This window comes from Enterobacter cloacae complex sp. P6RS (assembly GCF_014982245.1).
In the GTDB taxonomy this organism is placed as follows: Bacteria; Pseudomonadota; Gammaproteobacteria; order Enterobacterales; family Enterobacteriaceae; genus Enterobacter; species Enterobacter bugandensis.
The window spans coordinates 1-55,939 of the sequence record NZ_JADCLB010000001.1; the positions used below are offsets into that span (position 1 = coordinate 1).

Genomic DNA, 55,939 nt, shown 5'->3' on the forward strand with positions numbered 1-55,939 from the left:
ATCCTGCACGACCCACCAATGTAAAAAAGCGCCCTAAAGGCGCTTTTTTGCTATCTGCGATCTGGATGATTCGAACCTGCAGCAGGTTCGAGCCGAACGCAGTGAGGCACCGGAGCCGTTTACGGCGACGGCCCGAAGGGCGAGCGAAGCGAGTCATCCTGCACGACCCACCAGTGTAGAAAGGCGCCCTAAAGGCGCCTTTTTGCTATCTGCCGTACAACAAATGCTCCGCCCATCTATTCCCGGTGACTTTTCACTCCAGATTCGCTATCTTGTTTAGTATATAAAACACAATTGCCCTGCGTTTTGCTTTGTCAGGCAAAAGAAAGGCAATATTGTTAAGCCAGTAAAACGAGAAGCCATAATGAGTGTGATGTTCGATCCTGAAGCCGCAATCTATCCGTTTCCGCCAAAGCCTGTGCCATTAAGCCAGGATGAAAAACAATTCTACCGCGAGAAGATCAAACGGCTTCTCAAAGAGCGCGATGCGGTGATGGTGGCCCATTACTACACCGATCCGGAAATCCAGCAGCTGGCGGAAGAGACCGGGGGCTGTATTTCTGATTCACTGGAGATGGCCCGCTTCGGTGCAAAACATCCCGCTTCCACGCTGCTGGTTGCAGGCGTGCGCTTTATGGGCGAAACGGCAAAGATCCTCAGCCCGGAAAAAACCATTCTGATGCCGACGCTCAATGCGGAGTGTTCGCTCGATCTCGGCTGCCCGATTGACGAATTCAACGCCTTCTGCGACGCCCATCCTGACCGGACCGTGGTTGTTTACGCCAACACCTCTGCGGCGGTAAAAGCGCGCGCAGACTGGGTGGTTACGTCGAGCATCGCCGTTGAGCTGATTGAGCATCTGGACAGCCTGGGTGAGAAAATTATCTGGGCCCCTGACCGCCATCTTGGAAATTACGTTCAGAAGCAGACCGGCGCTGACGTTCTCTGCTGGCAGGGCGCCTGCATTGTGCACGACGAATTCAAGACCCAGGCGCTGTCCCGTATGAAGGCGCTTTATCCTGACGCGGCCATTCTTGTTCATCCTGAATCACCGCAGTCGATTGTTGATATGGCCGATGCGGTTGGCTCAACCAGCCAGCTTATCAACGCGGCCAGGACGCTGCCGCACAAGCAGCTCATCGTCGCGACCGATCGCGGTATCTTCTATAAGATGCAGCAGGCCGTACCGGAGAAAGAGCTGCTGGAAGCACCAACGGCAGGTGAGGGTGCGACGTGCCGCAGCTGCGCGCATTGCCCGTGGATGGCGATGAACGGCCTTAAGGCCATTGCCGAAGGGCTCGAGACAGGCGGTGCAGCGCATGAAATTCATGTGGACGCCGCTCTGCGTGAAGGTGCGTTAATTCCGCTTAACCGCATGCTGGATTTTGCGGCTACACTACGTACTTAATTCAAAAACGCCCTGGGGAAAAGATGGATTTTTTTAGCACGCAAAACATTCTGGTTCATATACCGATTGGTGCAGGTGGCTATGACCTGTCATGGATTGAAGCCGTAGGCACGCTGGCGGGGTTGCTGTGTATCTGGCTGGCAAGCCTGGAGAAGATCAGCAACTACGCGTTCGGGCTGATTAACGTCACGCTGTTTGCGATTATCTTCTTCCAGATCCAGCTGTACGCCAGCCTGCTTTTACAGCTGTTTTTCTTCGCCGCCAATATTTACGGCTGGTACGCCTGGTCCCGGCAGAACAGCCAGCAGGAGGCTGAGCTGCAGATCCGCTGGCTGCCCTTACCGAAAGCCATCGCCTGGTTTGTCGCCTGCGTCGTCGCCATTGGTTTGATGACCGTCTACATCAACCCGGTGTTTGCGTTCCTGACCCGCGTTGCCGTTTCGGTCATGTCCGCGATTGGCCTCAACGTGACGATGCCGGAGCTTCAGCCGGATGCCTTCCCGTTCTGGGATTCCTGCATGATGGTGCTGTCGATCGCGGCGATGGTGCTGATGACCCGTAAATACGTTGAGAACTGGCTACTGTGGGTCATCATCAACGTCATCAGCGTGGTGATTTTTGCCCTTCAGGGCGTCTATGCCATGTCGCTGGAGTATCTGCTGCTGACCTTCATTGCCCTGAACGGCAGCCGGATGTGGATCAAGAGCGCGCGTGAGCGTGGCTCACACGCGCTTTCAAGCTAGTGGTGATGATGTGAATGGTCGGGCTGCGCCTCGTTAAGGTGGCAGTCCGGCCCGCTACAGGGCTGATACTCCATCTGGATGGTGGCGTGACCTATCTCATAGTGATGTTCGAGAAAGTGCTGGATGCGTTCAAGCAGCGCGTCGTGGTCGTGGGGCGGGATGACCTGGACGTGCAGCGTCATGACCGGCTTCTCGCCTACCAGCCAGACGTGCACGTGATGAACGTTACGCACTTCCGGGACAGTACGGCGCAGGTTTCGTTTCAGCTCGTCAATGTCCATTGATGCCGGCGCTCCTTCCAGCAGTTCATTGACGCTCTCCTTCAGTAGCCGCCAGGCGCTGCGCAAGACCAGACACGATACCAGCACGGAGAGAATGGGGTCGACAGGCGTCCAGCCGGTATAGAGGATCACCAGCGCGGCGACAATCGCCCCGACTGAGCCGAGCAAATCCCCCAGCACATGCAGAGCCGCAGCGCGAACGTTGAGGTTCTTTTCCCCGCTGCCGCGATGCAAAATCCAGAACGCCAGAATATTTGCCAGCAACCCCGCCACGGCAATCACCATCATTGTCGTCCCGGCGATGGGCTGCGGGTGCCTGAAACGCTGTACGGCCTCCCAGACGATAAGAACAGTAATTACCACCAGCGCGATGGCGTTAACAAACGCGGCAAGGGTGGTCAGCCTCAGCCAGCCGAAGGTATGACGCGCGTTGGGTGGGCGGCGAGCAAACTGCACCGCCAGCAGGGCGAAAAGCAGCGCTGCGGCATCGGTCAGCATATGTCCGGCATCAGCCAGCAGCGCCAGCGAGCCGGAAACCAGGCCGCCAATAACTTCGATAACCATAAACGTGGCCGTAACGCCAAAGGCCAGCATAAGTCGTTTTGCGTTGTCGTTGCCGGGAGAAGATGGGTGTGAGTGGGTGTGCGCCATGTCTGCTTTCCTGATTCGTTATTATTTTAGTGTAGCGTTTTTAACAGGTTACTCCAAAAAGAAAGGAGAGCCTAGGCTCTCCTTTCACATTTGAAGCATCAAGAATTACTGGGTTGTGCCATCAGTTTTGGTATTGGCGTCGTTACCCACTTTGTCGTTCGGATCGGGACATTTGCCGTCCTTGCACATCGAGTTCTTATGAACCTCATCCGAGCTCATGTTGTCATGATTCATGGTGTCGGAAGCACTACCGTTCGGATGCAGCATAGTGCCGCCGGTGTTGGTATTGCCGGTATTGATCTGGCTGTTATCGACATTATTCGGGGCGATATTCTGTTTCGCATCAGGCGCAACCTGGCCTGCCGCAGCCGCCGCATTGGCATCACCGTTGCTGTCTGAAGCACCCGTTTCTGCGGCCAGGACGCTGCCGCTGGCGAGGGTGAGTGTGGCAGTCAGGAAGAGGGTAGTCAGTTTTGTCATTTTCATGATGGTGCTCCTGTTCTTGTCGTTACGCTGGACAACATTCTCCAACAGTGCATCTTTTTAGAGGCGAAAGATTCCGCCTTACGGACTTACGTCAGTAGGGAATCGCGTTTAAGCGTTTAAAAATGGTTGTTACAGTTAAAAAGCTTAGGTTAGATCTCATTTTTCGCTATTTTGTGGCGATTTTTAGGCGAATTCCAGGAATTATCTGCGTGAAGTGTAAAACCGTGTTTACACTTCCTGATCGACAAGATAGATTGAAAGGATTGCTTTCATTACTAAAGATATGGCAGAGCTGGAAAGAAGATGAATTATCAGAACGACGATTTACGCATCAAAGAGATCAATGAGTTATTACCTCCTGTAGCACTCCTTGAGAAATTCCCCGCCACTGAAAATGCCGCAAATACGGTTTCTCATGCTCGTAAAGCGATCCACAAGATCCTTAAAGGTAATGACGATCGTCTTCTGGTGGTGATTGGCCCGTGCTCTATTCACGATCCTGCCGCAGCGAAAGAGTATGCGGCTCGTCTGCTCACCCTACGTGAAGAGTTAAAGGATGAGCTGGAAATCGTCATGCGCGTCTATTTTGAAAAACCGCGCACGACCGTGGGCTGGAAAGGGCTGATTAACGATCCGCACATGGATAATAGCTTCCAGATCAACGACGGCCTGCGCATTGCGCGCAAGCTGCTGCTGGAGATCAACGACAGCGGCCTGCCTGCTGCCGGCGAGTTCCTGGATATGATTACGCCACAATACCTGGCAGACCTGATGAGCTGGGGCGCCATTGGTGCCCGTACCACTGAATCTCAGGTTCACCGCGAGCTGGCTTCCGGTCTCTCATGTCCGGTGGGCTTCAAAAACGGTACTGATGGCACCATCAAAGTGGCTATCGATGCCATCAACGCCGCGGGTGCGCCGCACTGCTTCCTGTCCGTGACCAAATGGGGTCACTCCGCCATCGTCAACACCAGCGGTAACGGTGATTGCCACATTATTCTGCGCGGCGGTAAAGAGCCAAACTACAGTGCAAAACACGTGGCAGAGGTGAAGGCCGGGCTGGAAAAAGCCGGGCTGCCACCGCAGGTGATGATCGACTTCAGCCACGCCAACTCCAGCAAGCAGTTCAAAAAGCAGATGGAAGTGGGGGCAGACGTCTGTCAGCAGATCGCTAACGGTGAGAAGGCGGTAATTGGGGTGATGATCGAAAGCCATCTGGTTGAAGGTAACCAGAACCTGGAAGGCAGCGAGCCGCTGGTGTATGGCAAAAGCGTCACCGATGCCTGCATTGGCTGGGACGATACCGATGCCATCCTGCGTCAGCTGGCGAATGCGGTAAAAGCGCGCCGCGGCTGAGTCCTCACGCACAAATAAAAAAGCGCGGAAGGCTCCGCGCTTTTTTTATGTCCGGCGAAAATTACTTCGCTTTACCCTGGTTCGCGACAGCCGCTGCTTTCGCTGCGATCTCGTCCGCGTTACCCAGGTAGTAATGTTTGATTGGCTTAAAGTTTTCGTCGAACTCATATACCAGCGGTACGCCAGTTGGGATGTTCAGTTCGAGGATCTCGTCTTCGCCCATGTTGTCCAGGTATTTCACCAGCGCGCGCAGAGAGTTACCGTGAGCAGCGATGATCACGCGCTCACCGCTTTTCAGGCGTGGCAGAATGGTTTCGTTCCAGTAAGGCACAACGCGGTCGATGGTCAGCGCCAGGCTCTCGGTAGTTGGCAGCTCAGCATCGGTCAGTTTCGCGTAGCGCGGGTCGTGGCCCGGATAGCGCTCGTCATCTTTGGTCAGCTCTGGTGGGGTGACCGCGAAGCCGCGACGCCACTGTTTAACCTGCTCGTCGCCGTATTTCTCAGCGGTTTCCGCTTTGTTCAGACCCTGCAGCGCACCGTAGTGACGCTCGTTCAGTTTCCAGGATTTCTCAACCGGCAGCCAGGCCTGATCCAGTTCGTCCAGCACGTTCCACAGGGTGTGGATGGCACGTTTCAGCACAGAGGTGTAAGCAAAATCAAAGCTGAAGCCTTCTTCCTTCAGCAGTTTACCTGCTGCTTTTGCTTCGCTTACGCCTTTCTCGGACAGATCAACGTCGTACCAACCGGTAAAGCGGTTTTCGTTGTTCCACTGGCTTTCGCCGTGACGCACCAGGACCAGCTTAGTAATAGCCATCTCTTACTCCTCAAGCATTTTTAGAATGATAACAATTCTCATTATATTGCTGTGGCCGTGCCAGCAGCAACGCTTAACCCTAACCATAGCGAAAATAGTCTCTGAGTGTAAGATGCTTGTGAATCCAGGGTTAGGATTTTGTCAGCGATCGGCGCTATTTTCAGCAAGACGCGCAGAAAAAAGCCCTCCGATGGGAGGGCTGGAAATCATTTCGGAATAAAATGGTATTCCGTCACGCTAATGTACTCTTCACCGGGGCGCAGCACGCAGTCCGGCTGCGGCCATTCAGGATGATTGGGGCTGTCCGGCAGGAACTCGCTCTCAAGCGCAAGTCCTTGCCAGTCGCTGTACTCATTGTGTTCGCGCGCCGTCGTGCCGCCGAGGTAGTTGCCCGAGTAGAATTGCAGGGCTGGGGCGGTGGTATACACCGTCATCTGCAGTTTCTCATCGCTGGACCAGACCTGTGCGGCAGGCTGCTTCACATCACCTTTGGCGTGCAGCAGGAACGCGTGATCGTAGCCTTTCACCTTGCGCTGATCGTCATCGCTCAGGAAATCCTGGGCGATAACTTTCGCGCTGCGGAAGTCAAAGCTGGTCCCGCTCACGTCTTTCAGGCCCTGATACGGAATGCCCATCTCGTCAACCGGCAGATACGCGTCCGCCAGGATCTGCAGCTTGTGGTTACGCACGTCGCACTGGTTGCCGTCGAGATTGAAGTAGGCATGGTTAGTCAGGTTAACCGGACACGGCTTGTCGACCGTCGCACGGTATTCAATAGCGATACGGTTGTCGTCCGTCAGCGTAAAGCGCGCGGACGCGGTAAGGTTCCCCGGGAAGCCCTGATCGCCATCAAGCGAATCCAGCGAGAACAGCACTTCGCCGTCGTTTTGACGAACAATTTTCCAGCGGCGTTTATCAAACCCGTCCGGACCGCCGTGAAGCTGGTTCTCGCCCTGGCTTGGCAGCAGCGGGTACTGCACGCCGTCGAGCTCAAAACGGCTTTTCGCGATGCGGTTGGCATAGCGCCCGACGGACGCGCCCAGATAGGCAGACTGATTAACGTACTGCTCGGGTGAGGCGCAGCCCAGCAGGGTTTCGCGCACGCTGCCGTCCGGCATCGGTACGCGGGCAGAAAGCAGGGTCGCACCCCAGTCCATCAGCGTAACCACCATCCCCGCGCTGTTGCGCAGGGTTAACAGGCGATACGGCAGACCATCCGGTGCGAGGGTAGGTGTTTCGTTTAGCACTGTCCGGCTCCTTGTGATGCTTTACATACATAGAACGTTTCTTTGATGCCCGTTTGCGCTTCGTACTGCTTCGCCACGGCGTCCTGGACGGCAGGGACCAGCTCTTCCGGCACCAGCGCGACGATGCAGCCGCCAAAGCCGCCGCCCGTCATGCGCACGCCGCCTTTATCGCCAATAACCGCTTTGACGATGTCCACCAGGGTGTCGATCTGCGGCACGGTGATTTCAAAATCATCGCGCATGGAGGCGTGAGATTCCGCCATCAGCTCACCCATGCGCTTCAGGTCACCTTTCGCCAGCGCGGAGGCGGCTTCAACGGTACGGGCATTTTCGGTCAGCACGTGACGAACGCGTCTGGCGACGACAGGATCCAGCTCGTGCGCCACTTTGCTAAATTCATCGAGCGTCACGTCGCGCAGGGCAGGCTGCTGGAAGAAGCGCGCGCCGGTTTCGCACTGTTCGCGGCGGGTGTTGTACTCGCTGCCCACCAGCGTGCGTTTAAAGTTACTGTTGATAATCACGACGGCCGCGCCTTTTGGCAGGGGAACGGCTTTGGTACCAAGCGAGCGGCAGTCGATCAGCAGCGCATGCTCTTTTTTGCCCAGCGCGGAGATCAGCTGGTCCATGATGCCGCAGTTGCAGCCCACGAACTGGTTTTCCGCTTCCTGACCGTTCAGGGCAATTTGCGCCCCGTCCAGCGGCAGATGATACAGCTGCTGGAAGACGGTTCCCACGGCCACTTCGAGCGAGGCCGACGAGCTTAAGCCCGCACCCTGCGGCACGTTGCCGCTGATGACTAAATCGGCACCGCCAAAGTTCTTGTTGCGCTTCTGCAGATGCTTCACTACGCCGCGCACGTAGTTAGACCACTGCTGGCTGTCGTGCGTCACAATCGGGGCATCAAGGGAAAACTCGTCCGTCTCATTACCGTAATCCGCCGCAATGACGCGGACTTTACTGTCGTCGCGCTTCGCACAGCTGATAACCGTCTGGTAATCGATGGCGCACGGCAGCACGAAGCCGTCGTTGTAGTCGGTGTGCTCGCCGATCAGGTTGACGCGACCAGGCGCCTGAATTACGTGGGTGGCAGGGTAGCCAAATTTCTCAGCAAACAGGGATTGTGTTTTATCTTTCAGACTCATTTTTAGACTCCTGATTCGCGATAGTGGACGTCGCTGACGGCACGCAGACGCTCTGCCGCCTGTTCCGCCGTCAGGTCACGCTGGGTTTCCGCCAGCATTTCATAGCCCACCATAAATTTACGCACCGTTGCAGAGCGCAGCAGCGGCGGATAGAAATGGGCGTGCAGCTGCCAGTGCTGATTCTCTTCGCCGTTAAACGGCGCGCCGTGCCAGCCCATGGAGTACGGGAAGGAGCACTGGAACAGGTTGTCGTAACGGCTGGTCAGCTTTTTCAGCGCCAGCGCCAGGTCGTCGCGCTGCGCGTCGCTGAGATCGGTAATGCGCTGAACGTGCGCTTTCGGCAGCAGCAGCGTCTCAAACGGCCAGGCGGCCCAGTAAGGCACGACCGCCAGCCAGTGTTCGGTTTCCACTACGGTACGGCTGCCGTCGGCCAGCTCGCGCTGGGTGTAGTCCACCAGCATGGGGGAGCCGTTTTCTGCGAAATAGTCCTTCTGCAGACGGTCTTCACGCTCGGCTTCGTTGGGCAGGAAGCTGTTCGCCCAGACCTGGCCGTGCGGATGCGGGTTGGAGCAGCCCATTGCCGCACCTTTGTTTTCAAACACCTGCACCCACGGGTAAGTTTGACCCAGCTCGGCGGTTTGCGCCTGCCAGGTGCTGACCACCTCTTTCAGTGCCTCAACGCTCAGCTCCGGCAGCGTTTTGCTGTGATCGGGCGAGAAGCAGATCACGCGGCTGGTACCGCGCGCGCTTTCGCAGCGCATCAGCGGGTCGTGGCTCGCGGGGGCATCCGGGGTGTCGGTCATCAGGGCGGCAAAATCGTTGGTAAACACGAAGGTGCCTTTGTAGTCCGGGTTTTTATCCCCGGTCACGCGCGTGTTGCCCGGACAGAGGAAGCAATCCGGGTCGTGCTGCGGCAGGGTCTGTTTTGCAGGCGTCTCCTGCGCCCCCTGCCAGGGACGCTTGGCGCGATGCGGAGAGACCAAAATCCATTGCCCGCTTAGCGGGTTAAAACGACGATGCGGATGATCGACGGGATTAAACGAAGTCATGACGGATCCTTAGTCCGGATAACCCTGCGGGTGGCGTGACTGCCAGTGCCAGGTATCCTGTGCCATTTCATCAAGCGTGCGGGTGACACGCCAGTTAAGTTCTTTATCGGCTTTGGTGGCATCGGCCCAGTAAGCAGGCAGGTCGCCATCACGACGCGGAGCGAAGTGGTAGTTCACCGGCTTACCGCAGGCTTTGCTGAAGGCGTTAACCACGTCCAGCACGCTGCTGCCGACCCCGGCGCCGAGGTTATAAATATGCACGCCCGGTTTGTCAGCCAGCTGCTGCATGGCTGCAACGTGGCCGTCTGCTAAATCCATCACGTGGATATAGTCACGCACGCCGGTGCCGTCTTCGGTCGGGTAGTCATTGCCAAAAATGGCCAGCGACTCGCGACGGCCTACCGCCACCTGGGCGATGTACGGCATCAGGTTGTTCGGGATACCCTGCGGATCTTCACCCATATCGCCAGACGGATGGGCGCCGACCGGGTTGAAGTAGCGCAGCAATGCGATGCTCCACTCCGGCTGGGCTTTTTGCAGGTCGGTCAGGATCTGCTCTACCATCAGCTTGCTTTTGCCGTATGGGCTTTGCGGCGTACCGGTCGGGAAGCTTTCAACGTAAGGAATTTTTGGCTGATCGCCATAGACGGTGGCGGAGGAGCTAAAGATAAAGTTTTTGACGTTTGCCGCGCGCATGGCGGAGATCAGACGCAGGGTACCGTTGACGTTGTTGTCGTAATACTCAAGCGGTTTCGCAACGGATTCACCTACCGCTTTCAGACCCGCGAAGTGGATCACCGCTTCGATGGCGTGGTCGTGAAGGATCTCGGTCATCAGCGCTTCGTTGCGGATGTCGCCTTCTACGAAAGTCGGCTGTTTACCGCCAAGACGTTCAATCACCGGCAGCACGCTGCGCTTACTATTGCACAGGTTGTCGAGGATGATCACATCGTGACCATTTTGCAGCAGCTGCACACAGGTATGACTTCCGATGTAACCGCTACCACCTGTTACCAGAACTCGCATAATTCGCTCCATTGGGCCTATGGTATGTAATAACCATAGCATAACAGAGACGCGAAAAGTGTGACATGGGATAAAATAGTGGAATCGTTTACACTCGTTTTCACACTCGCTTTTTCGATGACGTAGAGCATTCTAGATCAAAGAGATAGCGATGTATTGATGCAAGTTATCTGAAAAGAGGAGGGCGGTGCCCTCCGCGGTTAATCTACGTTGCTGAGAAGGTAGCGATAACCCTCGCCGTCCGCGACAAACTCGAGGCGGTGGGTGATGCAGGAGGGGGCATCTTCGGCATGGTGTGAAACGAACAGCAGCTGCGTTTCACCTTCGCTAATCAGCACGTCCACAAAGCGGCGGACCAGCTGTCGGTTAAGCGGATCCAGCCCCTGCAGCGGCTCGTCGAGGATCAGGAGTGTAGGGTGTTTTACCAGCGCGCGAACGATCAGTGCCAGACGCTGCTGCCCCCACGACAGGCTATGAAACGGCGCGTCAGCCACCCGGTTATCCATCCCCAGAATATCAAGCCACTGCTGGGCCAGCTTGTGCTGTTTATCTGACACTGCCTGATAAATGCCGATGGAATCAAAATAGCCGGAAAGGATCACGTTGCGTACCGTGGTACTGACCCGGTAATCCAGATGCAGGCTGCTGCTAACGTAGCCAATGTGCTTTTTGATATCCCAGATGGTTTCGCCGCTGCCGCGACGGCGGCCAAACAGCGTCAGATCGTTACTGTAGCCCTGCGGGTGATCGCCGGTTATCAGGCTCAGCAGCGTGGATTTCCCCGCGCCGTTGGGACCGACAATCTGCCAGTGTTCGCCAGGATTAACCGTCCAGCTGAGGTGATTCAGGATCGGTCGTTCGTCATAGGAGACTACGCCATCGCGCAGGACGATAAGCGGCTGCCGGGGATCGAGACCGTGGCGTGCTGCCGGCGCGTCGGGATCCGGCAGCGCAATGCCTGCCAGCTTTTCGCTGTGCGCAAGCTGGGCAATCAGCGCCTGTCGGAGCAGCGCGGATTTTTCTCCGGTTTCGATCAGGCTACAGTCTGCCAGCACGCCCGCGTTTTGCACGAAGTCAGGAATTTCATCAAAGCGGTTCAGCACCAGTACGATCGTATAGCCTTCCTGATTCAGAGAGTCCAGCAGGGCAGCCAGCTGGGCGCGGGAGTGGACATCCAGCCCGTCAAAGGGCTCATCCAGAATCAGCAGCTCCGGCTGGCTCATGAGCGCCTGGCACAGCAACGTTTTCCGCGTCTCGCCGGTAGAGAGGTACTTAAAGCGCCGGTTCAGCAGCGCGGAAATGCCAAACTGTTCCGCCAGATGCTGACAGCGGGCGGGATCTTTCACCTCATCCTGAATAATTTCCGCCGCCGTGCGGCCGGTATCTTCTTCGCCAGGACTGAGTAAATCGGTATTGTTGCGCTGCCACTCGTCGCTGACCAGCTTCTGCAGCTGTTCAAAGGACAGGCGCGTCAGGCGCGTGAAATCGCTCCGGCATTCGCCTTTGAGAAGGGTAAGCTCTCCGGCCAGCGCGCGGGCCAGCGCGGATTTACCGCTGCCGTTAGTGCCGACAAACGCCCAGCTTTCACCCGCGCGTATTGTCAGATCGGCAATCGTCAGCGTTCGGGTATCGCTAAGACGAAACGTACCTTGCGAAATATGCAATGATGACATGATGTATCCCATTTTTTGCAGCAATAGATATCAGGGATACGCACTGTCGTCACGATTGTCAATGCGCTCAGCACAATGTGGCGATAATCACCCGGTCCGCGTTGAAATATGCGGTGACGACAGCACCTTCTTCTAAATCGTTCGCCTCGCTAAGCGGGACCGTGGCGCAAAGCGCTTGTCCGTCTGCCAGGGGCATCAGCACTTCGCACTGCTCCTTGCCGCGTTCGATATGGCTGATGGTGCCCCGCAGCTGGTTATCAGCCGCCTTTGCCTTGTCCGGGTCGCGTGTGATATTGACCCAAGGTGCTTTCAGCAACACCAGCACCTCTTTACCTTCATCCAGGTCAAGCCGCTCTGCGCTCTGGGCCGTTATCGCCGCTTTCAGACGGGTGACACCATCGGCAAGCAAGATCTCAACATGCTGCTGTACCTGGAGATTATCGCGCGCCGTCACCGTACCAAACCACTGGTTGCGGGCGCTGGTCTGCAACGAGAAGCGGGAAATGGCTGCCAGCAAGCTGTCCAGCGGAACGTTGTCGTCGTCACTCAATACATCGAACGCTTTTTGCTGAATCTGGCCCAGGAGATCGTAGAGCTGAATCAGGCGCAGGCCGTAGCGTGTGACAACAGCACCTCCACCGCCTTTGCCCCCTGTGGCTCTGTCCACCAGCGGATGCTCGCTCAGGGTGTTCATGTCATTGATGGCATCCCAGGCGCTTTTATAGCTGATCCCGGCGTTCTTAGCGCCCTGGCTAATTGAGCCGGTTTGTTCTATCTGTTTAAGCAGGGCAATACGTCGGGGATCGGCGAAAAGCTTTTGCTGAAGTCGGAGAGTAAGAAGAATTTCGGCCTGCATAACAGTGTCCTGGCAAAAAGAATATTGTGACCCAAATGGTGCAGGGCGCAAAGGGCACCGCACAAAAGGGGATGTTTTTCTTACTTTTCAGGGTAGAATAGCCCATTCACAAAATCTGGAGAAAACCATGTTAGAGTTGTTGAAAAGTCTGGTATTCGCCGTGATCATGGTACCAGTAGTGATGGCTATCATCCTCGGTGCCATCTACGGCCTGGGTGAAGTGTTCAACATCTTTTCGAATATTGGTCACCGAGACCGTGCGAAAAAGCAGCATTAATTTCCCACAAAACGCCCGGCTTGCCCGGGCGTTTTGCTCTCAAGCTTTTCTTACTTTCGCCGATATTATTTAACGTAACACACCGTGTTACCCCTTGAGCGGTACGAATTACCGCTGGGATCTCCCTGACGATACCGTTATATTAATATGTATATAACGCTAATCACAGGAGTTACAAATGGCACGTTCATGGGTACGCCTTTTCGCAGGGGCAACGTTGACGCTTTCACTTACCGGACACGCGCTGGCGGACGAAGGTAAAATCACGGTCTTTGCGGCAGCGTCGTTGACCAACGCGCTGCAGGATATTGCGGCGGCGTATAAAAAAGAGAAAAACGTCGAGGTAGTCTCCTCTTTTGCCTCTTCCTCTACGCTGGCACGGCAGATAGAAGCGGGCGCTCCGGCAGATCTGTTTATCTCTGCTGACCAGAAGTGGATGGACTACGCGGTGGAGAAGAAATCGATTGATGCGGCGACTCGCGAAACGCTGCTGGGCAATAGCCTGGTTGTGGTTGCACCGAAGGCCAGCGCGCAGGGTGAAATCACCATCAATAAAGAGACAAACTGGACCCGCCTGCTGAACGGTGGCCGTCTGGCGGTGGGTGACCCGGAACACGTTCCGGCCGGGATTTACGCCAAAGAAGCGCTGCAAAAGCTGGGCGCGTGGGAGACCCTGTCACCAAAACTGGCCCCGGCGGAAGATGTGCGCGGCGCGCTGGCGCTGGTGGAGCGTAACGAAGCTCCGCTGGGCATTGTGTATGGTTCCGATGCCGTTGCCAGCAAGGGCGTAAAAGTGGTTGGCACCTTCCCGGAAGACTCCCACAAAAAAGTGGAATATCCTGTGGCGATTGTTGATGGACATAAAAATGCGACCGTAACGGCCTTCCGCGATTATCTGAAGGGGCCGGAGGCGTCCGCAATCTTTAAACGTTATGGATTTACGACTCACTGATGATACTGACCGATCCTGAATGGCAGGCTGTTCTGCTGAGCCTTAAAGTCTCTTCCCTGGCGGTTGCGCTGAGTTTGCCCTTTGGGATCTTTTTTGCCTGGCTACTGGTTCGCTGTCGGTTCCCCGGCAAAGCGCTGCTCGACAGCGTCCTTCATCTTCCCCTGGTTTTACCGCCCGTGGTGGTCGGTTATCTGCTGCTGATTTCGATGGGGCGACGCGGTTTTATCGGCGAAAAGCTCTATGACTGGTTCGGAATCACCTTTGCCTTTAGCTGGCGCGGTGCGGTACTGGCGGCGGCGGTGATGTCATTCCCGCTGATGGTCAGAGCGATCCGCCTCGCGCTGGAAGGCGTGGATATGAAGCTCGAACAGGCAGCCCGCACGCTCGGTGCCGGGCGCTGGCGCGTCTTTTTTACCATCACGCTTCCGCTTACGCTGCCGGGCATCATTGTCGGGACGGTGCTGGCGTTCGCCCGCTCGCTGGGCGAGTTTGGTGCGACCATCACCTTTGTGTCGAACATTCCCGGCGAGACGCGGACCATCCCATCGGCCATGTATACCCTGATTCAGACGCCAGGGGGAGAGAGTGCCGCAGCGCGGCTGTGCATCATCTCTATCGTATTAGCCCTGGTTTCGCTGCTGGTTTCTGAATGGCTGGCACGGCTAAGCCGCGAACGGATGGGGAAATAACGATGCTGGAACTGAATTTCACCCAGACGCTGGGAAACCATACTCTGACGCTTAACGAGACGCTGCCTGCAAGCGGCATCACTGCCGTCTTCGGCGTGTCGGGCGCGGGTAAAACGTCTCTGATTAACGCCATCAGCGGCCTGACGCGCCCGCAGTCAGGGCGCATTGTCCTGAACAACCGCGTCCTGAATGACGTGGAGAACAAGATTTACCTTTCGCCGGATAAGCGCCGCATCGGCTATGTTTTTCAGGACGCGCGCTTGTTCCCGCACTACAGCGTGCGCGGCAACCTGCGCTACGGCATGGCGAAAAGCATGGCCGGGCAGTTTGATAAGCTGGTGACGCTTTTAGGCATTGAACCCCTGCTCGACAGGCTGCCGTCCTCGCTCTCCGGCGGGGAGAAACAGCGTGTGGCTATAGGCCGCGCGTTGCTGACCGCCCCCGAACTGCTGCTGCTCGACGAGCCGCTGGCCTCGCTGGATATACCGCGCAAGCGCGAGCTTTTGCCTTACCTGCAGCGTCTGACCCGCGAAATTAATATTCCGATGCTCTACGTCAGCCATTCGCTGGATGAGATCCTCCATCTGGCCGACAAAGTGCTGGTGCTGGAAGAGGGCAGCGTGAAGGCCTTCGGCAACCTGGAAGAGGTGTGGGGCAGTAGCGTGATGCACCCCTGGTTACCCAGGGAACAGCAGAGCAGCATCCTGAAGGTGAGCGTTCTGGAGCATCATCCGCACTACGCGATGACCGCCCTGGCGCTGGGCGACCAGCATCTTTGGGTCAATAAGATCGACAAACCGTTGCAGTCCACGCTGCGGATCCGCATCCAGGCGTCGGACGTCTCGCTGGTGCTGCAGCCGCCGCTGCAAACCAGTATTCGAAATATTCTGCGCGCCAAAGTGGCGGAATGTTTTGATGATAACGGGCAGGTAGAGGTGAAGCTCGACGTGGGCAGCAGGACGCTCTGGGCGCGCATCAGCCCGTGGGCCAGGGATGAGTTAGCAATCAAGCCCGGCCTGTGGCTTTACGCGCAAATCAAGAGCGTTTCGATCACCGCCTGATTACAGCAGGTGGGTATAGATGTACTGCGCGATGCTGTCGGTGGTGTTGTCGCCAATCACCACGTTAGCGCGCGCTTTTACCGCGTCGTCGGCATTGCCCATCGCCACGCCCGTACCGACGGCTTCCAGCATGCTGATGTCGTTGTAGTTGTCGCCGAAGGCGATCGCGTCCTGCATTGACCAGCCCTGCGATTCCACGTACTGCGTCAGGCGCTTGCCTTTGCTGTTACCCTTGCGGGCAATATCCACCTGATCGTGCCAGGACCATTCGCACTCCAGCCCCAGCGTGTCCTCGACGTGTTTCGCGAAGGTATTCAGTTTGGTGGTGTCTTCATCCGTCAGGGCAAACTTCCAGATAGCCTCAACGTCCTGGGCCGCCTGACGCAGAGAGGAAACCTGGGTAAAGACCGGACGCTGCGCTTCTGGCAGGGACAACGCCCAGTTACTGGTGCGTACCACATGGCCGGTTGGGCGCTCGTACACCATCGCGTTATCCACATACATCAGGCCGTGAACGTTATGCTCATCCAGCAGATCGATCAGCTGTAGCGCCTGGGGAACCGGCAGCGGGTCGGAGGCTAAAACCTTTTTTTCCTGATAATCATACAAATAAGTGCCATTACAACAAATTGCAGGTGTATCCAGCGCCAGTGCCTGATAAAAAGGGTGAATGGCAACGTGATGTCGACCCGTTACGATAAGGAGTTGATATCCCACTTCCTGCGCGCGTTTAAGCGCTTCAAGGGAGGAGGGGAGCAGGGTTTTCTGAGGGGTAAGTAATGTTCCGTCTAAATCCAGTGCAATCACACGCGAGGTCATTTGTTCTTCCGGGTTAATGTTGAATTTTAGGTCTCAGGGGATGTTACACCGAGAGTAAATCGCTGCAAAATTCCTGGCTAAAATTCAGCATTCACCGTTAAAAATAATCACTTTCACGTGCAGTGAGGAGAGGAGTATTCATGAAACAAACCGTTTATACCGCCAGTCCTGAAAGTCAGCAGATCCACGTCTGGCGCTTGAATGCAGAAGGTTCGCTCACGCTGGTTCAGGTTGTTGATGTGCCGGGCCAGGTGCAACCGATGGTCGTCAGCCCGGATAAACGTTTCTTATACGTGGGTGTGCGCCCGGAGTTTCGCGTGCTGGCCTACCGCATCTCTCCTGACGACGGCGCGCTGACCTACACCGCTGAAGCGCCACTGCCGGGGAGCCCAACCCACATCTCGACCGATCGTAAAGGCCGCTTCATTTTTAGCGGTTCTTACAATGCCGGTTGCGTCAGCGTGACCCGTCTTGACGATGGTATTCCGGTAGAAACTATCGACGTGGTGGAAGGGCTGGAAGGCTGCCATTCGGCGAATATCTCCCCGGACAACCGCACGCTGTGGGTGCCTGCGCTGAAGCAGGATCGAATCTGCCTGTTCACCCTGAGCGACGATGGTCACCTGGTGGCGCAGAATCCTGCTGAAGTCACCACCGTTGAGGGCGCAGGCCCTCGCCATATGGTATTCCACCCGAACCAGCAATATGCCTACGTCGTTAATGAACTGAACAGCTCTGTGGACGTATGGGAGCTGAAAGATCCAAACGGTCAGATTGAGTGCGTGCAGACGCTGGACATGATGCCGTCTGACTTCTCTGACACTCGCTGGGCGGCAGATATTCACATCACGCCGGATGGTCGCCATCTGTACGCCTGCGACCGCACCTCCAGCCTGATTACCGTCTTCAGCGTCTCCGAAGATGGCAGCGTGCTGGCTATTGAGGGCTTCCAGCCAACGGAAACCCAGCCGCGCGGCTTTAATATCGATCACAGCGGTAAATACCTGATTGCGGCGGGGCAGAAATCCCATCACATCGCGCTGTATGAAATCAAAGGCGAGCAGGGCCTGCTGGAAGAGAAAGGACGCTATGCGGTAGGCCAGGGGCCAATGTGGGTGGTGGTTAACGCTCACTAAGCGGCTTAAAACAAAAAACCTCGCGAATGCGAGGTTTTTTTATGCCCGGTGGTAGCCGGGTGAGCACATCAAAACGTAACCAACAGGGTCATCATAATGTCGACTCAAGGCGATGTAAATTCATCGTCAACGAACAAAGGAAAACACGGAATGATCGGTGAATAGTATATAAATAATAATCAGTCACTTAAGTGCTTTTGCTTTATAAATTCCTAAATTGGTTTTAACTGTTTTTATGTACAGTGGTGATTTGATATCATTCTGTGCGTTGGTTCGATGTGTTGCAGTTCCGCAATTCAGGATCCTTTTTAAGTCCTGGCTGTCGGGTGGTGCCGACGGTGCCTAAACTGCGGAGCACATCAAAACATAACCAACACACCTCTGTTGACAGGCAGCGGAAAGGTAAACCAGAGGAGAAGTGCTCTATACCAAAGGAGTGGCGTATGAGCGGTGTGGAATGGGCAATTCTGTTCCTGCAACTCATGGTTGCGATTATGCAACTATTGGATGCGTATCTTAAGTTTGGAGCCTGACGCATTCAGTCGCAGTAAAAAGGGGGATTAAACTCCCCCTTTTACTCTCATCTCGTTACTGCTTCGGCTCAGCAACCACCTTGCTGCCCAGACCGCGGTTGTTGTATTCCCACATGCGGTTGAAGTTCGCGTCGTTCAGGTTGCGCTGCACGTTTCCTTTATCGTCCACCGCACCGGTGTTGCCGGAGAACGGACGTTTGGAGACAGCCGCATCAGCCCACGGCTTCGCCACGTTAAAGCCTTCGTTGATCACGCTGTCGCGAATAACGACCTGGCCGTTGGTCGCAGAGTCCACGTCCAGGGAGCGGCCCAGCTGCGCCACGCCGTCACCGGCCGCGTTAAAGCGGCTGTTCACGGCCAGGAAGCCGTAAAACAGGTTAGACTGGGTTGCCGGAGCAAACACATAGCCTTCCTGCTGGGTACGGGAATTCACCACGCGGAAATCGGTGTTATCAAACACCACCGCGCCGCGACCGGACACCAGATCCACGTCACCTTCAACGTAGCTGTTGGTCACCAGCGTACGGGTCAGACGGTTGTTCTGCAGCGTGTTCTGTACGCCGCTGTTGGTCACAAAGAAGGTGTTCTGACGGCCCAGAATATTGACGTTGTTAATCTGCACCTTATCGCCGTCGCTACGCAGCGCCACGGCCTGATGGTTACCGGCATCCACGCTGTCACCCAGGGTATTCTGAATGGTCAGGTTCTGCAGCTGCAGACCGTTGTTTTGAGACCAAAATACCGCTGAGCACATCACGCCAACGGTGGCGGAACGCTTGCTCTGGCAGTTATCAAACATATACCACGCCGGTTTGCCCGGCATATATTTGCCTGCCGGGTTCACCAGGTGACGCCAGGCGGTGCTGTCGATTTCGGAATCAATCGCCAGGCCAATTTTTACGTCGATGGCTTTTTCACCCAGACCGTAAATCGTAATGCTGCCAGGAGCCGCCGGAACATACACGGTGCCTTCGTATTCACCCGGCAGGATCGCGATGTACTGGCGAGACGCGCTGTGTTTAGTGATTGCCGCGTCAACCGCTGCCTGGATAGTGGTATGCGTTACGCCCTGCGCGCCAGCCGGGCCAACAACGAAGTCAGGCTGTTTAGGCAGGTTAATAGAAGACGGTGTCCACGGCGCGGCGTTAGGATCCATCGCCGAGAAGTAATGGGCGCGGTCGAAATTCTTCGCTTCATCCGCGGACAAAATCGGGCGGGAGGCGGTACCGGGCGCTACCTGCTCAGAAGGACGCTGATCCGGTGGTGTAGAACTGCATGCGGATAATGTCACGCCAAAGGCGAGCGCTAACGCCAGACGGGAAATCCTGGAAATGTTCAAGGTGAAGCTCCTGGGTATGCAAGTCTTTACGGGATAGACGAAATAGCCTGCTTTTTTATACTAAGTTGAGCGAAACGGGAAGATAAAAAGGGTAAAAGTTGCATTTTTTGCCCGGAGGTGACGGGAAAGTCATCACAAATAAATAACATTTTCCCTTAAGGCGGTTGACAGCAGACGATGGATGCAAATAAATGTCTATACAACCCATGACAAGTGGAATGCCCATGCAGCTTCAACCTGACGATGTTATATGGCGAAATGCGCGCCTGGCAACAATGGTTCCCGATACATCCGCGCCTTATGGCCTGAAAGAGCAGCACGCGCTGGTCGTGAGCGGCCAAACTATCCTTGGCGTGCTTCCTGAATCTGACCTTCCTTCCGGACACCGTCACGTCATCGATCTTGAGGGACGTCTGGTCACGCCTGGCCTGATTGACTGCCATACCCATCTGGTATTTGGCGGCGACCGTGCGGCGGAGTGGGAACAGCGTCTGAACGGCGTCTCTTACCAGACCATCAGCGCTCAGGGGGGCGGGATTAACGCCACCGTGACGGCAACGCGCAGCAGTTCCCTGGAAACCCTGCTGAAACTTGCGCAGCAGCGGCTCCAGCGTCTGATGAATGAAGGTGTAACGACCGTTGAAATCAAATCGGGATACGGACTCAACGCCGAGGCCGAAGAGAAGATGCTGCAGGTTGCCCGCCAGCTGAGCCTCGATAATCCGATCGATATCAGCCCAACGCTGCTGGCGGCCCATGCGGTTCCGCCGGAATACCGACAGGATCCGGATGCGTACCTCGCGCTGGTTTGCGAGCAGATCCTGCCCACGCTGTGGCAAAAAGAGTTATATGAAGCAGTAGACGTGTTTTGTGAAAACGTCGGCTTTACCCCGTCGCAAACCGAGCGCCTCTTCCAGGCCGCCGCCGCGCTCGGTATCCCGGTGAAAGGGCATGTTGAACAGCTGTCGAATCAGGGCGGAGCGGCGCTGGTCAGCCAATATAACGGACTGTCGGCCGATCATATCGAATATCTCGACGACGCGGGCGTTCAGGCGATGGCGCAAAGCGGTACGGTTGCGGTACTGCTCCCCGGCGCGTTCTATTTTCTGCAGGAGCGCCAGCGTCCGCCGGTTGATCAGCTCCGAAAACGTGGTGTGCCGATGGCCGTCGCCACCGACTATAACCCCGGCACCAGCCCGTTTGCCAGCCTGCACCTGGCGATGAATATGGCCTGCGTCCAGTTTGGCCTGACGCCCGAAGAGGCCTGGGCTGGCGTCACGCGCCATGCGGCGCAGGCGCTGGGCCGCGGCGCAACGCACGGGCAGCTGCAGTCGGGGTTTGTCGCTGATTTTATCGTCTGGGATGCTCACCACCCGGTGGAGATGGTCTACGAGCCGGGACGCAATCCGCTGTATCAACGTATTTTCCGTGGGGAGGCAGTATGAAGTTATGGCGGCCCGTCGCCGAAACGGTCTGGCAGGGGCGAGACGACAGCGCTGAGGCCAGCAACGCAACGCGCATTTTCCAGACGATACAACAGCAGGCGCAGTTCACGCCGCTTTCATCCGGCATCGCGCTGATAGGATTTGAATGCGATGCAGGGGTTAAACGCAATCAGGGCAGGCCCGGCGCCGCGCAGGCCCCTGATATTCTGCGCAAAGCGCTGGCGAATATGGCAAGCCATCAGGGACACGAACGGCTGGCGGATATGGGCTCGGTGTACGTTGAAGGCGATGAGCTTGAACCCGCGCAGCGGGCGTTAAGCGATGCCGTGACGGCCTGCCAGCAGTCCGGGATGCGCACCCTGGTGTTTGGCGGCGGGCATGAAACCGCCTGGGCGCATGGACGGGGTGTTCTGGATGCATTCCCCGGCGAGCGCGTGGCGCTGATAAACCTGGATGCGCATCTCGACCTGCGCAAGGCCGACCGGGCGACGTCCGGTACGCCGTTTCGTCAGCTGGCTCAATACTGCGATGAATGCGGGCGCGAGTTTCGCTACGCCTGCTTTGGCGTCAGCCGCGCGGCGAACACCCAGGCACTGTGGAATGAGGCTGAACGCCTGAACGTCACGCTGGTGGAGGATCTTCATTTCAGACGCGAGGCATTATCGGCGCTGGAAAAGGTGCTGGCGCAGGCCGATCGTATCTATCTGACAATCGATCTGGATGTCCTGCCCGCGGGCGAAATGCCTGCCGTTTCCGCCCCTGCGGCGTTAGGCGTCCCGGCAATGGATCTAATGCCCGTTATTGAACAAATCTGCCGCAGCGGTAAGCTGCAGGCCGCCGATCTGGTAGAGTTTAACCCGCAGTACGATCGGGACGGACAGGGCGCAAAGCTCGCCGCCCGTCTGGCCTGGCAAATTGCTCACTGGTGGGCATAACACTATTAAAGGAGTCACGATGTTTTCACGCTCACCCCTGCAGCAACCGAGCCCGCCCGCGCCTTTCTATGAAAAGGTGAAGCAGGCGATCAGCGAAAAGATTGCTACCGGCGTCTGGCGCCCGCACGATCGCATTCCATCGGAGGCCGAGCTGGTGGCGCAGTTCGGTTTTAGCCGGATGACCGTCAACCGGGCGCTGCGCGAGCTCACCGACGAAGGACTTCTGGTGCGCCTGCAGGGCGTGGGGACGTTCGTGGCGGAACCGAAAGGGCAGTCCGCCCTGTTTGAAATCCGCAGCATTGCCGATGAGATAACCTCGCGTAATCATCAGCACCGCTGCGAAGTGCTGGTGCTGGAAGAGACCCAGGCCAGCGCCGAGCAGGCCGTTGAGCTAAATGTCAAAGAGGGTAGCCGCATCTTCCACTCTGTAATGGTGCATTTTGAAAACGACATTCCGGTGCAGATTGAAGATCGCTGCGTCAACGCAGAGCGGATACCGGAATACCTGAACCAGGATTACACCCACACCACGCCGCACGCGTATCTCTCGCTCGTCGCACCGCTGACGGAAGGGGAGCACATTGTGGAGGCCGTACGCGCGACACCGCAGGAGTGCGAGCTGTTGCGCATTAAAGAACACGATCCGTGCCTGCTGATCCGCCGTCGTACCTGGTCATCATCGCATATCGTGTCGCATGCCCGACTGCTTTTCCCGGGGAACCGTTACCGGCTGCAGGGCCACTTTATGTCATAAGTTTTATAAGCGTGATCGCTAACGCAATATAACAAAATTGTATCTTTTTTGTTAAATCCGACCTTGTGTGTGCTTGTCTATACAAGTATATCTAAATGCATCATCTGTCCCTTATGAGGAGCACACAATGTCGTCAGGTAAATACCGCCAGCAGGACGTCCGCGCCGCGCGCGGCACCACGCTTACTGCCAAAAGCTGGCTCACCGAAGCCCCGCTGCGCATGTTGATGAACAACCTTGATCCTGAGGTGGCGGAAAACCCCCACGAACTGGTGGTCTACGGCGGCATAGGCCGTGCCGCACGCAACTGGGAATGCTATGACGCAATTGTAAAATCCCTGACCGAACTCGAACACGACGAAACCCTGCTGGTGCAGTCCGGCAAGCCGGTTGGCGTATTCAAAACCCATAAGAACGCGCCGCGCGTGCTGATCGCCAACTCTAACCTCGTGCCGCACTGGGCCACCTGGGAACACTTCAACGAGCTGGACGCGAAAGGGCTGGCGATGTATGGCCAGATGACCGCCGGGAGCTGGATCTACATCGGCAGCCAGGGGATTGTGCAGGGCACCTACGAAACCTTCGTGGAAGCGGGGCGTCAGCACTATAACGGCTCGCTGAAAGGCCGCTGGGTGCTTACCGCCGGTCTGGGCGGGATGGGTGGCGCGCAGCCGCTGGCCGCCACGCTGGCCGGCGCGTGCTCGCTGAACATTGAATGCCAGCAGAGCCGCATTGATTTCCGTCTGCGTACCCGCTACGTCGACGAACAGGCCGAGAATCTTGATGACGCGCTGGCGCGCATCAAAAAATACACGTCCGAAGGCAAAGCGGTGTCGATTGCCCTGTGCGGCAACGCGGCGGATATTCTGCCGGAGCTGGTTGCCCGCGGCGTGCGTCCGGATCTCGTTACCGACCAGACCAGCGCCCATGACCCGCTGCACGGTTACCTGCCAAAAGGCTGGACGTGGGAAGACTACCAGCAAAAAGCGGAAACCGACCCTGAAGGCACGGTACTGGCGGCTAAGCGTTCGATGGCGGAACACGTCTCCGCGATGCTGGCCTTCAGCCAGTTGGGCATTCCAACCTTTGACTACGGCAACAACATCCGCCAGATGGCGAAAGAGATGGGCGTGAATAATGCCTTCGACTTCCCCGGCTTCGTGCCTGCCTATATCCGTCCGCTGTTCTGCCGCGGCATCGGCCCGTTCCGCTGGGTGGCCTTGTCCGGCGATCCGCAGGATATCTACAAAACTGACGCTAAAGTGAAGGAGATCGTCGCAGACGACGAACACCTGCACCACTGGCTGGATATGGCTCGCGAACGCATCAGCTTCCAGGGCTTGCCGGCGCGCATCTGCTGGGTAGGGCTGGAGTGGCGGCAAAAGCTGGGTCTGGCCTTCAACGAAATGGTGCGCAGCGGTGAAGTCTCCGCGCCTATCGTCATTGGCCGCGACCATCTGGACTCCGGCTCCGTCGCCAGCCCAAACCGTGAAACCGAAGCCATGCGCGACGGATCTGACGCGGTCTCCGACTGGCCATTGCTTAATGCCCTGCTGAATACCGCCAGCGGCGCCACCTGGGTCTCGCTGCACCACGGCGGCGGCGTCGGGATGGGCTTCTCCCAGCACTCAGGGATGGTCATCGTCTGTGATGGAACCGATGAAGCGGCCGCGCGCATCGCCCGTGTGCTGCACAACGACCCGGCAACCGGCGTGATGCGTCACGCGGATGCGGGTTACGAGATTGCCATTGACTGTGCCAAAGATCAGGGACTGAACCTGCCGATGATCCCTGCCACACAAGGAAAGCATGCATGAACGCGTTAACACTCACTCCCGGCTCGCTGACGCTCAAACAGCTGCGTAACGTCTGGCGCCAGCCGGTCACCCTTTCACTTGATGAAAGCGCCCACGCCGCGATAAACGACAGCGTCGCCTGCGTAGAAGCGATTGTTGCCGAAGGGCGCACTGCCTACGGGATTAACACCGGCTTTGGCCTGCTGGCGCAGACCCGCATCGCCACGCACGATCTGGAAAACTTACAGCGTTCGCTGGTGCTGTCGCACGCGGCGGGCGTCGGCCAGCCGCTGGATGATGAGATTGTCCGTCTGATGATGGTGCTCAAAATCAACAGCCTGGCGCGCGGTTTCTCGGGCATTCGCCTGAGCGTGATCCAGGCGCTGATGGCCCTGGTGAATGCAGAAGTCTATCCGTGGATCCCGGCAAAAGGTTCCGTCGGTGCCTCCGGCGATCTCGCCCCGCTGGCGCACATGTCGCTGCTGCTGCTGGGTGAGGGCAAAGCGCGCTGGCAGGGCGAGTGGCTCCCTGCGAAAGAAGCGCTGGCAAAAGCCGGCTTAACGCCAGTCACCCTCGCGGCAAAAGAGGGGCTGGCGCTGCTCAACGGCACGCAGGCGTCGACGGCCTTTGCGCTGCGCGGCCTGTTTGAAGCGGAAGATCTCTTTGCCTCGGCGGTGGTGTGCGGTGCGCTGACCACCGAGGCTGTGCTCGGCTCGCGTCGTCCGTTTGACGCGCGTATTCACGCGGTGCGCGGCCAGCGCGGGCAGATTGATGCCGCCGCCATGTACCGCCACGTGCTTACCGACACGAGTGAGATTGCGGATTCACACCATAACTGCGAGAAGGTGCAGGATCCGTATTCTCTGCGCTGTCAGCCGCAGGTGATGGGCGCGTGCCTGACGCAGCTGCGCCAGGCAGCAGAGGTGCTGCTAGTGGAGGCCAATGCGGTCTCCGACAACCCGCTGGTATTCGCCGAGGAAAACGAGGTGGTCTCCGGGGGCAACTTCCACGCCGAGCCGGTGGCGATGGCGGCGGATAATATCGCGCTGGCGATTGCCGAAGTCGGGGCGTTATCCGAGCGCCGCATCGCGCTGATGATGGATAAACACATGTCCCAGCTGCCACCGTTCCTGGTGCGTAACGGTGGGGTCAACTCGGGCTTTATGATCGCTCAGGTGACGGCCGCAGCGCTGGCAAGCGAAAACAAAGCCCTGTCGCATCCACATAGCGTGGACAGCCTGCCAACCTCGGCGAACCAGGAAGATCACGTTTCGATGGCACCCGCTGCCGGGCGTCGTCTGTGGGAGATGGCCTCCAACACCCGCGGCGTGCTGGCGGTGGAGTGGCTGGCGGCGTGTCAGGGTATCGATCTGCGCGAAGGGCTTAAATCCAGCCCGCTGCTGGAGCAGGCGCGCCATGTGCTGCGCGAGCACGTCACGCATTATGATGATGACCGCTTCTTTGCGCCGGATATTGATAAGGCGATGCAGCTTCTGGAAGAGGGACACCTTGTAGGACTGCTACCTTCGGTGCTGTGATTTTTGCCCGGTGGCGCTGCGCTTACCGGGCCTACGAATGCGAAATCCAGGCCGGGTAAGGCGTAGCCGCCACCCGGCTTTTTTCAGGAATACATCGCCGTAATCGACGCGCTCCCCAGGGAATGGAAATGCACGTTAAACCCGACCATCGCGCCGCTCGCGCCTTCATCGACCTCAATCTTCTCCACATCCAGCGCGTGCACCGTGAAGATATAGCGGTGGGTTTCCCCTTTTGGTGGCGCCGCGCCGCCGTAGCCCGCTTTACCAAAGTCAGTGCGCGTCTGAATGGCACCTTCAGGCAGGGCAACCAGGTCTGAACCGGAACCCTGCGGCAGCACGCGCGTGTCGGCGGGCAGGTTCGCCACAACCCAGTGCCACCAGCCCGAGCCGGTCGGCGCGTCCGGGTCGTAGCAGGTCACGACAAAGCTTTTGGTTCCTGCAGGAACGTCGTCCCACGCCAGGTGTGGGGAGATATTATCCCCCTGATAGCCCATGCCGTTGAAAACGTGGCGTTCCGGGAGTTTTTCACCGTCGCGCAGATCTTTACTGATGATTTTCATACGGTTTATCCTCGTTATTCACTCGTTCAGGAAGTGTAACGCATGGGATTAAATCGCGAAATGCGCGGGAATGTTAACGGCTGTTACGACCGCGTCGGTTAATTTACGCAGCTGCTCCGGCGTGATGCTGTACGGCGGCATCAGGTAGATAAGCTTGCCGAAAGGCCGCACCCAGACGCCCTGCTCAACGAAGAAGCGCTGCAGCGCCGCCATGTTCACCGGGCGGGTGGTTTCAATCACCCCGATGGCACCCAGCACGCGCACGTCCGCCACAAAATTCGCCCCCGAGGCGGCGCTCAGCTCTCCTTTCAGCTGTGCCTCAATCGCCGCAACCTGCGTCCGCCACTCGCCGCTCTCCAGAATGGCGAGGCTTTCGCTTGCCACGGCGCAGGCCAGTGGGTTGCCCATAAACGTCGGGCCGTGCATAAAGCAGCCCGCCTCGCCGTCGCTGATGGTGTCGGCAACCTGACGAGTGGTGAGGGTGGCGGAGAGCGTCATGGTGCCGCCAGTCAGCGCTTTACCCAGACACAGAATATCCGGCGCAATGCCCGCGTGTTCGCAGGCAAACAGCTTGCCGGTGCGGCCAAAGCCGGTGGCAATTTCATCGGCAATCAGCAGAATGCCCTCGCGGTCGCACATCTTGCGAATGCGCCTCAGCCATTCCGGATGGTACATCCGCATTCCGCCCGCGCCCTGCACAATCGGTTCGAGAATAACGGCTGCGATTTCATGGCGATGCGCCGCCATCAGCCGCGCGAAGCCCACCATGTCCATCTCGTTCCACTCGCCGTCTAATCGGCTTTGCGGCGCAGGGGCAAACAGGTTTTCCGGCAGATAGCCCTTCCACAGGCTGTGCATGGAGTTGTCCGGATCGCACACCGACATCGCCCCGAAGGTATCCCCGTGATAGCCGTTGCGGAAGGTGAGGAACCGCTGGCGCGTTTCGCCCTTCGCATGCCAGTACTGCAGCGCCATCTTCATCGCCACTTCCACCGCCACCGAGCCGGAATCGGCCAGGAAAACGCACTCCAGCGATTCAGGCGTCATCGCCACCAGGCGACGGCATAAATCCACCGCGGGCTGATGGGTGATCCCGCCAAACATTACGTGCGACATCTGGTCAATCTGGGCCTTCATCGCCGCGTTCAGGCGCGGGTGGTTGTATCCGTGAATGGCCGCCCACCAGGAGGACATTCCGTCAACCAGCCGCTCGCCGCTGGCGAGATGCAGCTCGCAGCCGTGGGCAGAGGCCACCGGATAGACGGGAAGGGGGCGGGTGGTGGAGGTATAAGGGTGCCAGATATGCTGCTTGTCGAAGGCGAGATCGTCCTGGGTCATAATCGACTTGTAAACCATTTTGAAAAGTTTTAGGTTTACGAGTATAAACCGAACCGAAAATTAACAAAACCCTTTGGAGAAGCCCAATGGCTCACCACGCACGCTGGACGATGTCGCAAGTTACTGAATTATTCAACAAACCTTTCCTTGAGCTGATGTTTGAAGCGCAACAGGTGCATCGTCAGCACTTCGATCCGCGTCATGTTCAGGTCAGCACGCTGCTGTCGATCAAGACCGGCGCCTGCCCCGAAGACTGCAAATACTGCCCGCAGAGCGCGCGCTACAAAACCGGCCTGGAGTCAGAGCGCCTGATGGAGGTCGAGCAGGTGCTCGACTCCGCGCGCAAGGCGAAAAACGCGGGCTCAACCCGCTTCTGCATGGGCGCCGCGTGGAAGAATCCACATGACCGCGACATGCCCTATCTGGAGCAGATGGTGAAAGGCGTGAAGGAGATGGGGCTTGAGGCCTGCATGACGCTCGGCACGCTGAACGAGGCGCAGGCGCAGCGCCTCTCGGCGGCGGGGCTGGATTACTACAACCACAACCTTGATACCTCACCGGAGTTTTACGGCAATATCATCACCACGCGAACCTATCAGGAGCGTCTGGATACGCTGGATAAGGTGCGTGACGCGGGGATCAAGGTCTGCTCCGGCGGCATCGTGGGCTTAGGTGAAACGGTGAAAGACCGCGCGGGCCTGCTGCTGCAGCTGGCGAACCTGCCGACCCCGCCGGAAAGCGTGCCCATCAACATGCTGGTGAAGGTCAAGGGCACGCCGCTGGCGGATAACGAGGACGTGGATGCGTTTGATTTTATTCGCACCATCGCGGTGGCGCGCATCATGATGCCAACGTCTTACGTTCGCCTCTCTGCGGGCCGCGAGCAGATGAGCGAGCAGACCCAGGCGATGTGCTTTATGGCCGGCGCCAACTCCATCTTCTACGGCTGCAAGCTGCTGACCACGCCGAACCCGGAAGAGGACAAAGACGTCCAGCTGTTCCGCAAGCTGGGGCTGAACCCGCACCAGACCGGGGTGCTGACGGGCGATAACGAGCAACAGCAGCAGCTGGAGCAGCAGATTCTCAACGCCGATACCGACCAGTTCTACAACGCGGCAGCCGTATGACCTGGCAGGTACGGATTAATGCCGCGCTGGAAGAACGCCGGGCGGCAGAGGCGTTTCGCGTTCGCAGGGTGGTGGAAAACGGCGCGGGCCGTTTTCTGACCCGCGAGGGACGGCAGTTTTGTAATTTCTCCAGCAATGACTATCTCGGACTGAGCCAGCATCCGGCCATCGTCCGCGCCTGGCAGCAGGGCGCGGAGCGGTTTGGCGTGGGCAGCGGTGGCTCGGGGCACGTCAGCGGATACACCACGGCGCATCAGGCGCTGGAGGAAGAGCTGGCCGACTGGCTGGGCTATCCGCGCGCGCTGCTGTTTATGTCCGGCTTTGCCGCCAATCAGGCGGTCATCGCGGCCATGATGGGGAAAGAGGACCGCATTGTCGCCGACCGTTTAAGCCACGCCTCGCTGCTGGAAGCGGCAAACTTAAGTCCGGCGCAGCTGCGGCGTTTTGCCCATAACGATGCGTCACAGCTCGCCTCGCTGCTGGACAAACCCTGCGACGGGCAACAGCTGGCAGTCACGGAAGGGGTGTTCAGCATGGACGGCGACAGTGCGCCGCTTGCCGCGCTTCACGAGGCCGCAAAGCGGCAAAACGCCTGGCTGCTGGTCGATGATGCTCACGGTACTGGGGTGATGGGAGATGAAGGACGCGGCAGCGCCCATCAACAAAACGTGAAGCCGGAACTGCTGGTGGTTACCTTTGGCAAAGGCTTTGGCGTCAGCGGCGCCGCCGTGCTGTGCAGCGAATCTGTCGCCGACTATCTGCTGCAGTTTGCCCGTCACCTCATCTACAGCACCAGCATGCCCCCGGCGCAGGCCGTGGCGCTGTCGGCGTCGCTGGCGGTGATCCGCAGCGCAGAAGGGGATGAACGCCGTCAGCAGCTGGCAGAACACATCTCCTGCTTCCGTCAGGGACTGGCGGCGCTTCCCTTCCAGAGTCCCGATTCGCAGAGCGCCATCCAGCCCGTGATTGTCGGCGAAAATGGCCGCGCGCTGGCGCTGGCCCAGGCGCTGCGCGAGCGGGGGATGTGGGTAACGGCCATTCGTCCGCCAACCGTTCCGCCGGGCACCGCGCGTCTGCGCTTAACCCTGACGGCGGCGCATGAGGCGCAGGATATCCAGACGCTGCTGGAGGCGCTTCATGATGCCGGTGAATAAGCAGGCCGTTGCGGCGGCGTTTGGCCGGGCCGCGCGGAGCTATTCGCAGCACGATGAACTCCAGCGCCAGAGCGCGCAGGGGCTTCTGGCCGCGCTTGGCGAGAACCGCTTCCCGCAGGTGCTGGACGCCGGCTGTGGTCCCGGCAGCAACAGCCGCTACTGGCGCGAGGCGGGGAGCGAGGTGACAGCCATCGACCTGTCGCCCGCCATGCTGGACGAGGCGCGCCAGCAGCAGGCTGCGCACCACTATGTAGTGGCCGATATCGAGGCGATCCCGCTGGCGGACGCGCAGTTCGATCTGGTCTGGAGCCATCTGGCGGTGCAGTGGTGCAGCAGCCTGCCGCAGGCGTTACGCGAGCTTTATCGCGTCGCACGACCGGGCGGAAAGGTGGCCTTTACCACCTTGCTGGAAAGTTCGCTGCCGGAGCTGAATCAGGCGTGGAAAGCGGTGGATGAGCAGCCGCACGCGAACCGCTTTTTATCGTATGAGCAGGTGACGCAGGCGCTGGCTGGCTTGCGCTGTCGCAGCACGGTACAAACCATCACGCTTAATTTTAGCGACGCGTTCAGCGCCATGCGCTCTCTGAAGGGCATCGGCGCCACGCACCTGCACGCCGGGCGGGAGAAAAAACCGCTGACCCGGGGGCAGCTGCAACGCCTGGAGCTGGCCTGGCCGCAGCAGCGGGGCCTTTTCCCGCTCTCTTATCAACTTTTTCATGGGATTATCGAACGTGACTGAACGTTATTTTGTTACCGGCACGGATACGGAAGTGGGCAAAACGGTTGCCAGCGCTGCGCTGCTGCAGGCGGCACGACGGCTCGGAAAAAACACCGCCGGATATAAGCCCGTAGCTTCCGGCAGCGAGATGACGGCGGAAGGGTTACGCAACACCGACGCGCTGGCGCTCCAGCGTAACAGTAGCCTTGAGCTTGCCTATTCGGCGGTGAACCCCTATACCTTTGCCGAGCCGACGTCGCCGCACATTATCAGCGCTGACGAAGGCCGTCCAATTGATTTCGCCGTGCTGTCTGCCGGGTTACGGACGCTGGAAAGCCAGGCCGACTGGGTGCTGGTGGAAGGCGCGGGAGGCTGGTTTACGCCGCTTTCGGACACGCAGACCTTTGCTGACTGGGTGCAGGCCGAGCGGCTTCCGGTCATTCTGGTCGTCGGCGTGAAGCTGGGCTGCATCAATCACGCCATGCTGACGGCGCAGGCCGTGCAGCAGGCAGGGCTGACGCTGGCAGGCTGGATAGCCAACGACGTGGTTGCGCCGGGCAGGCGGCATCAGGAGTATCTGGCGACCCTCAAGCGCGTGCTCCCGGCACCGTTCCTCGGGGAAATCCCCTGGATTGCTGGTGATGCTGAGCAGGCCGAAACCGGGCGTTATCTCGACCTCAGCGTCTTGCTTCCCGCGACATCCAGTGGGCGATAAGCTCATCGTTCAGCTCGCTAACGTGGCCCTGAGCCACGTTACGCCCGCGATAAAGCATGCAAAACCGATCCGCCACCCGGCGGATAAACGACAGCTGCTGCTCCGCCAGCAGCACCGTCATGCCTAACTCCCGGTTTAAGCGCACCAGCAGCTGCGCCAGCTTCTGGGCAAATCCGTGTCCTGCCCCATGCGTAGGCTCATCCAAAATCAGCATCCGCGGGCGGTTGACCAGTGCATTCGCCAGGGCAAGCTGATACTGATCCTCTGGCGAAAGGGCATTGCCCCGCGTCTGACGTCGCGCGTAGAGTTCCGGGAACAGATCGTATACGTCGCTTTTCGCCGCCGGGTCGGGTTTCCCCATCGCCCGCATGGCAATATGCAGATTCTCCTCAATCGTCAGTTGAGAGAAAATACGCCTGTCCTGCGGCACATAGCCTATTCCCGGCTCTGAACGTTGTTCCGGTGCCGGGCTGAGCAAATCACGCGGCGGTGCGCCCGCTTCATGCCAGATAATCGTGCCGCTTTCGACGGGGATGTTTCCGGTAATGCAGTTCATCAGGGTGGTTTTGCCCATCCCCGGCAGGCCTATGACGCCTGTACACATCCCTTGCGGAAAATCCAAATCCACGTTCCATAGCGTATGTTGGCTTCCGTAAAACTGATTCACTGCACGCAGACTCAACATCTTTCTCTCCTTAAAAATGCGTAGGGATAGGCCTGACGTGAAGCTGCAAAACGCTTGCCAGAAACCTGAAATCGATTAAAAAAACGACTTTTTTAGGAATAAGCCACAGGAGAGCAGGGTAAAAACGCGTGGCTTGCACATCGACGGTGCCGGGAATGGTGAGTTGTGGTGCAGGACGAAAAATGGCTGAAATGTGAGCAGGATCGCATCTGTTGGTTATGAATGACTCAACTGTTTATCGTCAAAAAAGAGCTATAAAAATTTTTTGTTGCCGCCTCGTGGGAAAATCCGGGAATTTGCTGAGCGGCGGTCTACACGGGCTGGAAGCAGTTATCCACTATTCCTGTGGATAACCATGTGCATTAGAGTTAGAAAACACGCGATAAGCGAGAGAAGACGCGGCTTTCGCCCAAATTGACGCGAAACGCGGCTTTAGAAAATATCGTTTAAAATTTAATTGCTTAGATAAAAGCAATTACCGTAATGAAAGTGTCACTCGTTGCCATAAAACTATCATTACCTGGCTTGACAAATGTTAAAAAAGAAAAAATTCTGGGGATAACCCAACCTGGCTGGTTTTTTATCTCGTCAGAGCCTAAATTTTGTCCGCTAACGCGCTAATGACTCCGCCGCTACGCTAAATATCCTGACACGCTACTGGTTTTTCATCCAGTGTTTTTTACTGGCATTCCTGGCAACAACGAGTAAAATTACTCACCTGCCGCTTATAACGTCATCAGGTCGTCGCCCATGAGTAAACCGTTCAAACTGAATTCTGCTTTCCGCCCCTCTGGCGATCAGCCTGAGGCGATCCGTCGTCTTAAAGAAGGGCTGGAAGACGGGCTGGCGCACCAGACGTTGCTGGGGGTAACCGGCTCGGGCAAAACGTTTACTGTCGCCAACGTGATCGCTGACCTGCAGCGCCCCACGATGGTGCTTGCACCCAATAAAACCCTCGCGGCACAGCTTTACGGCGAGATGAAAGAGTTCTTCCCGGAAAACGCGGTGGAGTATTTTGTCTCCTACTACGATTACTACCAGCCGGAAGCCTATGTGCCGAGCTCTGATACCTTCATCGAGAAAGATGCTTCGGTGAACGAACACATCGAACAGATGCGACTGTCGGCGACCAAGGCGCTGCTTGAGCGTCGCGATGTGGTTGTGGTCGCGTCTGTTTCGGCGATTTACGGCCTGGGCGATCCGGATCTCTATCTGAAGATGATGCTGCACCTGACGCAGGGGATGATCATCGATCAGCGCGCAATTTTGCGCCGTCTGGCCGAGCTGCAGTACACCCGTAATGACCAGGCCTTCCAGCGCGGGACGTTCCGCGTGCGTGGTGAGGTGATCGACATCTTCCCGGCGGAATCGGACGATATGGCGCTGCGCGTCGAGCTGTTTGACGAAGAGGTCGAGCGTTTGTCACTGTTCGACCCGCTGACCGGCCACGTTGAGTCGGTGATACAGCGTTTTACCATCTACCCTAAAACGCACTACGTGACGCCACGAGAGCGTATCGTGCAGGCGATGGAAGAGATCAAAGAGGAGCTTGCAGAGCGCCGTAAGGTGCTTCTGGCTAACAATAAGCTGCTGGAAGAGCAGCGCCTGAGCCAGCGCACCCAGTTCGATCTGGAGATGATGAACGAGCTGGGCTACTGCTCGGGTATCGAAAACTACTCGCGCTTCCTCTCCGGGCGCGGGCCGGGCGAGCCACCGCCGACGCTGTTTGACTACCTTCCGGCCGACGGTCTGCTGGTGATCGACGAATCCCACGTCACGATCCCGCAGATCGGCGGGATGTACCGCGGCGACCGCGCGCGTAAAGAGACGCTGGTGGAGTACGGCTTCCGCCTGCCGTCAGCGCTGGATAACCGTCCGATGAAGTTTGAAGAGTTTGAGGCGCTGGCGCCGCAGACCATCTACGTGTCGGCCACGCCGGGCAACTACGAGCTGGAAAAATCCGGCGATGAGGTGATCGATCAGGTGGTCCGTCCGACAGGGCTGCTGGACCCGATTATCGAAGTGCGCCCGGTGGCGACCCAGGTGGACGATCTGCTCTCTGAGATCCGCGCCCGTTCCGCCATCAACGAGCGCGTGCTGGTGACGACGCTCACCAAGCGCATGGCGGAAGACCTGACCGAGTATCTTGAAGAACACGGTGAGAAGGTGCGCTATCTGCACTCGGATATCGACACCGTGGAGCGCATGGAGATTATCCGCGATCTGCGTCTGGGCGAGTTTGACGTGCTGGTGGGGATCAACCTGTTGCGAGAAGGTCTGGATATGCCGGAAGTTTCGCTGGTGGCGATTCTGGACGCCGATAAAGAGGGCTTCCTGCGCTCTGAACGCTCCCTGATCCAGACCATTGGCCGCGCCGCGCGTAACGTCAACGGGAAAGCGATTCTGTACGGCGACAAAATCACCCCGTCGATGGCGAAAGCGATTGGCGAAACGGAACGCCGACGCGAGAAGCAGCAGCGCTACAACGAAGAGCACGGCATTACGCCGCAGGGGTTGAACAAGAAGGTGGTGGATATTCTGGCACTGGGTCAGAACATTGCGAAGACCAAAGCGAAAGGCCGCGGCAAGGCGCGTTCAGTGGTGGAAGAAGATACCGTCGTACTGACGCCGAAGGCACTGCAGCAGAAAATCCACGAGCTGGAAGGGCAGATGATGCAGCACGCCCAGAACCTGGAGTTTGAAGAGGCGGCGCAGATCCGCGACCAGCTGCATCAGCTGCGGGATCTGTTTATCGCGGCATCATAGGTAAAGCGGCGTGTATTCCCCTCTCCCCGTGGGAGAGGGCTGGGGTGAGGGCATCAGGCCGCACAAAGCGAACCTAACCCAACGCCTGAATCGCTTTCTCCAGCGCCTCGCGCAGCAGGTGGCGGTCGTGACGATATTTAATATCGCTGGCTTCCAGCGGCTCCTGCACCACCACGCGATCGCCAATCCCTGTCACATCCACTTTTGGCCCAACCACGACACCGTCGATAATTTTCTTACCGACGTACTGCTCCATCAGGTCCAGCTTGTCCGCCAGCGACAGGCTCGCCGCTGCCGGGCTCAGCTCACGGCCCAGGTTACCGATATAGACCATCGGGGCAGGGGTGCGACGCAGCGCCTGCGCCAGCTCTTTTACCAGCAGAATGGGCATCAGGCTGGTATAAAAACTGCCTGGACCGATCAGGATAAGATCCGCTTCACCAATGGCCTCCACCGCTTCTCGCGTGGCGGGCACGCTCGGATAGGTCATCAACTCCGTTGGCGGCAGGAGGAGCTGGTCAATATTCACCTCGCCGTAAACTTCATGCCCTTCGGCATCGATTGCCATCAAGTCAACCGGTTGTTCAGACATGGGGATCAGGAATGCATCCACCTTGAGCAGATTACGGATTAAGTTGATGGCTTCCAGAGGCCGTACGCTCAGGTGATCCAGCGCCTTTAACATCAGATTTCCGAGGTTATGCCCGGAAAGTTCGCCATTGCCGCCAAAACGGTACTCAAACATCGCCGACGCGACGCTCGGCTCGGTAATTAACTGGTTCAGGCAGTTGCGCATATCTCCCCAGGCAATGCCGCCTTCAGCCCGCCTGATCCGCCCGGTTGAGCCGCCGTTGTCGGTGGTTGTCACTATCCCTGTCAGCCGTGAGCCCAGTGACGACAAAGAGGACATGACGCGGCCCAGGCCGTGGCCTCCGCCAAGAGCGACCACTCGGTCAAGATCCGCAAAAGTGCGATTGCGCATACGTATTCCTTATCACGTTCGATCGCGTAACAGTAACCTAACTACCCCCAAAAGACGATGCCTCACCCAATGCAAAATGACGTATATCAATGCGAAAATGCGGTTTTTAGGTATTCTGTAGCGAAAATGCAGGACTGAATCGCTATATACATAATTATATAGCGAAAAGCGACAATGGCGGAGTGTCGATTTCCACGCTACTATCGCCATAACCACGTTTTCAAAACTGAAAACATACACTCTAGCCCTGGCGCCTGTGTCGAATGATATGGCGCCTTGGCCGTGGCGGATTTGCCACCAGGGTACAGAAAGAAATGACTGTGCCTCCCGATCTGGAAAGGTGTACATGGCTTCACAACTTACTGATGCTTTCGCGCGTAAGTTTTACTACTTGCGTCTGTCGATTACCGATGTGTGCAACTTCCGTTGCACCTACTGCCTGCCCGATGGCTACAAGCCGGGCAGCGTCACCAATAATGGCTTTCTCTCCGTGGATGAAGTGCGCCGCGTCACGCGTGCGTTCTCGGAGCTCGGTACCGAAAAAGTCCGTCTGACCGGTGGAGAACCCTCCCTGCGCCGCGATTTCCCCGACATCATTGCCGCCGTACGCGAAAACGAACGCATCCGCCAGATCGCGGTGACCACCAACGGTTACCGCATGGCGCGTGACGTGGCCACCTGGCGCGACGCTGGCTTAACCGCGATCAACGTCAGCGTGGACAGCCTTGATGCCCGGCAGTTTCACGCCATTACCGGTCAGGACAAGTTCCGCCAGGTGATGGACGGCATCGATGCGGCGTTTACCGCCGGGTTCGAAAAGGTCAAAGTCAACACGGTGCTGATGCGCGACGTTAACCATCATCAGCTCGATACCTTTCTGGCGTGGATTAAATCCCGTCCCATTCAACTGCGTTTTATCGAGCTGATGGAAACGGGCGAGGGCAGCGAACTGTTCCGCCGCCACCATATTTCCGGCATGGTGTTGCGCGACGAGCTGCTGAAACGCGGCTGGATCCACCAGATCCGCCAGCGCAGCGACGGCCCGGCACAGGTCTTTTGTCACCCGGATTACGAAGGCGAAATTGGCCTGATCATGCCCTATGAGAAAGACTTCTGCGCCAGCTGCAACCGCCTGCGCGTCTCTTCCGTCGGCAAACTCCATCTCTGCCTGTTTGGCGACGGTGGCGTGGATCTTCGCGATCTGCTGGAAGACGATGCGCAGCAGGCCGCGCTTGAAGCGCGCATTTCTGAAGCGCTGACGCACAAAAAGCAGACCCACTTCCTGCATCAGGGCAATACCGGCATTACTCAGAACCTGTCCTACATCGGCGGGTAATCAGTCTTTAGAAGGAACCAGAAGATGAGTCAGGTCAGCGCAGAATTTATCCCGACACGCATTGCTATTCTTACCGTTTCCGACCGCCGTGGAGAAGAGGATGATACCTCCGGCCACTGGCTGCGTGAGGCGGCCCATGACGCGGGGCATACCATTGTCGATAAAGCGATTGTGAAAGAGAACCGCTACGCCATTCGCGCGCAGGTCTCTCAGTGGATCGCCAGTGCTGAGGTGCAGGTGGTGCTGATCACCGGCGGCACCGGCTTTACCGCGGGCGATCAGGCCCCCGAGGCGCTGATCCCGCTGTTTGACCGCGAGGTAGAAGGCTTCGGCGAAGTGTTCCGCATGCTCTCCTTTGAAGAGATTGGCACCTCCACGCTGCAGTCGCGCGCGGTGGCCGGCGTGGCAAACAACACGCTGATTTTCGCCATGCCGGGCTCGACCAAAGCCTGCCGCACCGCATGGGAAAATATTATTGCCCCGCAGTTGGATGCCCGTACCCGTCCGTGTAATTTTCATCCCCATTTGAAGAAGTAAACTATGTCACAACTGACCCACATTAACGCCGCTGGCGAAGCGCATATGGTGGATGTCTCCGCCAAGGCCGAAACGGTGCGCGAGGCGCGTGCTGAGGCATTCGTCACCATGCTGCCGGAGACGCTAGCGATGATTATCGACGGCAGTCACCATAAGGGCGACGTCTTTGCCACCGCCCGCATCGCCGGTATTCAGGCTGCAAAACGGACCTGGGACCTCATCCCGCTCTGCCATCCGCTGATGCTAAGCAAGGTGGAAGTGAACCTGCAGGCGCAGCCGGAGCACAACCGCGTGCGTATTGAGTCCCTCTGCCGCTTAACCGGCAAAACCGGCGTGGAGATGGAAGCCCTGACGGCGGCCTCCGTCGCCGCGCTGACCATCTACGACATGTGCAAAGCGGTGCAGAAAGATATGGTGATTGGCCCGGTTCGTCTGCTGGCGAAAAGCGGCGGCAAATCCGGTGATTTTAAGGTGGACAGCCATGATTAAGGTGCTCTTTTTCGCCCAGGTGCGTGAGCTGGTCAATACCGACAGCCTGACGCTGGACGCCTCTTTTGAAAACGTCGCCGCCCTGCGCGCGCACCTGGCGGCACAAAGCGACCGCTGGGCGCTGGCGCTCGACGAAGGCAAGCTGCTGGCGGCCGTTAACCAGACGCTGGTGGAGTTCACCCACCCGCTGACTGAAGGGGATGAAGTGGCCTTCTTCCCGCCGGTCACAGGGGGCTAAGATGGCTGAAACCCGAATTCTGGTCGGTCCCGAGCGCTTTAACGTCGGTACAGAATATGACTGGCTGGCGGAGCGCGATGAAGACGGCGCGGTCGTTACGTTCACCGGTAAAGTGCGTAACCACAATCTCGGCGACAGCGTAAAAGCGCTGACGCTGGAGCACTATCCGGGCATGACGGAAAAATCGCTGGCGGCAATTGTGGATGAAGCGCGAGGCCGCTGGCCGCTCGGGCGGGTCACGGTGATCCACCGCATCGGCGAGATGTGGCCCGGCGAAGAGATTGTCTTTGTCGGCGTGACCAGCGCGCACCGCGGCAGCGCCTTTGCGGCAGGGGAGTTCATTATGGATTACCTCAAAACCAAAGCGCCGTTCTGGAAGCGCGAAGCCACGCCGGAAGGTGATCGCTGGGTGGAATCTCGCGACAGCGATAAACAGGCCGCCAGCCGTTGGTAGTCGGTTTACGTGGATGTGTTACTCTTAATGTGTGTGTCTCTTCTTAACCTTAATCAGGAGTGAATCATGGACCGATTTCCGCGTTCCGATTCAATAGTACAGCAGACCCGTAGCGGGCTGCAGACGTATATGGCGCAGGTGTACGGCTGGATGACGGTCGGCCTGCTGCTTACCGCGTTTATCGCGTGGTATGCGGCGAACACGCCTGAGCTGATGATGTTTATCTTCTCCAGCAAAATCACCTTCTTTGGGCTGATTATCGCACAGCTGGCGCTGGTGTTTGTGCTTTCCGGCCTGGTGCAGAAACTCAGTGCCGGAATGGCGACCACGCTGTTTATGCTCTATTCGGCGCTGACCGGTTTGACGCTCTCCAGCATTTTCATCGTCTACACCTACTCCTCCATCGCCAGCACCTTCGTGGTGACCGGCGGGATGTTCGGCGTGATGAGCCTGTACGGTTACACCACCAAACGTGACCTGAGCGGCTTAGGTAATATGCTGTTTATGGGGCTGATCGGGATTGTGCTGGCATCGCTGGTGAACCTGTGGCTGAAGAGCGACGCGCTGATGTGGGCCGTGACCTATATCGGGGTGGTGGTCTTCGTTGGCTTGACGGCCTACGACACTCAGAAGCTGAAAAACATCGGCGAGCAGATCGACGTGCGCGACAGTTCCAACCTGCGCAAATACTCGATTCTGGGTGCGCTGACGCTCTATCTGGACTTTATCAACCTGTTCCTGATGCTGCTGCGGATTTTCGGCAACCGTCGCTGAGGTTGCTTTGCTGGGTGGCGGTGCGGTCTGGTGCCCTCACCTTGACCCTCTCCCACGGGAGAGGGAACAAACACTAAAAACGGCAACAAAGTTGCCGTTTTGCTTTTATTTCGCCATTGCCTTCTCATTTTTCGCCCGTAACTTTTTCGCCCGGCTCTCCAGCACCAGATAACAGACCGTTGCCAGCGCCAGCGGCAGGAAGTAATAGAGCATGCGGTAGGCGAGCAGGGCGGCAATAATCGTCCCCTGTGAAACATGTTCTCCGGCCAGCAGCGCGATAAACACCGCCTCCAGCACACCAATTCCCGCCGGAATATGCACGATAACCCCGGCGATACTGCTCACCAGCAGCACGCCCAGCACGAAGAAGTAGTTCACGTCCTCGCCAATCAATAGCCAGATGATTGCACCCATCGCCATCCAGTTGGCGCTGGATACCGCCATCTGCAGCACCGCGAACTTCCACGACGGCAGTACCAGTTTCTGCCCTTTAATGGTCATATGGCGGCGTTTGGCAAAGGCGCAGGCCCACAGATACACGGCGATGATCAGCAGCAGCACGATGCCGAGAATGCGCAGCGTGGCCTCGTCGATATACCAGTGCGCGGGCAGCTGCACCACGCCGATGGTGAAAATCACTCCACCCAGCAGGATATACCCCAGCCAGTTGGTGGTAATACTCAGCGAGAAAATGCGGGTGATGGTTCCGCCCGGTAATCCGAGACGCGAGTACAGGCGATAGCGCATGCCGATGCCGCCCACCCAGGTGCTCAGCGTCAGGTTGAAGGCGTAGCAGATAAACGACACCAGCATCACCTGACGTTTAGCCAGCTTGTGGCCGCAGTAGGCGCGACCGAGCAGGTCGTAGCAGCCGTACATCAGGTAGCTGACGATAACCAGCCCTACGGCGCCCAGCAGCACCAGCCGGTTATAGTTTCGGATAACCTTCCACACCTCTTCCCAGTCCACTTTCTGCGCGTAGACCACCAGCAGTACAGCGACCGCGATAAAGAATACCCAGGTGAGGATTTTTTTCGCCAGCCGCCAGCGAGGATGAGATTTTGACATCAGGGTTTGCCTCCATCTTCCGCTTCAACGCGGTCCTGGGTTTCCATTTCAGGTTGTACCGGCGGATCAACCTGCGCCAGCTTTGGCGTATGCGCCGGCAGCCAGCCGACCATCGCCGGGAAGTGGCGCAGGAAGTGGAACACCACCACGCCGATGCCAACGTTCCACCAGCTCCGTTTCGGCACCATGGACTCATCCACCCGTACGCAGTCCTTATGGATAAGTCCCTGAAGGTTATCCCGCAGGGTCTGGTTAAACTGACGGTCGTGGATGATCAGGTTCGCTTCCAGGTTAAGCGACAGGCTCAGCGGATCGAGGTTACTGGAGCCGACGGTTGCCCAGTGGTCATCCATGACGGCCACTTTGCCGTGCAGCGGGCGGCGGCGGTATTCATATATCTGCACGCCGCTTTTCACCAGGTAGCGGTAGAGCAGGCGCGCGCCCACCTTCACAATCGGCATATCCGGCTCGCCCTGCACAATCAGTTTAACGCTCACGCCGCGTCGGGCCGCGTTGCGCATGGCGTGCAGAATACGGTAGCCGGGGAAGAAATAGGCGTTGGCGATAATCACTTCGCGCTTCGCATTGGCCAGCATCTTCAGGTAATGACGTTCAATATCGTCCCGATGCTCCTCGTTGTCCCGCCAGACAAACAGCGCCTGCGCTTCGCCGGGCTTGCGGTTCTCTTCCGGGCGATGACGGCGTCGCCACCAGCGGCGAGCGGCCTCTTTACCGGGCAAGTTTTCCAGCACGAACAGCTGGATGTCCTGAACTACCGGTCCCTCAATGCGGATCGCGTAGTCCTGCTTGGCCTCCGGGCCGTAATCCGACATATGCTCGGCGGAGTAGTTAATGCCGCCCACGAACGCCACCGTTTCGTCCACTACGACTATTTTGCGGTGCATGCGCCGGAACAGGTTGGTGCGCATGCCGAACAGACGCGGACCGGGATCGTAATAGCGGAACACCACGCCGGCGGCGGTGAGCTCGTTAACAAATTCATCGCTAAGATCCGGCGAGCCATATCCATCGAGCAGCGCCTCGATTTTTATCCCGCGCCGGGCGGCATGCAGCAGTACGCTGTGCAGCTGCCTGCCAACGTCGTCTTCAAACCAGATAAACGTTTCAAGGTAGACTTTCTGCTGTGCGTGGCTAATCGCCTCAAAGACCGCCGGATAAAAGTTATCGCCGTTTTCCAGCAGCGTAATACGGTTACCTTCCTGCCAGGTGCATTTCATAAGTGGATCTCCGCGCTCAGCGGGGCATGGTCGGAAAGATGTCGCCAGTTCAGTAACGCCAGCGCCGTCGGGCTGCTGGCATGCGCATTTTTCACGTAGATGCGGTCCAGGCGCAGCAGGGGGAAGCGCACCGGAAACGTCCGTGCGGGACGACCATGTGCCCGGGTGAAAATTTCCTCCAGTCCCGCTTTGACCTTCAGCGGATGGTTGGCGCGCTGCCGCCAGTCGTTAAAATCCCCGGCGACCACCACGGGTTCGCCTTCCGGCAGCGCATTGGCCCAGTCCGCCAGCATCTGCAGCTGCGCCTGGCGGTGGGCTTCACGCAGTCCCAGGTGAACGCAGCCCACGTGAACCGGAACGTCAAGTTCCGGCGGCGTGATGCGGCAGTAAAGCAGCCCGCGCTTTTCGCTCTCCCCGACGGAAACGTCCCGGTTCTCATAATGTTCTATAGGAAAACGCGACAGCACCGCATTACCGTGATGGCCTTCCGGATAGACCGCATTGCGGCCGTAAGCGTAATCGCTCCACATGGTGTCGGCCAGGAATTCATAGTGCGGCGTATCGGGCCAGTTTTCGAAATGCATGGGGTGTACCTCGTGCGCGCCCATCACCTCCTGCAGGCAGACAATGTCCGCGCTGACGGTGCGTACCGCGTCGCGCAGCTCCGGTAAAATGAAGCGGCGGTTAAATGCTGTGAAGCCCTTATGAATGTTTATCGTCAGCACCTTAAGCGAGAAATGCTGCGTTTTTTTGCTCATAAACACCTTCCTGGGTGACTATCCCGATGAAAATAAAGTGTAGTCGGCGTCACAAAAAGATGCGGCGTTACGGAATTTTCCGTAAAGTGCGGTAGTCTGATTAAGCAGAGAAAAATCCTTCAGGAGAGAAGCCATGAAGTGGCAACAACGTGTTCGTGTCGCAACGGGTTTGAGTTGCTGGCAGATAATGTTGCATTTACTGGTCGTGGCCGTACTGGTGATGGGCTTAATGAGCGGCACGCTGGTGCGTGTTGGCTTAGGGCTATGCGTCCTCTATGGCGTCACCGTGCTGTCGATGCTGTTCTTACAGCGCCACCATGACGCGCGCTGGCGCGAGGTGGGTGATGTGCTCGAAGAGCTCACCACCACCTGGTACTTTGGTGCCGCGATGATCGTGCTGTGGCTGCTGTCACGCGTGCTGCAAAACAACCTGCTGCTGGCCCTCGCGGGTCTGGCAATCCTTGCAGGGCCAGCGGTAGTGTCGCTGCTCACTAAAGAGAAAAAGCTACGCAATGTTGCGTCTAAACATCGCATAGGCCACTGACCCCGTCGTGGCCGCTATGACCAGTAGCGGCCACAAACTTCCCCAGACAATGTCCAGACTCGCATCCTTCAGATAGATCTGCTTGGTGATATCCGTAAAGTGTCGAATCGGGTTTATCCACGTTAAATCCTGCAGCCACACCGGCATGTTCTCGACGGGCGACACGTACCCGGAGAGCAGAATCGCCGGCATCATAAAGACGAATACCCCGATAAATGCCTGCTGCTGCGTGGAGCAGAGCGCTGAAATCAGCAGCCCAAACCCCACCAGCGACAGCCCGTAAATCACCATCGTGAAGTAAAACAGCGCCAGCGATCCGGCGAACGGGATCTCGTAGGCCCAAATTCCCACTCCCAGCACGATGGTGGCCTGGAAGGTGGCGACGATCAGCGCCGGTACCGCTTTGCCGACGAAAATCTGCCAGGTGGCGAGCGGGGAAACCAGCAGCTGATCCAGCGTGCCCTGTTCGCGCTCGCGGGCCACGGACAGAGAGGTCACGATCATCACCCCGATGGTGGTGATCATGGCGATCAGCGACGGCACCACAAACCACTTGTAGTCCAGATTCGGGTTGTACCAGTTGCGCACCACCAGCTCGCTGTTATTGGGCTTCGGTTTGCCCTCCATCAGCTCCTGCTGATACTCCTTCACTATCTGCTGCAGGTAGTTGGCCGCTATCTGGGCGCTGTTGGAGTTGCGCCCGTCGAGGATCAGCTGCATCGGCGCGGTCTGGAAGGTGTCCAGATTGCGGGAGAATTCCGCCGGGAAACGCACCAGCAGCAGCGCTTTTTGCGTGTCGATAGTGGGCTGGATCTCCTGCGGGCTTTTCAGCAGCAGGATGTGGGTAAAGGCTTTCGCCCGGGCAAAACGCTGCGTCAGCTCGACGGCGTGTTTGCCGTTGTCTTCATTATAAATGGCAATGGTGGCGTTAGTTACCTCAAGGGTGGCGGCAAACGGGAACAATAAAACCTGAAGCAGCACCGGCAGCACCAGAATGGCGCGGGTTTGCGGCTCGCGCAGCAGGGACTGCAGCTCTTTGCGGATCAATGTCCATAAGCGGTGAAACATGTGCGCTCCTTAATCCAGTCGCCGTTTGGTTTTCAGCCACGTCAACCCGATAAACATCACCGCCGACGCCAGCAAAAACAGGGTATTGATAATCAGCACCACCGGAATATTCCCCGCCAGGAACAGGCTCTGCAGCGTGCTCACGAAGTAGCGCGCCGGAATGATGTAGGTCACGGCGCGGATCACCGCCGGCATGCTGTCTATCTGGAAGATAAAACCGGAGAGCATAATCGATGGCAGGAAAGCGGCGTTCAGCGCCACCTGCGCGGCGTTAAACTGGTTGCGGGTGATGGTGGAGATGAGCAGCCCCATCCCCAGCGTGCTGAGCAAAAACAGGCTGGTGATAAAGAACAGTACCACCAGCGAGCCGCGGTACGGCACGCCAAGAATAAAGACCGCGACCAGCATGCAGAGCAGCATCGCCAGCATGCCGAGGAAGTAGTAGGGGATGAGCTTGCACAGCAGCAGCTCAACCCGCGTCACCTCGGTGGAGAGCAGCGCCTCCATAGTGCCGCGCTCCCACTCGCGGGCGATGACCAGCGAGGTGAGGATCGCGCCAATCACCGTCATAATGATGGTCACCGCCCCCGGAATAATAAAGTGCTGGCTGATGGCGGCGGGGTTAAACCAGTAGCGCGTCTGCACATCGATGAGCGGTTCAAACGTCTCGCCCCGGTCTTCGGCGCGCTGCATCTGCCAGAGCTGCCAGATCCCCTCCGCATAGCCCTGCACGAAATTGGCGGTGTTCGGCTCGCTGCCGTCGGTAATCACCTGAATCGGCGCATCGGCGCCCGGGCGCGCCATGTTGGCGGCGAAATCCACCGGGATGACGATCAGGCCGCGAATTTTCCCAGCCTGCATTTTCTGAATCAGTTCCTGCCGGTTGTCGCTGACGGTGGCGTCAATGTAGGGTGAGCCGGTCATGGCGTGGGTGAAGTCCAGCGCCTCTTCGCTCTGCTGCTCCAGCAAAACACCGACCCGCAGCTTGCTGGAGTCGAGGTTAATGCCGTAGCCAAAGATAAACAGCAGCAGCAGGGGGATCACCACCGCAATCAGCCAGCTGCTGGGATCGCGCACGATCTGCCGCGTCTCTTTGATGCACAGGGCGCGCACCCGGCGCCAGGAAAGGGCGTTACTGCGCATGAGCATTCTCCTTATCCCAGTCGTGGATGAGGGTGATAAACGCCTGCTCCATGGTCGGGTCTGGCTGTGCGTCGTCGGCGGCCTGCGCTTTCAGGTCGTCCGGCGTGCCGTGGGCAATCAGCTTGCCGCGATAGACCAGCCCGATGCGGTCGCAGTATTCCGCCTCATCCATAAAGTGGGTGGTGACCATCACGGTCACGCCTTTTTCCACCATGCTATTGATATGCAGCCAGAACTCGCGGCGGGTGAGGGGATCGACGCCTGACGTGGGTTCATCAAGAAACAGGATATCCGGCTCGTGCATCAACGAGCAGGCCAGGGCCAGCCGCTGCTTAAAGCCGAGCGGCAGCTCGTCGGTGGCGTGGGACGCAATATTCGTTAACCCGAAGGCGTCGCTCATGCGGCGGATTTTTTCATTCTGCGCCCGCCCGCGCAGGCCGTACACCCCAGAGAAAAAGCGCAGATTCTGCTCGACTGTCAGGTTGCCGTACAGCGAGAACTTCTGCGCCATATAGCCGAGATGCTGGCGCGCCTTTCCGGAGCTGACTTTAAGATCCATGTCCAGCACCAGCGCCTTGCCGGACGTCGGCACCAGCAGGCCGCACATCATCTTAAAGGTGGTCGATTTTCCCGCGCCGTTCGGCCCGAGCAGGCCAAATATCTCGCCGCGCTTCACCGCAAAGTTGACGTTGTCGGTGGCGGCGAAGTCCCCGAACTTTTTGGTGAGCGATTTTGCTTCGATCACCGTTTCGCCCGGCGTGCCTTCCACCGTGTGCAGGATCGCGCCAAGGGGCGATTCCGACGTGCCTGCACCGCCCAGCAGGTCGATAAACGCATCTTCAAAGCGCGGGGCGGTCTCGTCCATTTCAATCTCAGGCATGCCCGGCGCACGGCGAATATCGTCGACGGTGGCCTCTTTTTTGAGGATCACGCGCACCGAGCGGCCCTGAATCATCCCGTCGCTCACCTGCGGCAGCTTCAGCACCCGCTGCAGCAGCCTGCGGTTGGACTCCTGCGGGCTGTGCAGAAGAAAACTGCGCCCGGCCATGGTGTGCGTCAGCTCGGTCGGTTCGCCCTGATAGAGCAGTTCGCCCTCGTTCATCAGCAGCACGTCCCGGCACTGCTCGGCCTCGTCGAGGTAGGAGGTGCTCCAGAGGATCAGCATTCCGTCGCCCGCCAGCTCGTGCACCATCTGCCACAGCTCGCGGCGGGAAATCGGGTCCACGCCGACGCCGGGCTCATCGAGCAGTAGCACTTTTGGTTCGCCCACCAGCGTACAGGCCAGCCCCAGCTTCTGCTTCATCCCGCCGGAAAGCTTGCCCGCCAGCCGGTCGGTGAACGGGCCGAGGGAGGTAAATTCGAGCAGTCGGGCGAAGGTTTTCTGCCGGGTTTCACCGGTGACGCTGCGCAGGTCGGCGTACAGATTGAGGTTCTCCATCACCGTCAGATCTTCGTACAGGCCAAACTTCTGCGGCATATAACCGAGCATGGCGTGGAGCGCGCCGTCGTCTTTTATCGGGTCAAGGCCAAGCACGCTGGCCGAGCCTTCATCCGGCTTCAGCAGCCCCGCCAGCATCCGCATCAGCGTGGTTTTGCCCGCGCCGTCCGGGCCCACCAGTCCGGTCACGTAGCCTTTCTGAATGGTGCAGTTCAGCGGCGCGACCGCCGGTTTATCCATTCCGGGGAAGCGTTTGACCAGATTATTGAGCTGGATAACCGCATCATTCATGTCGTTCCCCGTCGTTTAAGGTCACGGTAACAGGCATGCCCTGACGCAGCGCGTCGTCCGCGTCGGTGACGATGATGCGCAGGCGGTACACGAGGTCGGTACGCAGATCCGGCGTTTCTACCGTTTTCGGGGTGAATTCGGCGGTAGGGGAGACAAAGCCCACTTTGCCGTGATACGGCTTGTCCGGGCGACCGTCGGTATAGAGCAGCAGCTCGCGGCCCGGCTGCATCTGGCCGAGATTCGGCTCATCAATGTAAGCCCGCACCCATACCGGACGGGTTAAGGACAGCGTCAAGACGGTACTGCCCGCGCTGAGCATGCTGCCCGGCTCTACCGCGCGGGTCATCAGCGTGCCGTCAGACGGGGCGGTTAAGATAGTGTCGCGCAGATCCAGCTCCGCCTGAGCCAGTTGCGCCTGCGCCTGCTCGAGGCTGGCCTTCGCCTGGGCGATGTCCTGCTCGCGGTTACCGGAGCGGTACTGGCTTAATTTATCCTGCGCGGATTTCAGCGTCGCCTGCGCCTGGTCGCGGGATGACCGCGCGTTTTCCAGATCGTTGGCGGAAATGGTGCGGCTTTTCCACAGTCCCTGCTGGCGGCTATAGAAGTTCTGCGCGTAGTCGTAGGCGGCTTTGGCCTGCTTAACGGCGGCAGCGGCCTGGGCAATCTCCTCATCGCGATAGCCCGCCAGCATCAGGTCATACTGCGCCTGGGCGACGGAGACGCCGGCTTTTGCCTGCATCAGCGCGTTCTCAAAGGGGGCTTTATCCAGTACGCCCAGCGTCTGCCCGGCTTTGATGGCATCGCCTTCGTCAACGCTCAGCGAGGCGAGACGTCCGCCGACGCGGAAGCTCATATTCACCGTGCGAATATCCACGTTACCGTACAGCGTCAGGCCCCGATCCTGCTGGCTCTGATACCACAGCCAGCCACCGATTCCCGCGGCAAGCAAAACAACAACCACCAGAACGATGGCGACAGGTTTTTTCATCACTTCAGGCTCCTTTGCGTTAAGCCTTGCAGGATCAGATCGAGATGACAGGTGATGACCTGGCTAATCTGCGCGGCTTTATCCTCATCGAATTGTGCCCAGCCCGTGCGTAACAGGATGGTTTCACGCCCCAGACGGAAGGCGAGAATTTCGCCCAGCAGGGCGTGGGTATGCAAAATGGTGTCGGTATCGCTGGCGTCCCGCCCGGTGTAGGCGGCAATCAGCCGGGTCAGATGGGTGTGCATCGGGGCAATCACCTGATCGTGTACCAGCTGATAAGCGGCAGTGGGGGAGAGCTGCTCGCGGGAGATAAATTTGCTCAGGTTGAGCGTATCGTCGTGCGTCAGCAGGCGGATCATATTGTGGCAGGCATTGAGAATAAGTTGCCTGATAGCGGTACGATCCGGCGTCGGCTGGCTCAGCAGCGCGGTGGCCTCCTCAACGTGCGGGCGAAAATTGTTGCCAATAAAATCGGCAATCCACTGGGCGCAGGCGAGGTATAAATCCTCTTTTGAGCCAAAATAGTAGGTAATGGCCGCGATGTTTTGCCCGGCCTGGGCGGCGATATCCCGCGTGGTGGCATGCAGGCCATACTCGCCAAACTGCGCCAGCGCGGCGGCGATAAGCTGGCTTTTGGCCTGTTCACCTTTGGTTGTCGTCGGTGTCGTATTCATGTCGGCATTAAAAATTAATCAATCGATTGATTAAAATTATACCTGAATCGCTAAATCGTCGAGGGATACGACAGGGATATTTTATGCGCCACGTCACAAAAGCTGCTACACTCCGCACCTTCGCGACATTGTGGTTTTTGTCCTTCTATTCGTGATATCTCCCTGAAAACTACACCTGTGATGGTCGGGGCGGTTCGGAGTTTTTATGTCTTTTGATTCCCTTGGCCTGAACCCGGAAATTCTGCGCGCGATCGCAGAGCAGGGCTACGTTGAGCCAACCCCTATCCAGCAGCAGGCTATTCCGGCCGTGCTTCAGGGCCGTGACCTGATGGCCAGCGCCCAGACCGGCACCGGTAAAACCGCGGGCTTTACCCTGCCGCTGTTAGAGCTGCTGGTAAAAAACCAGCCGCACGCCAAAGGCCGTCGTCCGGTGCGCGCGCTGATCCTCACCCCAACCCGCGAGCTGGCAGCCCAGATTGGCGAGAACGTGCGTGAGTACAGCCGCTATCTCAACATTCGCTCGCTTGTGGTTTTCGGTGGCGTGAGCATTAACCCGCAGATGATGAAGCTGCGCGGCGGCGTGGACGTGCTGGTGGCAACGCCGGGCCGTCTGCTGGATCTGGAACACCAGAACGCGTTGAAGCTCGACAGCATTGAAATTCTGGTGCTGGACGAAGCCGACCGCATGCTCGATATGGGCTTCATTCATGATATTCGTCGCGTGCTGGCGAAGCTGCCGCCGCGTCGCCAGAACCTGCTCTTCTCCGCGACCTTCTCCGATGAGATCAAGGCGCTGGCGGAAAAGCTGCTGCATAACCCGCTGGAAGTGGAAGTGGCGCGCCGCAACACCGCTTCCGAGCAGGTGACGCAGCACGTTCACTTTGTGGATAAAAAGCGCAAGCGGGAGCTTCTCTCCCAGATGATCGGTCAGGGCAACTGGCAGCAGGTGCTGGTCTTTACCCGCACCAAGCACGGCGCGAACCACCTGGCGGAACAGCTGAATAAAGACGGCATCCGCAGCGCGGCGATCCACGGTAACAAGAGCCAGGGCGCGCGTACCCGCGCGCTGGCGGACTTCAAGTCCGGCGACATCCGCGTGCTGGTGGCGACCGACATCGCTGCCCGTGGCCTCGATATTGAAGAGCTGCCGCACGTGGTGAACTACGAGCTGCCAAACGTCCCGGAAGACTACGTTCACCGTATCGGTCGTACCGGCCGTGCGGCGGCAACAGGTGAGGCGCTCTCTCTGGTCTGCGTGGACGAGCACAAGCTGCTGCGCGACATCGAACGCCTGCTGAAGAAAGAGATCCCGCGCATCGAAACCCCGGGCTATGAAGTGGACCCGTCCATCAAAGCCGAGCCGATTCAGAACGGTCGTCAGGGTGGTGGTCGCGGTCAGGGCGGCGGTGGTCGCGGCCAGCAGCCGCGTCGTGCTGAAGGCGGCGCGCCGAAGTCATCCGGCAAACCGCCGCGTCGTAATAACGACGGCAAGCCGGCCGGTGAAAGCCCGTGGCGCAGCGGTGAAGGTAAACCGGCAGGCGAGGGGCAGCGCCGACGCCGCCCGCGCAAGCCTGCTAACCCGCAGTAATCTGGAAGCCCGGTCGTAAAGCCGGGCTTTTCTTTTTGCGGCTGCGAAGAGAAAGTGCCAGAATAGTGGCTGTTTATACAGTATTTCAGGTTTTCCAATGGCTTTAACCGCGGCGCTGAAAGCGCAAATCGGCGCCTGGTATAAGGCGCTACAGCAGCAGATCCCCGATTTTATCCCCCGAGCGCCGCAGCGGCAGATGATTGCCGACGTGGCAAAAACGCTCGCCGGGGACGACGGGCGACATCTTGCGATTGAAGCCCCGACCGGCGTCGGGAAAACCCTGTCGTATCTTATTCCCGGCATCGCCATCGCGCGGGAAGAGGACAAAACGCTGGTGGTCAGCACTGCGAACGTGGCCTTGCAGGATCAGATCTTCAGCAAAGATTTGCCGCTGCTGCGCAAAATCATCCCCGATCTCCGCTTCACCGCCGCCTTTGGGCGCGGGCGCTACGTCTGTCCGCGTAACCTGGCGGCGCTGGCCAGCAGCGAGCCCTCGCAGCAGGATCTGCTCGCCTTTCTGGATGACGAGCTGACGCCAAACAACAAAGCCGAGCAGGAGCAGTGCGCAAAGCTGAAAGCCGAGCTCGACGGCTATAAGTGGGACGGCCTGCGGGATCACACCAGCCTGGCGATTAGCGATGACCTGTGGCGCAGGCTCAGCACCGATAAAGCAAGCTGCCTGAACCGCAACTGTCACTACTACCGGGAGTGCCCGTTCTTCGTCGCCCGGCGCGAGATCCAGGAGGCGGAGGTGGTTGTCGCCAACCACGCGCTGGTGATGGCCGCGCTGGAGAGCGAAGCGGTGCTGCCGGAGCCGAAAAACCTGCTGCTGGTGCTCGACGAAGGCCACCATCTGCCCGACGTGGCGCGGGACGCGCTGGAGATGAGCGCCGAAATTACCGCTCCGTGGTTCCGACTTCAGCTGGATCTGTTCTGCAAACTGGTTGCGACCTGCATGGAGCAGTTCCGCCCGAAAACCACGCCGCCGCTGGCGGTACCGGAGCGTCTGAGCGACCACTGCGAAGAGGTTTACGGCCTCATCTCGTCTCTGAACAACATTCTGAATCTTTATCTTCCGGCAGCCCAGGAGGCGGAACACCGCTTTGCGATGGGCGAGCTGCCGGAAGAGGTGATGGAGATCTGCCAGCAGCTGGCGAAGCATCTGGAAAAGCTGCGCGGGCTGGCGGAGATGTTCCTGAACGACCTCAGCGAGAAAACTGGCTCGCACGACGTGGTGCGGCTGCACCGCATCCTGCTGCAAATGAACCGCGCGCTGGGGATGTTTGAGGCGCAGAGCAAGCTCTGGCGGCTGGCCTCGATGGCGCAGGCGTCGGGCGCGCCGGTCACCAAATGGGCCACCCGCGAGGTGCGCGACGGGCAGGTTCACCTCTTTTTCCACTGCGTGGGCATCCGCGTGGCCGATCAGCTGGAAAAGCTGATCTGGCGCAGCGTGCCGCACGTGGTGGTGACCTCCGCGACCCTGCGCTCTCTGAACAGCTTTTCACGGTTGCAGGAGATGAGCGGCCTGAAGGAGAAAGCGGGCGATCGTTTTGTGGCGCTGGACTCGCCGTTCAACCACTGCGAGCAGGGCAAGCTGGTCATTCCACGCATGAAATACGAGCCGCTTATCGACAACGAAGAGCAGCACATTGCGGAGATGGCGGCCTACTTCCGCGAGCAGGTCGAAAGTAAAAAATATCCCGGCATGCTGGTGCTGTTTGCCAGCGGGCGGGCGATGCAGCGCTTCCTGGAGCACGTCACCGACCTGCGTTTACTCCTGCTGGTGCAGGGCGACCAGCCCCGTTACCGGCTGGTCGAAACGCACCGCAAACGTATTGATAACGGCGAGCGCAGCGTGCTGGTGGGGCTACAGTCCTTTGCCGAAGGGCTGGATTTGAAGGGAGATTACCTGACGCAGGTGCATATCCATAAGATCGCCTTTCCGCCCATCGACAGCCCGGTGGTGATCACCGAGGGCGAGTGGCTGAAAAGCCTCAACCGCTATCCGTTTGAGGTGCAGAGCCTGCCTGCGGCGTCGTTTAACCTGATTCAGCAGGTGGGGCGTCTTATTCGTAGCCACGGCTGCTGGGGAGAGGTGGTGATCTATGATAAACGTCTGCTCACCAAAAATTACGGCCAGCGGCTGCTGAACGCGCTGCCGATCTTCCCGATCGAACAGCCGGAGGTGCCGGAGGTAAAAAAACGCCCGGCAAAACTGGCCGCCGGGCGCAGGAAAAGCATCCGTGCTAAGGAGCGCGGTCCTACTGGTAAGTAAAGGTCACCTGCACCACGCTGCTGAACGTGCCTGCGGAGACGGGCATAGACGTGGCGTAATAGCGGGCGGAGAGCGGAAACGTGGCCGTGTGGTCAGCCGGGTTAATCGGCACGTTAAATGCCGCCTGCGGGGCGATCAGGATCTTGTCCTGACGGTCGGCCAGCTCCAGCGCCAGCCCCTTCGCGCTGCCGGTGTTGGCGAATTTTGTCGGGTGTACGCTGTCTGCCTGGCCGTAGAAATAGGCCGTGGCAAGCGCCAGCGTGGCGGGACAGTGCGACACCGAGAGCGAAAAATCTTTCCACTCCCCGGTATCCCCTACATCTTTAAAATTACCTGATACCGCCTGACCTAAATCCACCGTCAGGTTGCGGCTGGCGCTGTCAATGACGCAGGTGTTGGCGTAAATATTCCCTGTCATCTGGATCTCAATATCATCGGCGTGGGCCTGGGCTATCAGGCCCAGCGCCAGCATCAGAGCTGTCTTTTTCATGAGCGTCACTTATAAGCGAGGGTAACGGTGGCGACGGTATTGGCGGGGCCTGGCGTCACGACATCACTGGTTTGTTCGTAGCGAACCTCAAACGGGATCGCCAGCGTCTGGTTGGCGATGGCCTGGCTTTGGGTGTTCACGTAGGTATCAAAGGTGGCAGGATGGTTGTCAAACAGCATTCTGACCCCGACGCCGGTAGCCATGCCCGGCTGCTGGGTGAGTTTGATCACCCCATCTGACCCCGGTTCATAACCATTTGAACTGGTGATCTTCACTTCAGGCTGCACGTTGCTGTTGCAGTTCACCGTCACGTCAAAGTTTTGCGCCGGGCTGGATAGCATCCCCACGCTGACAAAATCGCTGACCGGGAAGTTGCCCAGATTAATGGTCAGGTTTTTTGGGGAGACGGAGCAGGTGACGTTCTGGAAGTTAACGTTTCCTGCGTAGGCGATAACATTGGGTGAACCAATGCCGTCGTAGCCATATACGCCAATACCGAACTCTGTTTGCGCCTGAAGCAGCGTGCCGGACTGTACCACATCACTGGTTTTAACCAGCTCAAGCGTGACGTTAAAATCAAACGATAGGTATCCATCGTTCGAGACATAGCCGATGGGCGTACTGCGGGAATCGCAGGCGACCTTTCCCCCACCTGAAATGCGCTGGCCCTGGTCGTTCTTTAAGGCAATGCCGACTCCAGGCACGCCTGTGTCATAAACGCCGGTCAACCCGGGGATCTCCGAACCACTTCCGTAATAGCAGGAGATGATTTCCAGCCCGCTCTCGTAAGGAGAGTTGCAGTTACCCGCGACGTGTACAGTCTGCTCCGTCCCGGGAATGGTAGCGCCTACTGCCAGCGTCGTCGGGACCGAAATGGTGGCAACGTTGATCATTTTCGGCATATCCGGCGTAGTGCAGCCAGCCTTCGCATGCGGCATAAATAACGCCGCGGTGCCCAGAATCAGTAAGAAAAAGCACTGTTTTATCATTTGCATAGTCGTTAGCCTGAAGGGTGAATCAATGACACTGCGCGGCAGCGTTAATGATGCTGGTTTTCTCTTTCTCATCCGTTAGCGCAAAGTCAGCGATGCAGCGCTCGCTCGCGTCCTGTCCCCAGGAAACGGCGAGATGCCCCTGCTGCGGCAGACCCGAGAGATAGGTCTGGCCGTCATTACCCACAATAAACTCGCTGTCCTTATCCTCGGTGGTAACCGTCGCGCCGAACGGCAGCGGTTTGCCGTTGTGCGTCAGCGTCATCAGCACGCGGTTGCCCACGCGGGTGTTAAAGCTGGCGCGCACCACGGCCCCGCGGGTTGGGGTGACGATCTGCGCGGCGTGGGTGACGTCGGCATTGTCCGGCAGCGTTTCGGTATCCAGCGCAATGGTGTTGTGGCGATACGCGGTCACATACGGGACAACGGTGTAGCCGCGGAAGTCGGTTTCAACGCCGGTCTGATTAGTGATATGCGTCCCGTGCGTGCCCGGCGCTTTCACCAGCGCGATGGTCTCACCGAGCGGCTGGCTCAGGGTGATGCCGTTCGCATGGGCAACCACGCCGCCCTGCAGGCCGACGTTCACGGTCTGCTGATATTTGTCCTGGCTGACGCCGCCGCTCAGTTCGCCGTACGTTGCTTTGTAATCGGCATTGAGGCTGGTGGAGTTGCCGCTGCCGGTACTGCTCACCCCCTCCTGAATATTCCAGTTGAGGTTATCTTCTTTCAGCGCCGTGCCGTTCAGACCGATATTCTGCGTGGTGCCATCTTTGGTGTTGTTCAGGTTGTAGGTGGCCCAGGTGTTATGCATCCAGTGGTCCAGCGGCACCGAGACGCTCAGCGCGAACTGGTTGTCGTTCGTCACCTCATTGCCGTCTTCGTCGCTGTCGCGGGTGTTTTTGTTCATGCTATAGCTGAGGCTGTAGCTCACGCCGTGCCAGCTGTTGTTGTAGCTGACGCTCACCGAGATCATGTCCTGGCTCTGGGTCCAGTAGGTCTCTTTCACCAGGCTCAGGGTTACGGAACCCCAGCCTTCCGGCAGCGTCTGGTCGACGGTGGCTTCGGTACGGGCGCGGCGCTGCTGCGGTTCAGACCAGTCGTCAGAGCGGGTATACGACTCCATGGTGTCTTCCAGGGTGTAAAACCCTTTGCTGTTATAGCGGTAGCCGGCCAGCGAGAAGTTGGTGCCTGACTGGGCGATATCTTTGCTGTAGCGCACGCGCCACGACTGGCCTTTGCTGGCCTGCTGTTTTTTCAGCAGGGCTTTGGCGCGAGTGACGTCAATGGATAAGGCGCCTAAATCGCCCATGTTTTTCCCGACGCCCACCGCCTGAGACTGATAATGGCTGCTCTGCTGAACGCCGCCGTAGGCGGTGATACCGTAGGGTAAACCGTAGATGGCGCTGCCCTGGGCAAACGGGGTCTTTTCGACATTGTTGTCATAGGAACGATAACGCCCGGCGGTCACGCTGTAGCGCAGGTTTTTTTCACGCTGCAAGACCGGCA

54 protein-coding genes, 1 other RNA gene and 1 riboswitch (1 of these 56 cut by a window edge) are annotated in these 55,939 nt (G+C 58.2%); of the genes, 29 read left to right on the forward strand and 26 right to left on the reverse strand.

The annotated features are described in order from the left end of the window. Positions 1-44 precede the first annotated feature (44 nt). The 3 genes from INF73_RS00005 (at position 45) to pnuC (ending at position 2,151) form a co-directional block, all read left to right on the forward strand. Positions 45-173, forward strand: a non-coding RNA gene (locus tag INF73_RS00005) — RtT sRNA. Positions 174-364: 191 nt separating this feature from the next. Beyond that, the gene (gene nadA / locus INF73_RS00010; RefSeq protein WP_045259931.1) at positions 365-1,408 is read left to right on the forward strand and encodes a quinolinate synthase NadA; all 1,044 of its coding nucleotides are present in this window, start codon (positions 365-367) and stop codon (positions 1,406-1,408) included. A 23-nt stretch (positions 1,409-1,431) separates the two neighbouring features. Further along, positions 1,432-2,151 carry a nicotinamide riboside transporter PnuC gene (gene pnuC / locus INF73_RS00015; RefSeq protein ID WP_028012391.1) on the forward strand — a complete coding sequence of 240 codons (720 nt, stop codon included), beginning with the start codon at positions 1,432-1,434 and terminating at the stop codon, positions 2,149-2,151. Here pnuC and zitB read toward each other — a convergent pair. Together zitB and INF73_RS00025 are read right to left on the reverse strand one after the other, a co-directional pair. Further along, on the reverse strand, positions 2,148-3,083 hold the full coding sequence (gene zitB / locus INF73_RS00020; protein ID WP_028012392.1) for a CDF family zinc transporter ZitB: 936 nt from the start codon (positions 3,081-3,083) through the stop codon (positions 2,148-2,150). The genes pnuC and zitB overlap by 4 nt on opposite strands. 105 nt (positions 3,084-3,188) lie before the next feature. Next, positions 3,189-3,569 carry a protein YbgS gene (locus INF73_RS00025; RefSeq protein WP_045259933.1) on the reverse strand — a complete coding sequence of 127 codons (381 nt, stop codon included), beginning with the start codon at positions 3,567-3,569 and terminating at the stop codon, positions 3,189-3,191. 303 nt (positions 3,570-3,872) lie between these two features. On the opposite strand from INF73_RS00025, the gene aroG reads away from it, so the two are divergent. After that, positions 3,873-4,925, forward strand: a complete 1,053-nt coding sequence (gene aroG / locus INF73_RS00030) for a 3-deoxy-7-phosphoheptulonate synthase AroG (protein WP_028012394.1) — start codon at positions 3,873-3,875, stop codon at positions 4,923-4,925. Between the two features lie 61 nt (positions 4,926-4,986). Here the strand turns inward: aroG and gpmA are convergent, their stop codons facing one another. The 7 genes from gpmA to modE form a co-directional block, all read right to left on the reverse strand. Next, positions 4,987-5,739: a 2,3-diphosphoglycerate-dependent phosphoglycerate mutase gene (gpmA, locus tag INF73_RS00035; protein ID WP_008501111.1), complete on the reverse strand. Its 753-nt coding sequence runs from the start codon at positions 5,737-5,739 to the stop codon at positions 4,987-4,989. A gap of 206 nt (positions 5,740-5,945) precedes the next feature. Continuing rightward, entirely contained in the window at positions 5,946-6,986 is a 1,041-nt protein-coding gene (gene galM, locus INF73_RS00040) for a galactose-1-epimerase (RefSeq protein ID WP_059357964.1), read from the reverse strand. Beyond that, a complete protein-coding gene (galK, locus tag INF73_RS00045; RefSeq protein WP_193541579.1) occupies positions 6,980-8,128 on the reverse strand; it encodes a galactokinase in 1,149 nt (382 codons plus the stop codon). Before galK ends, galM begins: the two co-directional genes overlap by 7 nt. Before the next feature lie 2 nt (positions 8,129-8,130). After that, on the reverse strand, positions 8,131-9,177 hold the full coding sequence (gene galT / locus INF73_RS00050) for a galactose-1-phosphate uridylyltransferase (RefSeq protein ID WP_193541577.1): 1,047 nt from the start codon (positions 9,175-9,177) through the stop codon (positions 8,131-8,133). 9 nt (positions 9,178-9,186) lie between these two features. Next, positions 9,187-10,203, reverse strand: a complete 1,017-nt coding sequence (galE, locus tag INF73_RS00055) for a UDP-glucose 4-epimerase GalE (protein ID WP_041910754.1) — start codon at positions 10,201-10,203, stop codon at positions 9,187-9,189. A 200-nt stretch (positions 10,204-10,403) separates the two neighbouring features. Next, positions 10,404-11,876 carry a molybdate ABC transporter ATP-binding protein ModF gene (gene modF, locus INF73_RS00060; RefSeq protein WP_028012399.1) on the reverse strand — a complete coding sequence of 491 codons (1,473 nt, stop codon included), beginning with the start codon at positions 11,874-11,876 and terminating at the stop codon, positions 10,404-10,406. A gap of 67 nt (positions 11,877-11,943) precedes the next feature. Continuing rightward, complete coding sequence (modE, locus tag INF73_RS00065; RefSeq protein WP_047367754.1) at positions 11,944-12,732, reverse strand: molybdenum-dependent transcriptional regulator; 789 nt, start codon at positions 12,730-12,732, stop codon at positions 11,944-11,946. A 127-nt stretch (positions 12,733-12,859) separates the two neighbouring features. Between modE and INF73_RS00070 the strand changes: the two genes are divergently transcribed. The 4 genes from INF73_RS00070 (at position 12,860) to modC (ending at position 15,711) form a co-directional block, all read left to right on the forward strand. Then, positions 12,860-13,009 (forward strand): AcrZ family multidrug efflux pump-associated protein, encoded by a 150-nt coding sequence (locus INF73_RS00070; RefSeq protein WP_041910751.1) that lies wholly within the window; start codon positions 12,860-12,862, stop codon positions 13,007-13,009. A 178-nt stretch (positions 13,010-13,187) separates the two neighbouring features. Next, complete coding sequence (gene modA, locus INF73_RS00075; RefSeq protein ID WP_041910750.1) at positions 13,188-13,961, forward strand: molybdate ABC transporter substrate-binding protein; 774 nt, start codon at positions 13,188-13,190, stop codon at positions 13,959-13,961. Beyond that, positions 13,961-14,650 carry a molybdate ABC transporter permease subunit gene (modB, locus tag INF73_RS00080; RefSeq protein WP_041910749.1) on the forward strand — a complete coding sequence of 230 codons (690 nt, stop codon included), beginning with the start codon at positions 13,961-13,963 and terminating at the stop codon, positions 14,648-14,650. The genes modA and modB overlap by 1 nt, the downstream gene beginning before the upstream one ends. Before the next feature lie 2 nt (positions 14,651-14,652). Then, positions 14,653-15,711 (forward strand): molybdenum ABC transporter ATP-binding protein ModC, encoded by a 1,059-nt coding sequence (gene modC, locus INF73_RS00085; RefSeq protein ID WP_193541575.1) that lies wholly within the window; start codon positions 14,653-14,655, stop codon positions 15,709-15,711. On the opposite strand, the gene INF73_RS00090 is transcribed toward modC, so the two are convergent. Then, positions 15,712-16,530, reverse strand: coding sequence for a pyridoxal phosphatase (locus INF73_RS00090; protein ID WP_193541573.1), 819 nt, complete (start codon positions 16,528-16,530; stop codon positions 15,712-15,714). Between the two features lie 140 nt (positions 16,531-16,670). Between INF73_RS00090 and pgl the strand changes: the two genes are divergently transcribed. Together pgl and tisB are read left to right on the forward strand one after the other, a co-directional pair. Next, a complete protein-coding gene (gene pgl / locus INF73_RS00095; protein ID WP_193541571.1) occupies positions 16,671-17,666 on the forward strand; it encodes a 6-phosphogluconolactonase in 996 nt (331 codons plus the stop codon). Between the two features lie 443 nt (positions 17,667-18,109). Further along, positions 18,110-18,199 carry a type I toxin-antitoxin system toxin TisB gene (gene tisB, locus INF73_RS00100; RefSeq protein ID WP_023332440.1) on the forward strand — a complete coding sequence of 30 codons (90 nt, stop codon included), beginning with the start codon at positions 18,110-18,112 and terminating at the stop codon, positions 18,197-18,199. 55 nt (positions 18,200-18,254) lie between these two features. On the opposite strand, the gene INF73_RS00105 is transcribed toward tisB, so the two are convergent. Next, positions 18,255-19,538: a putative acyl-CoA thioester hydrolase gene (locus INF73_RS00105; RefSeq protein WP_193541569.1), complete on the reverse strand. Its 1,284-nt coding sequence runs from the start codon at positions 19,536-19,538 to the stop codon at positions 18,255-18,257. Between the two features lie 224 nt (positions 19,539-19,762). Here INF73_RS00105 and hutI point away from each other — a divergent pair, with 224 nt between their 5' ends. The 5 genes from hutI (at position 19,763) to hutH (ending at position 26,005) form a co-directional block, all read left to right on the forward strand. Beyond that, positions 19,763-20,983 carry an imidazolonepropionase gene (hutI, locus tag INF73_RS00110; RefSeq protein ID WP_226859455.1) on the forward strand — a complete coding sequence of 407 codons (1,221 nt, stop codon included), beginning with the start codon at positions 19,763-19,765 and terminating at the stop codon, positions 20,981-20,983. Further along, on the forward strand, positions 20,980-21,918 hold the full coding sequence (gene hutG / locus INF73_RS00115) for a formimidoylglutamase (protein WP_193541567.1): 939 nt from the start codon (positions 20,980-20,982) through the stop codon (positions 21,916-21,918). The genes hutI and hutG overlap by 4 nt, the downstream gene beginning before the upstream one ends. 19 nt (positions 21,919-21,937) lie before the next feature. Continuing rightward, positions 21,938-22,672 carry a histidine utilization repressor gene (locus INF73_RS00120; RefSeq protein ID WP_193066561.1) on the forward strand — a complete coding sequence of 245 codons (735 nt, stop codon included), beginning with the start codon at positions 21,938-21,940 and terminating at the stop codon, positions 22,670-22,672. A gap of 127 nt (positions 22,673-22,799) precedes the next feature. Next, positions 22,800-24,488, forward strand: coding sequence for a urocanate hydratase (hutU, locus tag INF73_RS00125; protein WP_193541565.1), 1,689 nt, complete (start codon positions 22,800-22,802; stop codon positions 24,486-24,488). Continuing rightward, entirely contained in the window at positions 24,485-26,005 is a 1,521-nt protein-coding gene (gene hutH, locus INF73_RS00130) for a histidine ammonia-lyase (protein WP_193541563.1), read from the forward strand. The genes hutU and hutH overlap by 4 nt, the downstream gene beginning before the upstream one ends. Positions 26,006-26,088: 83 nt before the next feature. Here hutH and INF73_RS00135 read toward each other — a convergent pair whose 3' ends face one another. After that, positions 26,089-26,565, reverse strand: a complete 477-nt coding sequence (locus tag INF73_RS00135; protein ID WP_028012412.1) for a kinase inhibitor — start codon at positions 26,563-26,565, stop codon at positions 26,089-26,091. Between the two features lie 48 nt (positions 26,566-26,613). Further along, entirely contained in the window at positions 26,614-27,921 is a 1,308-nt protein-coding gene (bioA, locus tag INF73_RS00140) for an adenosylmethionine--8-amino-7-oxononanoate transaminase (RefSeq protein WP_193541560.1), read from the reverse strand. Positions 27,922-27,989: 68 nt separating this feature from the next. On the opposite strand from bioA, the gene bioB reads away from it, so the two are divergent. Genes bioB through bioD form a run of 4 tightly spaced genes read left to right on the forward strand, consistent with a single transcriptional unit; the run spans position 27,990 to position 31,617 of the window. Beyond that, on the forward strand, positions 27,990-29,030 hold the full coding sequence (bioB, locus tag INF73_RS00145; RefSeq protein WP_193541558.1) for a biotin synthase BioB: 1,041 nt from the start codon (positions 27,990-27,992) through the stop codon (positions 29,028-29,030). Beyond that, complete coding sequence (bioF, locus tag INF73_RS00150) at positions 29,027-30,184, forward strand: 8-amino-7-oxononanoate synthase (RefSeq protein WP_193541556.1); 1,158 nt, start codon at positions 29,027-29,029, stop codon at positions 30,182-30,184. Before bioB ends, bioF begins: the two co-directional genes overlap by 4 nt. After that, entirely contained in the window at positions 30,168-30,923 is a 756-nt protein-coding gene (gene bioC, locus INF73_RS00155; protein ID WP_028012416.1) for a malonyl-ACP O-methyltransferase BioC, read from the forward strand. Before bioF ends, bioC begins: the two co-directional genes overlap by 17 nt. Then, on the forward strand, positions 30,916-31,617 hold the full coding sequence (gene bioD / locus INF73_RS00160; RefSeq protein WP_028012417.1) for a dethiobiotin synthase: 702 nt from the start codon (positions 30,916-30,918) through the stop codon (positions 31,615-31,617). Before bioC ends, bioD begins: the two co-directional genes overlap by 8 nt. Here bioD and INF73_RS00165 read toward each other — a convergent pair. Beyond that, entirely contained in the window at positions 31,580-32,302 is a 723-nt protein-coding gene (locus tag INF73_RS00165; protein WP_047363785.1) for an ABC transporter ATP-binding protein, read from the reverse strand. The genes bioD and INF73_RS00165 overlap by 38 nt on opposite strands. 750 nt (positions 32,303-33,052) lie before the next feature. On the opposite strand from INF73_RS00165, the gene uvrB reads away from it, so the two are divergent. Further along, entirely contained in the window at positions 33,053-35,068 is a 2,016-nt protein-coding gene (uvrB, locus tag INF73_RS00170; protein WP_028012419.1) for an excinuclease ABC subunit UvrB, read from the forward strand. 73 nt (positions 35,069-35,141) lie between these two features. On the opposite strand, the gene yvcK is transcribed toward uvrB, so the two are convergent. After that, complete coding sequence (gene yvcK / locus INF73_RS00175; protein WP_028012420.1) at positions 35,142-36,050, reverse strand: uridine diphosphate-N-acetylglucosamine-binding protein YvcK; 909 nt, start codon at positions 36,048-36,050, stop codon at positions 35,142-35,144. A 225-nt stretch (positions 36,051-36,275) separates the two neighbouring features. Beyond that, positions 36,276-36,409, forward strand: a riboswitch (molybdenum cofactor riboswitch). Here yvcK and moaA point away from each other — a divergent pair. From moaA to INF73_RS00205, 6 genes are all read left to right on the forward strand, one after another. Further along, entirely contained in the window at positions 36,397-37,386 is a 990-nt protein-coding gene (gene moaA / locus INF73_RS00180; protein ID WP_088204427.1) for a GTP 3',8-cyclase MoaA, read from the forward strand. Its footprint overlaps the riboswitch before it by 13 nt. A 24-nt stretch (positions 37,387-37,410) precedes the next feature. Continuing rightward, entirely contained in the window at positions 37,411-37,923 is a 513-nt protein-coding gene (moaB, locus tag INF73_RS00185; RefSeq protein ID WP_028012422.1) for a molybdenum cofactor biosynthesis protein B, read from the forward strand. A gap of 3 nt (positions 37,924-37,926) precedes the next feature. Further along, complete coding sequence (gene moaC, locus INF73_RS00190; RefSeq protein WP_008501142.1) at positions 37,927-38,412, forward strand: cyclic pyranopterin monophosphate synthase MoaC; 486 nt, start codon at positions 37,927-37,929, stop codon at positions 38,410-38,412. Further along, complete coding sequence (moaD, locus tag INF73_RS00195) at positions 38,405-38,650, forward strand: molybdopterin synthase sulfur carrier subunit (RefSeq protein WP_045259953.1); 246 nt, start codon at positions 38,405-38,407, stop codon at positions 38,648-38,650. The genes moaC and moaD overlap by 8 nt, the downstream gene beginning before the upstream one ends. A gap of 1 nt (position 38,651) precedes the next feature. Continuing rightward, positions 38,652-39,104: a molybdopterin synthase catalytic subunit MoaE gene (moaE, locus tag INF73_RS00200; RefSeq protein WP_028012424.1), complete on the forward strand. Its 453-nt coding sequence runs from the start codon at positions 38,652-38,654 to the stop codon at positions 39,102-39,104. A gap of 66 nt (positions 39,105-39,170) precedes the next feature. Beyond that, positions 39,171-39,878 carry a Bax inhibitor-1/YccA family protein gene (locus INF73_RS00205; RefSeq protein ID WP_010428846.1) on the forward strand — a complete coding sequence of 236 codons (708 nt, stop codon included), beginning with the start codon at positions 39,171-39,173 and terminating at the stop codon, positions 39,876-39,878. 105 nt (positions 39,879-39,983) lie between these two features. On the opposite strand, the gene INF73_RS00210 is transcribed toward INF73_RS00205, so the two are convergent. From INF73_RS00210 to INF73_RS00220, 3 genes are read right to left on the reverse strand one after another with little or no spacing between them, the layout of a single operon-like run. Then, on the reverse strand, positions 39,984-40,946 hold the full coding sequence (locus INF73_RS00210; RefSeq protein WP_028012425.1) for a YbhN family protein: 963 nt from the start codon (positions 40,944-40,946) through the stop codon (positions 39,984-39,986). After that, positions 40,946-42,184, reverse strand: a complete 1,239-nt coding sequence (gene clsB, locus INF73_RS00215; protein WP_045259955.1) for a cardiolipin synthase ClsB — start codon at positions 42,182-42,184, stop codon at positions 40,946-40,948. The genes INF73_RS00210 and clsB overlap by 1 nt, the downstream gene beginning before the upstream one ends. Then, entirely contained in the window at positions 42,181-42,942 is a 762-nt protein-coding gene (locus INF73_RS00220; protein ID WP_028012427.1) for an endonuclease/exonuclease/phosphatase family protein, read from the reverse strand. The genes clsB and INF73_RS00220 overlap by 4 nt, the downstream gene beginning before the upstream one ends. Positions 42,943-43,075: 133 nt before the next feature. Here INF73_RS00220 and INF73_RS00225 point away from each other — a divergent pair, with 133 nt between their 5' ends. Continuing rightward, positions 43,076-43,486: a YbhQ family protein gene (locus tag INF73_RS00225; RefSeq protein WP_028012428.1), complete on the forward strand. Its 411-nt coding sequence runs from the start codon at positions 43,076-43,078 to the stop codon at positions 43,484-43,486. Here INF73_RS00225 and INF73_RS00230 read toward each other — a convergent pair. Genes INF73_RS00230 through cecR form a run of 5 tightly spaced genes read right to left on the reverse strand, consistent with a single transcriptional unit; the run spans position 43,448 to position 49,088 of the window. After that, positions 43,448-44,554 carry an ABC transporter permease gene (locus INF73_RS00230; RefSeq protein ID WP_193541554.1) on the reverse strand — a complete coding sequence of 369 codons (1,107 nt, stop codon included), beginning with the start codon at positions 44,552-44,554 and terminating at the stop codon, positions 43,448-43,450. The genes INF73_RS00225 and INF73_RS00230 overlap by 39 nt on opposite strands. Before the next feature lie 9 nt (positions 44,555-44,563). Beyond that, positions 44,564-45,697: an ABC transporter permease gene (locus tag INF73_RS00235; RefSeq protein WP_193050325.1), complete on the reverse strand. Its 1,134-nt coding sequence runs from the start codon at positions 45,695-45,697 to the stop codon at positions 44,564-44,566. Beyond that, positions 45,687-47,426, reverse strand: a complete 1,740-nt coding sequence (locus INF73_RS00240) for an ATP-binding cassette domain-containing protein (protein WP_041910725.1) — start codon at positions 47,424-47,426, stop codon at positions 45,687-45,689. Before INF73_RS00240 ends, INF73_RS00235 begins: the two co-directional genes overlap by 11 nt. Further along, positions 47,419-48,414, reverse strand: a complete 996-nt coding sequence (hlyD, locus tag INF73_RS00245; protein WP_193541585.1) for a secretion protein HlyD — start codon at positions 48,412-48,414, stop codon at positions 47,419-47,421. Before hlyD ends, INF73_RS00240 begins: the two co-directional genes overlap by 8 nt. Next, positions 48,414-49,088: a transcriptional regulator CecR gene (gene cecR / locus INF73_RS00250; protein ID WP_028012433.1), complete on the reverse strand. Its 675-nt coding sequence runs from the start codon at positions 49,086-49,088 to the stop codon at positions 48,414-48,416. The genes hlyD and cecR overlap by 1 nt, the downstream gene beginning before the upstream one ends. 205 nt (positions 49,089-49,293) lie before the next feature. On the opposite strand from cecR, the gene rhlE reads away from it, so the two are divergent. Further along, entirely contained in the window at positions 49,294-50,676 is a 1,383-nt protein-coding gene (gene rhlE, locus INF73_RS00255; RefSeq protein WP_193541552.1) for an ATP-dependent RNA helicase RhlE, read from the forward strand. Positions 50,677-50,773: 97 nt separating this feature from the next. Further along, positions 50,774-52,951: an ATP-dependent DNA helicase DinG gene (dinG, locus tag INF73_RS00260; RefSeq protein ID WP_193541550.1), complete on the forward strand. Its 2,178-nt coding sequence runs from the start codon at positions 50,774-50,776 to the stop codon at positions 52,949-52,951. Here the strand turns inward: dinG and INF73_RS00265 are convergent. The 3 genes in view from INF73_RS00265 to INF73_RS00275 are tightly spaced (at most 22 nt apart) and all read right to left on the reverse strand, a layout consistent with a single transcriptional unit that may run on beyond the window. Next, the gene (locus INF73_RS00265; protein ID WP_045259961.1) at positions 52,938-53,441 is read right to left on the reverse strand and encodes a fimbrial protein; all 504 of its coding nucleotides are present in this window, start codon (positions 53,439-53,441) and stop codon (positions 52,938-52,940) included. The genes dinG and INF73_RS00265 overlap by 14 nt on opposite strands. Before the next feature lie 5 nt (positions 53,442-53,446). Next, positions 53,447-54,436, reverse strand: coding sequence for a fimbrial protein (locus tag INF73_RS00270; protein WP_193541548.1), 990 nt, complete (start codon positions 54,434-54,436; stop codon positions 53,447-53,449). 22 nt (positions 54,437-54,458) lie between these two features. Further along, positions 54,459-55,939, reverse strand: partial view of a fimbria/pilus outer membrane usher protein gene (locus INF73_RS00275; protein ID WP_193541546.1) — the 3' portion only. It continues 1,063 nt past the right edge of the window; 1,481 of the gene's 2,544 nt are visible here — the last part of the coding sequence; the start codon falls outside the window, past its right edge; it ends in the stop codon at positions 54,459-54,461.

What these genes read in the sequence shown, in the direction of transcription:
- nadA (WP_045259931.1), top strand. Translation starts at nt 365, where the DNA reads ATGAGTGTGATGTTCGATCCTGAAGCCGCAATCTATCCGTTTCCGCCA.
- pnuC (WP_028012391.1), top strand. Translation starts at nt 1,432, where the DNA reads ATGGATTTTTTTAGCACGCAAAACATTCTGGTTCATATACCGATTGGT.
- zitB (WP_028012392.1), bottom strand. Translation starts at nt 3,083, where the DNA reads ATGGCGCACACCCACTCACACCCATCTTCTCCCGGCAACGACAACGCA.
- INF73_RS00025 (WP_045259933.1), bottom strand. Translation starts at nt 3,569, where the DNA reads ATGAAAATGACAAAACTGACTACCCTCTTCCTGACTGCCACACTCACC.
- aroG (WP_028012394.1), top strand. Translation starts at nt 3,873, where the DNA reads ATGAATTATCAGAACGACGATTTACGCATCAAAGAGATCAATGAGTTA.
- gpmA (WP_008501111.1), bottom strand. Translation starts at nt 5,739, where the DNA reads ATGGCTATTACTAAGCTGGTCCTGGTGCGTCACGGCGAAAGCCAGTGG.
- galK (WP_193541579.1), bottom strand. Translation starts at nt 8,128, where the DNA reads ATGAGTCTGAAAGATAAAACACAATCCCTGTTTGCTGAGAAATTTGGC.
- galT (WP_193541577.1), bottom strand. Translation starts at nt 9,177, where the DNA reads ATGACTTCGTTTAATCCCGTCGATCATCCGCATCGTCGTTTTAACCCG.
- galE (WP_041910754.1), bottom strand. Translation starts at nt 10,203, where the DNA reads ATGCGAGTTCTGGTAACAGGTGGTAGCGGTTACATCGGAAGTCATACC.
- modF (WP_028012399.1), bottom strand. Translation starts at nt 11,876, where the DNA reads ATGTCATCATTGCATATTTCGCAAGGTACGTTTCGTCTTAGCGATACC.
- modE (WP_047367754.1), bottom strand. Translation starts at nt 12,732, where the DNA reads ATGCAGGCCGAAATTCTTCTTACTCTCCGACTTCAGCAAAAGCTTTTC.
- INF73_RS00070 (WP_041910751.1), top strand. Translation starts at nt 12,860, where the DNA reads ATGTTAGAGTTGTTGAAAAGTCTGGTATTCGCCGTGATCATGGTACCA.
- modA (WP_041910750.1), top strand. Translation starts at nt 13,188, where the DNA reads ATGGCACGTTCATGGGTACGCCTTTTCGCAGGGGCAACGTTGACGCTT.
- modB (WP_041910749.1), top strand. Translation starts at nt 13,961, where the DNA reads ATGATACTGACCGATCCTGAATGGCAGGCTGTTCTGCTGAGCCTTAAA.
- modC (WP_193541575.1), top strand. Translation starts at nt 14,653, where the DNA reads ATGCTGGAACTGAATTTCACCCAGACGCTGGGAAACCATACTCTGACG.
- INF73_RS00090 (WP_193541573.1), bottom strand. Translation starts at nt 16,530, where the DNA reads ATGACCTCGCGTGTGATTGCACTGGATTTAGACGGAACATTACTTACC.
- pgl (WP_193541571.1), top strand. Translation starts at nt 16,671, where the DNA reads ATGAAACAAACCGTTTATACCGCCAGTCCTGAAAGTCAGCAGATCCAC.
- tisB (WP_023332440.1), top strand. Translation starts at nt 18,110, where the DNA reads ATGAGCGGTGTGGAATGGGCAATTCTGTTCCTGCAACTCATGGTTGCG.
- hutI (WP_226859455.1), top strand. Translation starts at nt 19,763, where the DNA reads ATGCAGCTTCAACCTGACGATGTTATATGGCGAAATGCGCGCCTGGCA.
- hutG (WP_193541567.1), top strand. Translation starts at nt 20,980, where the DNA reads ATGAAGTTATGGCGGCCCGTCGCCGAAACGGTCTGGCAGGGGCGAGAC.
- INF73_RS00120 (WP_193066561.1), top strand. Translation starts at nt 21,938, where the DNA reads ATGTTTTCACGCTCACCCCTGCAGCAACCGAGCCCGCCCGCGCCTTTC.
- hutU (WP_193541565.1), top strand. Translation starts at nt 22,800, where the DNA reads ATGTCGTCAGGTAAATACCGCCAGCAGGACGTCCGCGCCGCGCGCGGC.
- hutH (WP_193541563.1), top strand. Translation starts at nt 24,485, where the DNA reads ATGAACGCGTTAACACTCACTCCCGGCTCGCTGACGCTCAAACAGCTG.
- INF73_RS00135 (WP_028012412.1), bottom strand. Translation starts at nt 26,565, where the DNA reads ATGAAAATCATCAGTAAAGATCTGCGCGACGGTGAAAAACTCCCGGAA.
- bioA (WP_193541560.1), bottom strand. Translation starts at nt 27,921, where the DNA reads ATGGTTTACAAGTCGATTATGACCCAGGACGATCTCGCCTTCGACAAG.
- bioB (WP_193541558.1), top strand. Translation starts at nt 27,990, where the DNA reads ATGGCTCACCACGCACGCTGGACGATGTCGCAAGTTACTGAATTATTC.
- bioF (WP_193541556.1), top strand. Translation starts at nt 29,027, where the DNA reads ATGACCTGGCAGGTACGGATTAATGCCGCGCTGGAAGAACGCCGGGCG.
- bioC (WP_028012416.1), top strand. Translation starts at nt 30,168, where the DNA reads ATGATGCCGGTGAATAAGCAGGCCGTTGCGGCGGCGTTTGGCCGGGCC.
- INF73_RS00165 (WP_047363785.1), bottom strand. Translation starts at nt 32,302, where the DNA reads ATGTTGAGTCTGCGTGCAGTGAATCAGTTTTACGGAAGCCAACATACG.
- uvrB (WP_028012419.1), top strand. Translation starts at nt 33,053, where the DNA reads ATGAGTAAACCGTTCAAACTGAATTCTGCTTTCCGCCCCTCTGGCGAT.
- yvcK (WP_028012420.1), bottom strand. Translation starts at nt 36,050, where the DNA reads ATGCGCAATCGCACTTTTGCGGATCTTGACCGAGTGGTCGCTCTTGGC.
- moaA (WP_088204427.1), top strand. Translation starts at nt 36,397, where the DNA reads ATGGCTTCACAACTTACTGATGCTTTCGCGCGTAAGTTTTACTACTTG.
- moaB (WP_028012422.1), top strand. Translation starts at nt 37,411, where the DNA reads ATGAGTCAGGTCAGCGCAGAATTTATCCCGACACGCATTGCTATTCTT.
- moaC (WP_008501142.1), top strand. Translation starts at nt 37,927, where the DNA reads ATGTCACAACTGACCCACATTAACGCCGCTGGCGAAGCGCATATGGTG.
- moaD (WP_045259953.1), top strand. Translation starts at nt 38,405, where the DNA reads ATGATTAAGGTGCTCTTTTTCGCCCAGGTGCGTGAGCTGGTCAATACC.
- moaE (WP_028012424.1), top strand. Translation starts at nt 38,652, where the DNA reads ATGGCTGAAACCCGAATTCTGGTCGGTCCCGAGCGCTTTAACGTCGGT.
- INF73_RS00205 (WP_010428846.1), top strand. Translation starts at nt 39,171, where the DNA reads ATGGACCGATTTCCGCGTTCCGATTCAATAGTACAGCAGACCCGTAGC.
- INF73_RS00210 (WP_028012425.1), bottom strand. Translation starts at nt 40,946, where the DNA reads ATGTCAAAATCTCATCCTCGCTGGCGGCTGGCGAAAAAAATCCTCACC.
- clsB (WP_045259955.1), bottom strand. Translation starts at nt 42,184, where the DNA reads ATGAAATGCACCTGGCAGGAAGGTAACCGTATTACGCTGCTGGAAAAC.
- INF73_RS00220 (WP_028012427.1), bottom strand. Translation starts at nt 42,942, where the DNA reads ATGAGCAAAAAAACGCAGCATTTCTCGCTTAAGGTGCTGACGATAAAC.
- INF73_RS00225 (WP_028012428.1), top strand. Translation starts at nt 43,076, where the DNA reads ATGAAGTGGCAACAACGTGTTCGTGTCGCAACGGGTTTGAGTTGCTGG.
- INF73_RS00230 (WP_193541554.1), bottom strand. Translation starts at nt 44,554, where the DNA reads ATGTTTCACCGCTTATGGACATTGATCCGCAAAGAGCTGCAGTCCCTG.
- INF73_RS00235 (WP_193050325.1), bottom strand. Translation starts at nt 45,697, where the DNA reads ATGCGCAGTAACGCCCTTTCCTGGCGCCGGGTGCGCGCCCTGTGCATC.
- INF73_RS00240 (WP_041910725.1), bottom strand. Translation starts at nt 47,426, where the DNA reads ATGAATGATGCGGTTATCCAGCTCAATAATCTGGTCAAACGCTTCCCC.
- hlyD (WP_193541585.1), bottom strand. Translation starts at nt 48,414, where the DNA reads ATGAAAAAACCTGTCGCCATCGTTCTGGTGGTTGTTGTTTTGCTTGCC.
- cecR (WP_028012433.1), bottom strand. Translation starts at nt 49,088, where the DNA reads ATGAATACGACACCGACGACAACCAAAGGTGAACAGGCCAAAAGCCAG.
- rhlE (WP_193541552.1), top strand. Translation starts at nt 49,294, where the DNA reads ATGTCTTTTGATTCCCTTGGCCTGAACCCGGAAATTCTGCGCGCGATC.
- dinG (WP_193541550.1), top strand. Translation starts at nt 50,774, where the DNA reads ATGGCTTTAACCGCGGCGCTGAAAGCGCAAATCGGCGCCTGGTATAAG.
- INF73_RS00265 (WP_045259961.1), bottom strand. Translation starts at nt 53,441, where the DNA reads ATGAAAAAGACAGCTCTGATGCTGGCGCTGGGCCTGATAGCCCAGGCC.
- INF73_RS00270 (WP_193541548.1), bottom strand. Translation starts at nt 54,436, where the DNA reads ATGCAAATGATAAAACAGTGCTTTTTCTTACTGATTCTGGGCACCGCG.